Annotated in this window: 59 protein-coding genes (1 of these 59 cut by a window edge); 26 read left to right on the top strand and 33 right to left on the bottom strand. The window is 69.2% G+C overall.

Annotated features, from left to right (window positions below; genetic code table 11):
- The 14 genes from FV242_RS13190 to FV242_RS13125 form a co-directional block, all read right to left on the bottom strand.
- On the bottom strand, positions 1–18 hold the 5' portion of the coding sequence (locus FV242_RS13190; RefSeq protein WP_147908239.1) for a divergent polysaccharide deacetylase family protein. It extends 1,218 nt beyond the left edge of the window; only the first 18 of its 1,236 coding nucleotides appear in the window; the start codon lies at positions 16–18; its stop codon lies off the left edge, out of view.
- A gap of 171 nt (positions 19–189) precedes the next feature.
- On the bottom strand, positions 190–1,530 hold the full coding sequence (locus FV242_RS13185) for a S41 family peptidase (RefSeq protein WP_147908238.1): 1,341 nt from the start codon (positions 1,528–1,530) through the stop codon (positions 190–192).
- A complete protein-coding gene (locus tag FV242_RS13180) occupies positions 1,530–2,834 on the bottom strand; it encodes a murein hydrolase activator EnvC (protein WP_147908251.1) in 1,305 nt (434 codons plus the stop codon). The genes FV242_RS13185 and FV242_RS13180 overlap by 1 nt, the downstream gene beginning before the upstream one ends.
- Positions 2,835–2,903: 69 nt before the next feature.
- A complete protein-coding gene (rlmH, locus tag FV242_RS13175; protein WP_147939239.1) occupies positions 2,904–3,398 on the bottom strand; it encodes a 23S rRNA (pseudouridine(1915)-N(3))-methyltransferase RlmH in 495 nt (164 codons plus the stop codon).
- Between the two features lie 222 nt (positions 3,399–3,620).
- On the bottom strand, positions 3,621–3,971 hold the full coding sequence (rsfS, locus tag FV242_RS13170; protein ID WP_147908236.1) for a ribosome silencing factor: 351 nt from the start codon (positions 3,969–3,971) through the stop codon (positions 3,621–3,623).
- Between the two features lie 96 nt (positions 3,972–4,067).
- The gene (locus tag FV242_RS13165; RefSeq protein WP_281407065.1) at positions 4,068–4,742 is read right to left on the bottom strand and encodes a nicotinate-nucleotide adenylyltransferase; all 675 of its coding nucleotides are present in this window, start codon (positions 4,740–4,742) and stop codon (positions 4,068–4,070) included.
- A 34-nt stretch (positions 4,743–4,776) separates the two neighbouring features.
- Complete coding sequence (locus FV242_RS13160; protein WP_147939238.1) at positions 4,777–6,075, bottom strand: glutamate-5-semialdehyde dehydrogenase; 1,299 nt, start codon at positions 6,073–6,075, stop codon at positions 4,777–4,779.
- 162 nt (positions 6,076–6,237) lie between these two features.
- The gene (gene proB / locus FV242_RS13155; protein WP_147908234.1) at positions 6,238–7,353 is read right to left on the bottom strand and encodes a glutamate 5-kinase; all 1,116 of its coding nucleotides are present in this window, start codon (positions 7,351–7,353) and stop codon (positions 6,238–6,240) included.
- Between the two features lie 367 nt (positions 7,354–7,720).
- Positions 7,721–8,755 (bottom strand): GTPase ObgE, encoded by a 1,035-nt coding sequence (obgE, locus tag FV242_RS13150; protein WP_147854180.1) that lies wholly within the window; start codon positions 8,753–8,755, stop codon positions 7,721–7,723.
- A 121-nt stretch (positions 8,756–8,876) separates the two neighbouring features.
- The gene (locus FV242_RS13145) at positions 8,877–9,482 is read right to left on the bottom strand and encodes a GNAT family N-acetyltransferase (RefSeq protein WP_147939237.1); all 606 of its coding nucleotides are present in this window, start codon (positions 9,480–9,482) and stop codon (positions 8,877–8,879) included.
- Between the two features lie 185 nt (positions 9,483–9,667).
- Positions 9,668–9,934, bottom strand: coding sequence for a 50S ribosomal protein L27 (gene rpmA, locus FV242_RS13140; RefSeq protein WP_147908232.1), 267 nt, complete (start codon positions 9,932–9,934; stop codon positions 9,668–9,670).
- A 64-nt stretch (positions 9,935–9,998) separates the two neighbouring features.
- Positions 9,999–10,313 (bottom strand): 50S ribosomal protein L21, encoded by a 315-nt coding sequence (gene rplU / locus FV242_RS13135; protein ID WP_147854182.1) that lies wholly within the window; start codon positions 10,311–10,313, stop codon positions 9,999–10,001.
- 177 nt (positions 10,314–10,490) lie between these two features.
- Positions 10,491–10,862 carry a hypothetical protein gene (locus FV242_RS13130; RefSeq protein ID WP_147939236.1) on the bottom strand — a complete coding sequence of 124 codons (372 nt, stop codon included), beginning with the start codon at positions 10,860–10,862 and terminating at the stop codon, positions 10,491–10,493.
- Positions 10,863–11,075: 213 nt separating this feature from the next.
- Entirely contained in the window at positions 11,076–11,696 is a 621-nt protein-coding gene (locus FV242_RS13125; protein WP_147939235.1) for a YceI family protein, read from the bottom strand.
- 154 nt (positions 11,697–11,850) lie between these two features.
- On the opposite strand from FV242_RS13125, the gene ruvA reads away from it, so the two are divergent.
- The 7 genes from ruvA (at position 11,851) to FV242_RS13090 (ending at position 16,845) form a co-directional block, all read left to right on the top strand.
- The gene (gene ruvA, locus FV242_RS13120; protein ID WP_147908229.1) at positions 11,851–12,468 is read left to right on the top strand and encodes a Holliday junction branch migration protein RuvA; all 618 of its coding nucleotides are present in this window, start codon (positions 11,851–11,853) and stop codon (positions 12,466–12,468) included.
- 226 nt (positions 12,469–12,694) lie between these two features.
- Complete coding sequence (locus FV242_RS35470; protein WP_147939234.1) at positions 12,695–12,967, top strand: bacterioferritin-associated ferredoxin; 273 nt, start codon at positions 12,695–12,697, stop codon at positions 12,965–12,967.
- A 43-nt stretch (positions 12,968–13,010) separates the two neighbouring features.
- A complete protein-coding gene (gene bfr, locus FV242_RS13110; RefSeq protein ID WP_147908227.1) occupies positions 13,011–13,508 on the top strand; it encodes a bacterioferritin in 498 nt (165 codons plus the stop codon).
- Between the two features lie 139 nt (positions 13,509–13,647).
- Positions 13,648–14,445, top strand: a complete 798-nt coding sequence (gene dapB / locus FV242_RS13105) for a 4-hydroxy-tetrahydrodipicolinate reductase (RefSeq protein WP_147939233.1) — start codon at positions 13,648–13,650, stop codon at positions 14,443–14,445.
- A 24-nt stretch (positions 14,446–14,469) separates the two neighbouring features.
- The gene (locus FV242_RS13100; protein WP_147939232.1) at positions 14,470–15,108 is read left to right on the top strand and encodes a 2,3-bisphosphoglycerate-dependent phosphoglycerate mutase; all 639 of its coding nucleotides are present in this window, start codon (positions 14,470–14,472) and stop codon (positions 15,106–15,108) included.
- Positions 15,109–15,753, top strand: coding sequence for an alpha-ketoglutarate-dependent dioxygenase AlkB (locus tag FV242_RS13095; protein WP_147939231.1), 645 nt, complete (start codon positions 15,109–15,111; stop codon positions 15,751–15,753).
- Between the two features lie 123 nt (positions 15,754–15,876).
- Positions 15,877–16,845 (top strand): hypothetical protein, encoded by a 969-nt coding sequence (locus FV242_RS13090; protein WP_147939230.1) that lies wholly within the window; start codon positions 15,877–15,879, stop codon positions 16,843–16,845.
- 265 nt (positions 16,846–17,110) lie between these two features.
- On the opposite strand, the gene FV242_RS13085 is transcribed toward FV242_RS13090, so the two are convergent.
- Both FV242_RS13085 and FV242_RS13080 read right to left on the bottom strand, forming a co-directional pair.
- A complete protein-coding gene (locus tag FV242_RS13085; protein WP_147939229.1) occupies positions 17,111–17,533 on the bottom strand; it encodes a hypothetical protein in 423 nt (140 codons plus the stop codon).
- A 136-nt stretch (positions 17,534–17,669) separates the two neighbouring features.
- Positions 17,670–18,500, bottom strand: coding sequence for a hypothetical protein (locus tag FV242_RS13080; RefSeq protein WP_246692693.1), 831 nt, complete (start codon positions 18,498–18,500; stop codon positions 17,670–17,672).
- 343 nt (positions 18,501–18,843) lie between these two features.
- Here FV242_RS13080 and FV242_RS13075 point away from each other — a divergent pair, with 343 nt between their 5' ends.
- Positions 18,844–19,884, top strand: a complete 1,041-nt coding sequence (locus tag FV242_RS13075; protein ID WP_147908221.1) for an aspartate-semialdehyde dehydrogenase — start codon at positions 18,844–18,846, stop codon at positions 19,882–19,884.
- 76 nt (positions 19,885–19,960) lie between these two features.
- Here FV242_RS13075 and FV242_RS13070 read toward each other — a convergent pair whose 3' ends face one another.
- From FV242_RS13070 to FV242_RS13055, 4 genes are all read right to left on the bottom strand, one after another.
- Complete coding sequence (locus tag FV242_RS13070; RefSeq protein WP_050732417.1) at positions 19,961–20,683, bottom strand: ABC transporter ATP-binding protein; 723 nt, start codon at positions 20,681–20,683, stop codon at positions 19,961–19,963.
- The gene (locus tag FV242_RS13065; RefSeq protein WP_147939228.1) at positions 20,676–22,730 is read right to left on the bottom strand and encodes an ATP-binding cassette domain-containing protein; all 2,055 of its coding nucleotides are present in this window, start codon (positions 22,728–22,730) and stop codon (positions 20,676–20,678) included. Before FV242_RS13065 ends, FV242_RS13070 begins: the two co-directional genes overlap by 8 nt.
- 5 nt (positions 22,731–22,735) lie before the next feature.
- Complete coding sequence (locus tag FV242_RS13060; protein ID WP_147854574.1) at positions 22,736–23,608, bottom strand: branched-chain amino acid ABC transporter permease; 873 nt, start codon at positions 23,606–23,608, stop codon at positions 22,736–22,738.
- 105 nt (positions 23,609–23,713) lie between these two features.
- Complete coding sequence (locus tag FV242_RS13055; RefSeq protein WP_187193695.1) at positions 23,714–24,871, bottom strand: ABC transporter substrate-binding protein; 1,158 nt, start codon at positions 24,869–24,871, stop codon at positions 23,714–23,716.
- A 561-nt stretch (positions 24,872–25,432) separates the two neighbouring features.
- Between FV242_RS13055 and FV242_RS13050 the strand changes: the two genes are divergently transcribed.
- Positions 25,433–27,259, top strand: coding sequence for an alkaline phosphatase family protein (locus FV242_RS13050; protein ID WP_147939227.1), 1,827 nt, complete (start codon positions 25,433–25,435; stop codon positions 27,257–27,259).
- Between the two features lie 111 nt (positions 27,260–27,370).
- On the opposite strand, the gene FV242_RS13045 is transcribed toward FV242_RS13050, so the two are convergent.
- The 3 genes from FV242_RS13045 to FV242_RS13035 form a co-directional block, all read right to left on the bottom strand.
- Positions 27,371–27,652 (bottom strand): DUF2312 domain-containing protein, encoded by a 282-nt coding sequence (locus tag FV242_RS13045; RefSeq protein ID WP_187193696.1) that lies wholly within the window; start codon positions 27,650–27,652, stop codon positions 27,371–27,373.
- A gap of 116 nt (positions 27,653–27,768) precedes the next feature.
- Positions 27,769–28,077, bottom strand: coding sequence for a DUF1244 domain-containing protein (locus FV242_RS13040; protein ID WP_147939246.1), 309 nt, complete (start codon positions 28,075–28,077; stop codon positions 27,769–27,771).
- Between the two features lie 61 nt (positions 28,078–28,138).
- Positions 28,139–28,903 carry an N-formylglutamate amidohydrolase gene (locus FV242_RS13035; RefSeq protein WP_147908217.1) on the bottom strand — a complete coding sequence of 255 codons (765 nt, stop codon included), beginning with the start codon at positions 28,901–28,903 and terminating at the stop codon, positions 28,139–28,141.
- A 194-nt stretch (positions 28,904–29,097) separates the two neighbouring features.
- Here FV242_RS13035 and FV242_RS13030 point away from each other — a divergent pair, with 194 nt between their 5' ends.
- The 3 genes from FV242_RS13030 (at position 29,098) to pyk (ending at position 32,424) form a co-directional block, all read left to right on the top strand.
- A complete protein-coding gene (locus tag FV242_RS13030) occupies positions 29,098–30,411 on the top strand; it encodes a glycerate kinase (RefSeq protein ID WP_147939226.1) in 1,314 nt (437 codons plus the stop codon).
- Positions 30,377–30,868, top strand: coding sequence for a DUF1036 domain-containing protein (locus FV242_RS13025; RefSeq protein ID WP_246692219.1), 492 nt, complete (start codon positions 30,377–30,379; stop codon positions 30,866–30,868). The genes FV242_RS13030 and FV242_RS13025 overlap by 35 nt, the downstream gene beginning before the upstream one ends.
- Before the next feature lie 119 nt (positions 30,869–30,987).
- On the top strand, positions 30,988–32,424 hold the full coding sequence (gene pyk / locus FV242_RS13020) for a pyruvate kinase (RefSeq protein WP_147854294.1): 1,437 nt from the start codon (positions 30,988–30,990) through the stop codon (positions 32,422–32,424).
- A 3-nt stretch (positions 32,425–32,427) separates the two neighbouring features.
- Here the strand turns inward: pyk and FV242_RS13015 are convergent, their stop codons facing one another.
- The 6 genes from FV242_RS13015 to ubiG all read right to left on the bottom strand — a co-directional run bounded on the left by FV242_RS13015 (position 32,428) and on the right by ubiG (position 36,736).
- On the bottom strand, positions 32,428–33,441 hold the full coding sequence (locus FV242_RS13015; RefSeq protein ID WP_147939225.1) for an alpha/beta fold hydrolase: 1,014 nt from the start codon (positions 33,439–33,441) through the stop codon (positions 32,428–32,430).
- Positions 33,438–34,061, bottom strand: a complete 624-nt coding sequence (locus FV242_RS13010; RefSeq protein ID WP_147908214.1) for a tetratricopeptide repeat protein — start codon at positions 34,059–34,061, stop codon at positions 33,438–33,440. Before FV242_RS13010 ends, FV242_RS13015 begins: the two co-directional genes overlap by 4 nt.
- Before the next feature lie 180 nt (positions 34,062–34,241).
- Positions 34,242–34,367 carry a type B 50S ribosomal protein L36 gene (gene ykgO / locus FV242_RS13005; protein WP_003601867.1) on the bottom strand — a complete coding sequence of 42 codons (126 nt, stop codon included), beginning with the start codon at positions 34,365–34,367 and terminating at the stop codon, positions 34,242–34,244.
- 207 nt (positions 34,368–34,574) lie between these two features.
- Entirely contained in the window at positions 34,575–35,192 is a 618-nt protein-coding gene (locus FV242_RS13000) for a PAS domain-containing protein (RefSeq protein WP_147908213.1), read from the bottom strand.
- Between the two features lie 163 nt (positions 35,193–35,355).
- Positions 35,356–35,928 (bottom strand): YbhB/YbcL family Raf kinase inhibitor-like protein, encoded by a 573-nt coding sequence (locus tag FV242_RS12995; protein ID WP_147939224.1) that lies wholly within the window; start codon positions 35,926–35,928, stop codon positions 35,356–35,358.
- A gap of 46 nt (positions 35,929–35,974) precedes the next feature.
- Positions 35,975–36,736 carry a bifunctional 2-polyprenyl-6-hydroxyphenol methylase/3-demethylubiquinol 3-O-methyltransferase UbiG gene (gene ubiG / locus FV242_RS12990; RefSeq protein ID WP_147908211.1) on the bottom strand — a complete coding sequence of 254 codons (762 nt, stop codon included), beginning with the start codon at positions 36,734–36,736 and terminating at the stop codon, positions 35,975–35,977.
- A 281-nt stretch (positions 36,737–37,017) separates the two neighbouring features.
- Here ubiG and FV242_RS12985 point away from each other — a divergent pair, with 281 nt between their 5' ends.
- The 5 genes from FV242_RS12985 to FV242_RS12965 all read left to right on the top strand — a co-directional run bounded on the left by FV242_RS12985 (position 37,018) and on the right by FV242_RS12965 (position 44,566).
- On the top strand, positions 37,018–38,253 hold the full coding sequence (locus FV242_RS12985; protein WP_147939223.1) for an aspartate kinase: 1,236 nt from the start codon (positions 37,018–37,020) through the stop codon (positions 38,251–38,253).
- Between the two features lie 306 nt (positions 38,254–38,559).
- A complete protein-coding gene (ptsP, locus tag FV242_RS12980) occupies positions 38,560–40,821 on the top strand; it encodes a phosphoenolpyruvate--protein phosphotransferase (RefSeq protein ID WP_147908209.1) in 2,262 nt (753 codons plus the stop codon).
- A gap of 221 nt (positions 40,822–41,042) precedes the next feature.
- Entirely contained in the window at positions 41,043–42,128 is a 1,086-nt protein-coding gene (prfA, locus tag FV242_RS12975; RefSeq protein WP_147939222.1) for a peptide chain release factor 1, read from the top strand.
- A gap of 8 nt (positions 42,129–42,136) precedes the next feature.
- Positions 42,137–43,030: a peptide chain release factor N(5)-glutamine methyltransferase gene (prmC, locus tag FV242_RS12970; RefSeq protein ID WP_147939221.1), complete on the top strand. Its 894-nt coding sequence runs from the start codon at positions 42,137–42,139 to the stop codon at positions 43,028–43,030.
- 420 nt (positions 43,031–43,450) lie between these two features.
- The gene (locus FV242_RS12965; RefSeq protein ID WP_147939220.1) at positions 43,451–44,566 is read left to right on the top strand and encodes a DUF4167 domain-containing protein; all 1,116 of its coding nucleotides are present in this window, start codon (positions 43,451–43,453) and stop codon (positions 44,564–44,566) included.
- 224 nt (positions 44,567–44,790) lie between these two features.
- Here FV242_RS12965 and FV242_RS12960 read toward each other — a convergent pair whose 3' ends face one another.
- The 4 genes from FV242_RS12960 to FV242_RS12945 all read right to left on the bottom strand — a co-directional run bounded on the left by FV242_RS12960 (position 44,791) and on the right by FV242_RS12945 (position 47,980).
- On the bottom strand, positions 44,791–45,546 hold the full coding sequence (locus FV242_RS12960; RefSeq protein ID WP_147939219.1) for a hypothetical protein: 756 nt from the start codon (positions 45,544–45,546) through the stop codon (positions 44,791–44,793).
- Between the two features lie 11 nt (positions 45,547–45,557).
- Positions 45,558–46,286 carry an RlmE family RNA methyltransferase gene (locus FV242_RS12955; protein WP_147908204.1) on the bottom strand — a complete coding sequence of 243 codons (729 nt, stop codon included), beginning with the start codon at positions 46,284–46,286 and terminating at the stop codon, positions 45,558–45,560.
- Positions 46,287–46,296: 10 nt separating this feature from the next.
- Positions 46,297–47,379 carry a Ppx/GppA phosphatase family protein gene (locus tag FV242_RS12950; RefSeq protein WP_147908203.1) on the bottom strand — a complete coding sequence of 361 codons (1,083 nt, stop codon included), beginning with the start codon at positions 47,377–47,379 and terminating at the stop codon, positions 46,297–46,299.
- A 127-nt stretch (positions 47,380–47,506) separates the two neighbouring features.
- On the bottom strand, positions 47,507–47,980 hold the full coding sequence (locus tag FV242_RS12945; RefSeq protein WP_147856525.1) for a response regulator: 474 nt from the start codon (positions 47,978–47,980) through the stop codon (positions 47,507–47,509).
- 313 nt (positions 47,981–48,293) lie between these two features.
- Here FV242_RS12945 and FV242_RS36080 point away from each other — a divergent pair, with 313 nt between their 5' ends.
- The 9 genes from FV242_RS36080 (at position 48,294) to FV242_RS12900 (ending at position 55,274) form a co-directional block, all read left to right on the top strand.
- The gene (locus FV242_RS36080; RefSeq protein ID WP_147939218.1) at positions 48,294–49,094 is read left to right on the top strand and encodes a cold-shock protein; all 801 of its coding nucleotides are present in this window, start codon (positions 48,294–48,296) and stop codon (positions 49,092–49,094) included.
- 94 nt (positions 49,095–49,188) lie between these two features.
- Positions 49,189–49,458 (top strand): hypothetical protein, encoded by a 270-nt coding sequence (locus FV242_RS12935; protein WP_147939217.1) that lies wholly within the window; start codon positions 49,189–49,191, stop codon positions 49,456–49,458.
- Between the two features lie 320 nt (positions 49,459–49,778).
- Positions 49,779–50,090, top strand: coding sequence for an iron transporter (locus tag FV242_RS12930; RefSeq protein WP_147939216.1), 312 nt, complete (start codon positions 49,779–49,781; stop codon positions 50,088–50,090).
- A gap of 29 nt (positions 50,091–50,119) precedes the next feature.
- Positions 50,120–51,610 (top strand): PepSY-associated TM helix domain-containing protein, encoded by a 1,491-nt coding sequence (locus FV242_RS12925; RefSeq protein ID WP_187278411.1) that lies wholly within the window; start codon positions 50,120–50,122, stop codon positions 51,608–51,610.
- Positions 51,607–51,954 carry a DUF3325 domain-containing protein gene (locus FV242_RS12920; RefSeq protein WP_147939214.1) on the top strand — a complete coding sequence of 116 codons (348 nt, stop codon included), beginning with the start codon at positions 51,607–51,609 and terminating at the stop codon, positions 51,952–51,954. Before FV242_RS12925 ends, FV242_RS12920 begins: the two co-directional genes overlap by 4 nt.
- A gap of 353 nt (positions 51,955–52,307) precedes the next feature.
- A complete protein-coding gene (gene adh / locus FV242_RS12915; RefSeq protein WP_147910113.1) occupies positions 52,308–53,831 on the top strand; it encodes an aldehyde dehydrogenase in 1,524 nt (507 codons plus the stop codon).
- Positions 53,832–53,981: 150 nt separating this feature from the next.
- A complete protein-coding gene (locus FV242_RS12910) occupies positions 53,982–54,407 on the top strand; it encodes a DUF779 domain-containing protein (protein ID WP_147939213.1) in 426 nt (141 codons plus the stop codon).
- A 10-nt stretch (positions 54,408–54,417) separates the two neighbouring features.
- Positions 54,418–54,828, top strand: a complete 411-nt coding sequence (locus FV242_RS12905; RefSeq protein ID WP_147910115.1) for a carboxymuconolactone decarboxylase family protein — start codon at positions 54,418–54,420, stop codon at positions 54,826–54,828.
- A complete protein-coding gene (locus FV242_RS12900) occupies positions 54,825–55,274 on the top strand; it encodes a cupin domain-containing protein (protein WP_147939212.1) in 450 nt (149 codons plus the stop codon). The genes FV242_RS12905 and FV242_RS12900 overlap by 4 nt, the downstream gene beginning before the upstream one ends.
- Positions 55,275–55,519 lie beyond the last annotated feature (245 nt).

Raw genomic sequence — 55,519 nt, 5'->3', positions numbered from 1 at the left:
GTCGGTGGACTCGGTCAAGCGGCACTCGATGCGGAATCGCGTCCCACGCCCGATAGCAGCGGCGCGTATCCCATCACGTATTGCCGGTCGGTATGGTTAATCTTTTGCTAACATCACTGTTTGGAACGAAAAACCCCGCCCGGCAGGCCTGCCGGACAGGGTGATTTATTTTCGGTGGGTGGAAAGAAATCAGTTCGGCAGGCTGGGCTTCTGCTGCTGGGCGGGGGTGCCGCTGTTGGCGGCGCCCTTCTGGATACCGTGCAGGAAGTCGATGGCCGACAGGAGCTGCTTGTCCTTGGCGGGATCCGGCGGGATGTAGGCGGAGGAGCCGCCGCGCTCGTCGGTATCCTTCTGCTTCAGGTGGCCCTTCAGACCGGCCTCACCCTTGGTCTCGTCCTTACCCTTCAGCTCGTCGGGCACGTCCTGCAGCACCTCGATGTCGGGCTCGATACCCTTTGCCTGGATCGAGCGGCCCGACGGCGTGTAATAACGCGCCGTGGTCAGCCGCAGCGCGCCGGAGCCGCCGAGCGGGATGATCGACTGCACCGAGCCCTTGCCGAAGGAGCGCGTGCCCATGATGGTCGCGCGCTTGTGATCCTGCAGGGCGCCGGCCACGATCTCGGATGCCGAGGCCGAGCCGCCGTTGACCAGAACGACCACGGGCTTGCCCTTGGTCAGGTCGCCGGCCTTGGCCGAGAACCGCTGGGTCTCGTCCGGGTTACGGCCGCGGGTGGAGACGATCTCACCACGATCGAGGAAGCCGTCCGAGACCATCACGGCCTGGTCGAGCAGGCCACCCGGGTTGTTGCGCAGGTCGACCACGTAGCCCTTGAGCTTGTCGGCCCCGATCTCGCCGGAGAGCTTCTCGATCGCCGCGCGCATACCGTCGAAGGTCTGCTCGTTGAACTGGGTCAGGCGGATGTAGGCGACGTCGCCGCCCTCCACCTTGGAGCGCACCGGCTTGATCTTGATCACGTCGCGCGTGAGCGTGACGTCGATCGGGTCCTTCGACTCCTTGCGGGAGATCTTGAGCTTCACGGCTGAGTTCACCGGGCCACGCATCTTGTCGACCGCCTGGTTCAGGGTCAGGCCCTGGACCTGGTCGTCGTCGATCTGGGTGATGATGTCGTTGGCCAGCAGGCCCGCCTTGGCGGCCGGGGTGTCGTCGATCGGCGTGACGACCTTGATCAGGCCGTCCTCCATGGTGACCTCGATGCCCAGCCCGCCGAACTCGCCGCGGGTGGTGGTCTGCATGTCACGGAACGCCTTGGCGTCCATGTAGCTCGAATGCGGATCGAGGGAGGTCAGCATGCCGTTGACGGCCGCCTCGATCATCTTCGACTCGTCGGGCTTCTCGACGTAGTCGGTGCGGACCTTCTCAAAGACGTCGCCGAACAGGCTCAGCTGGCGATAGGTCTCGGCGGAAGCGGCCACGGCCCGCGGTCCCGACAGGAAGTCGGTCTGGGTCGCCACCATGGAGGTGCCGGCACCCAGGAAGGCGCCGAGCATGATCAGGGACGTCTTGCGCATCAGCCGCGAACCTTCTCGCCAAGTATCTTGTCACTGGGGCTCTTCGCCCACCACGGCTCCGGATCGACGGAGCCGCCGTCCTTCTTGAACTCGACGTACAGCGATGGATCGCCTTCGGACCCCGACGGGCCCGCGCCGCCCTCGCCCATGCTGCCCACCGGTTCACCCGCGAGAACGAACTGGCCGACCTCTACGCTAATCTGATCCATCCCCGCCAGCAGAAGATAGTAGCCGTCGCCCGCATCGATGATCAAGAGACGCCCATAGGACCGGAACGGCCCCGCGAACTTGACCCATCCGTCGGCCGGGGAGGCGACCAGCGCCTTCGGCCGCGTCGTGAAGGAGACGCCCCGGGTGATCCCGCCGTTGCCATCGGGCTGGTTGAAGCCCCGCGCCAGCCGCCCGCTCACCGGCCGCGGCACTTCGCCCCGCGCCTCCGCGAAATGCACCTTCGGAGCCAGGCGCGCCGGATCCCGGACCCCGGCCGCGGCGAAACGTTCCTGCGTCACCCGGGCCTCGCGCTCGGCGGCCGCCTTGGCCTCGTCGGCAGAGCGCCGGGTCGCCGCGACCTCGGCCTCCGTGCGGTCGAGCAGGTCCTTGAGGGATTTCGCCTGGGCGCCGAGTTCGACCGCGCGCTTGCGCTCCGCGGTCAGGCCGCCCTCGACCTCCGCCTGCCGGGCGCGCCGGGCGGTGAGCAGAGCCTGCAGGCGCTGCTGTTCCCGGGCCCAGCCGGCGAGATCGTTGGCCAGCCCCTCCTTGTCCTGCGCGATCAAGCCGCGCAGGCGGATCATCTCGGCGAGGTCGGCGGCCAGGGTGTCGACCTCGCCGCGCAGCTCCGGCACCACGGCGCCGAGCAGCATCGACGTGCGGATGACCGCCAGCACGTCCTCCGGGCTCACCAGGACGGCCGGCGGCGGGCGGCGGCCCATCCGCTGGAGCGCTGCCAGGATCTCGGCGACGATGCCGCGGCGGGCGTGCAGGGACCGGCGGATCGCGGCCTCGCTCTCGGTCATCGCCTTCAGGCGGTCCTCAAGGCGGCTCAGCCGGTCCTCGGTCGCCTGCGCCTGGCGTCCGGCGTCCAAAAGGGCGCTGTCGAGCTTGGCACGGTCCGAGCCGATGGCGGCGATCTCGCCCTCGAACTGCGTGCGCTGGCCCGCGCTGGCGGCGAGCGCATCCTGAACGCGCTTGAGATTCTCGGCCCGCCGGTCGCGCTCCTCGTTGGTGCGCTGGATCTTTTCGGATTCCGCGGTCGTGGCTGGCTCCTGGGCCCGCGACGGGACCGCCACGCAGGCCAGGGCGAGCATCAGGGCGGCGCGCAGGGCCGACCGCTGGAGGACACCGCTCTTGGCACCATCATCGATCCGCACGGCGCCCTAGCCCGGCTCGCCGCGGTGATACGGGTGGCCCGCCAGAATGGTCAGGCTGCGATAGATCTGTTCCAGGGCGAGCACGCGCACGAGTCCGTGGGGCAGGGTGGCGGCCCCGAAGGACAGGATCAGCTCCGCCTTCGTCCGAATTGAGGCATCGAGGCCGTCCGGCCCGCCGATCGCCACCATCAGGGCCGGCCGGGCGGTGTCGCGCCATCCGGCGATCCGCTCGGCCAGGGCTTCGCTGGCGACGTCGGAGCGGCCGCGCTCGTCGTAGGCCACCAGCACTCCGCCGGGCGGCAGGTGGGCGAGCAGGGCGGACGCCTCCTCGGCGCAGCGGTCCGGAGCCCGGCGGGCCCGGGATTCCACGATCTCGACGCCGTCGCAGGCGGGGAAGCCGAGGCCGCGGCCGAGCTGGGCGGCACGGTCGCGATACCGGGACGCGAGCTCTCGCTCCGGTCCGGCCTTCAGACGGCCGATCGCTGCCAGGACGAGGCGCACGGGGCGGGATCTCTTGTTGTGTCGGCTGTCAAGGCGATGTTGGCCCGATGACACCTCGTTCCGGGGCTCGCCGCGGGCGAGAGCGCGGAATTGAGAATCACCAAACCAATGGGGCCATGCGGGACGATCGCGTCCGACTCCTCGGCGGCTCCGGCTTCCGCGCTTTGCTGCGCGGTCCCGGAATGACGGAGACGGTTTTGACGAGCGTCAGCCCCCCTGAAATTAATCCGCTGCCAGACCCAGCGGGCGGTCGGCGCCCCACATCTTCTCCAGATTGTAGAAGCCGCGCACCTCGGGACGGAAGATGTGCACGAGCACGTCTCCGGCGTCGATCAGCACCCAGTCGCAGGCCGGCATGCCCTCGACCCGGGCGTTGCCGTAGCCGCGATTCTTCATTTCCTGGATGAACTTGTCGGCAATCGAGCCGACATGGCGCTGCGACCGGCCGGACGCGATGATCATCGTGTCGGCGAGAGAGGTCTTTCCCGCCAGGTCGATCGCGATGGTCTCCTCGGCCTTCATCTCGTCGAGGCACGAGAGGGCGAGCGCCTTCAGGTCGTCCGAGCGCGCCATCCCGGGCTCTTCCGGAACGGGGGCATTGGTGCGGATGGTCTCCGTGCGAATAGTCTCGGGCAGCGTCCTGATTCCTCGTGTTGCCGCGCAGCCCTCTCAGGGCACGCGAACCGGTATGAAATTGGCGGTAACGTGCGGCGATTGCAACTGCGTCGCGTACGGAGGTCCCCGAGTCCCCCCGCGGCCATTGCGGATCTCGGTCGACGACAGGGGCGATCGGGGTCCGTGGAGGAACGTCCAGGCCGGCGGCGGGCGCACCGGCAGGGTGTGCGCCGCCGCCTCCGGCACCCGGGCCTGCGCCAGACGATGGGCCGCCCGGGCGCTCAGAGGCGTCATGGTGTAGCCCGGCCGGTCGATGATCGCGATGGGGACGAGCCGCGCGATCTCCGCAAAGCCCTTCCAGCGGTGGAAGGTGGCGAGCGAATCCGCGCCCATGATCCAGACGAAGTGCACACCGCGGCAGCGCCGGGTGAGGTGGCGCAGGGTCTGGACCGTGAATCGTACGCCGAGGGCCGCCTCGATCCCGGTCACCGCGATGCGCGGGTGCCGGGCGATATCGCGGGCCTGCGCGCAGCGTGCCTCCACGGATGGCAGGGCGATCCGGCTCTTGAGCGGGTTGCCCGGGCTGACCAACCACCAGACCCGGTCCAGCCCGAGGCGCCGCAACGCCGTCACGGTGACGTGGCGGTGGCCGTTATGGGCGGGATGGAAAGATCCGCCGTAGAGGCCGATCCGCATACCGGGCGCGCTCGGCGGCAGGGTCAGCCGCACGCCGGGTCTTCTGGGGCGAACGCCTCGAACGGGATCACGGGCGGATCTGGCCGCTGCCGTGGACCCGGTACTTGAACGTGGTCAGCTGCTCCACGCCCACCGGGCCGCGGGCATGCATCCGACCGGTGGCGATGCCGATCTCGGACCCGAAGCCGAATTCGCCGCCGTCGGCGAACTGGGTCGAAGCGTTGTGGGTGACGATCGCCGAATCGACCTCCGCCAAAAAGCGCGTGGCCTCGGCGCGGTCACCCGTGATGATCGCGTCGGTGTGATGCGAGCCGTAGGTCTCGATATGCTCGATCGCCGCGTCGATCCCATCGACCACGCGGGCCGCGATGATCGCGTCGAGATACTCGGTGTGCCAGTCATCCTCCGAGACCGCCGTCACCCGGGAATCCGCCGTTTGAACCTCGGCATCCCCGCGCACCGCGCAACCGACATCGAGCAGGGTGCGGATGAGGGGCGCGAGGTGGGTCGCCGCACAGGCCCGATCGACCAGCAGGGTTTCAGCCGCGCCGCAGACGCTGGTCCGGCGCATCTTGCTGTTGAGCACCACGGCCAGTGCCATGTCGAGATCCGCCCCGGCCGCGACGTAGACGTGGTTGACGCCGTCGAGATGCGCGAAGACCGGCACCCGCGCCTCGGCCTGGACGCGCTCCACGAGACCGCGCCCGCCCCGGGGCACGATCACGTCGATGCAGCCGTCTAGGCCGCCGAGCATCAGCCCGACTGCGGCGCGGTCCCGGGTCGGGACCAGCTGGATCGCGTCGGCCGGCAGGCCGGCCTCGGCCAAGCCTTCGCTCATCGCCTTGGCGATGGCCATGGCGCTGCGATGGCTGTCGGAGCCGGCGCGCAGGATCGCGGCGTTGCCGGCCTTGAGGCAGAGCGCGCCGGCATCCGCGGTGACGTTGGGGCGGCTCTCGAAGATCACGCCGATCACGCCGAGCGGCACCGCGATGCGCTCGATCAGCAGGCCGTTCGGCCGCTCGATCGCGGCGAGCTGGCGCCCGACCGGATCGGCCAGGGAGCCGACCTTGTCGACGGAATCCGCGATCGCCGCGACGCGGGCGGCATCGAGGGCGAGCCGGTCGATCAGGGCCGGGCTCTGGCCGGCCTGGCGGGCGGCGGCGACATCGCGGGCGTTCTCCCGCAGGATCTCCGCGGCGTTGGCCCGCAGGCGCTCGGCGATCAGCCGGAGAGCCCTGTCCTTGGTCTGGGCCGAGGCGAGCGCCATGCGCCGGCCGGCGACGCGCGCCCGCCGACCGATCGCCGCCATCTGCTCCGGCAGCGCCTCGGCCTCGGCGAAATCCGATCTCAAGTTCAGGACGGGCACGCTGGCGTCCTCAGTGTTCGAGGGCCGCGAAAACCGGCCCGACAGGGGGAGAGTGTCGTATTTGCACATCGGGCGATGGGCCTACAAGTGTGTCGGCACGGCAATCGTGACAGGGTTCACACCATCGACCGCACGCGAATAATTGATCTGAGTCAGTTCAATTCAAAACAGAGCCAGATCATCGCGGTGCACCATCCAGGCGCGGCCGGGATAGTTGAGCAAATCCGGTATGCGCGCACTCGGATGGCCGATGATCAGCGCCGCCTCGGCGCTGTCGTAGGCCACGAGGCCGCGGCCCAGAACGCGCCCGTCCGGATCCCGGATCAGCACCGCGTCGCCCCGGGAGAAACTGCCCTCGATCGCCCGGACGCCCACCGGCAGCAGGCTGGCCCCGCCGAGCAGCGCCTTGGCGGCCCCGGCATCGATGGTCAGCGTCCCGCGCGGCTCCAGGGAGCCGGCGATCCACGTCTTGCGTGCCGCGGTCGGGGTGGAGCCGGATAGGAACCACGTGCAGCGCGCGCCCTCCCGCACCGCCTTCAGGGGGTTCTTGCCCCGTCCGTCCGCGATGACCAGGTGGGTGCCCCCTGAGGCCGCGATCTTGGCCGCCTCGACCTTCGTGCGCATGCCGCCCCGGGACAGCTCCGAGGCCGGGCCGCCGGCCATCGCCTCGATCTCCGGGGTGATGCGCTCGACCACGGGCAGGTGCCGCGCATCGGGATCCGACAGGGGCGGCGCGGTGTAGAGGCCGTCGATGTCCGAGAACAGGACCAGCACGTCGGCGTCGATCATCGTGGCGACCCGGGCGGCCAGCCGGTCGTTGTCGCCGTAGCGGATCTCGGAGGTCGCCACCGTGTCGTTCTCGTTGACCACCGGGACGGCGCGCATCTCCAGGAGCTTCAGTACGGTGGCCCGGGCGTTGAGGTAGCGGCGTCGCTCCTCGGTGTCCTGCGGGGTCACCAGGATCTGGCCCGCCACGATGCCGTGATGCCCGAGCGCCTCGGCCCAGTGCCTGGCTAGGGTGATCTGCCCCACGGAGGCTGCGCCCTGGCTCTCCTCCAGCCGCAGGATCCCCGGCGGCAGGCCCAGCACCGTCCGACCGAGCGCAATGCTGCCCGAGGAGACGACCAGCACGTCGACGCCGCGCGCATGCAACTCCGCGATGTCCTCGGCCAGAGCCGCCAACCAGGCATGGCGCAGCCGGCCGGCATTGCGATCGACCAGCAGGGCCGACCCGACCTTGATGACGACGCGGCGGAATTCTTCGAGGGCCGGGATCATAATTCTTCGCAGAGACGAGGCACGGGATGCGGTTTGGACGATGTTTTTGCGAATGAACAGCGGCCGGGACGCGACCGCGAGTATGTCACGACCGCTGGCCGATCCGGCATGCCCAGCTTGCGCGCTACGCTGGCCTGCGCATCATCGAACGTTGAGACGGCGGCCCGGCAGCGCGTCGATCACGGGCCTATCGAACGGCGTTCCGTGCCGATCGGCAAGCGTAGGCGAAGATCAGGGCTTCGTCGTTGTCCAGGATCGGGGATTCGCGCATCCGCCCGGTTCGAGTCGGCCCTGGGAGGCTAACCGAGCCGCTCGCCGTCGTCGAAGGTGCCGGTACGCCACGAACGCGCGCGTGCCGCCCCGTCACTCACGGCTCCCAAGCGACGACGGGCCGGGCATTCGCCTCCTCAGCCATGCGCGCATCGATCTCGGTCTGGATCGCCCGCAGCGCCTCCGGGACGCCCTTGCGGCTGGCCGAAGACAGGACCAGCGGCGCCCGGCCGGCAGCACGCTTCAGCTTGGCGACCTGACTCTTGAGCGTCTCCGCATCGAGGGCGTCGGCCTTCGAGAGCGCCACGATCTCGGGCTTGTCGGCCAGGCCATTGCCATAGGCCTCGATCTCGCCGCGGACCAGCTTGTAGGTCTTGCCGGCATGCTCGGTGGTGCCGTCGACCAGGTGCAGGAGCACGCGACAGCGCTCGACATGGGCGAGGAACTTGTCGCCGAGCCCGACGCCTTCGTGGGCGCCCTCGATCAGGCCCGGAATGTCGGCGAGCACGAATTCGCGGTTGTCCGAGCGGACGACGCCCAGGCCCGGATGCAGCGTGGTGAACGGATAATCGGCGATCTTCGGCTTGGCCGCGGTGACGCTCGCCAGGAAGGTCGACTTGCCGGCGTTGGGCAGGCCGACGAGGCCGGCATCGGCGATCAGCTTGAGCCGCAGCCAGATCCACATCTCCTGGCCCTCGAGGCCTGGATTGGCGTGCTTGGGCGCGCGGTTCGTGGAGGTGGTGAAGTAGGCGTTGCCGAAGCCACCGTTCCCGCCCTTTGCGAGCCGGATCTTCTGGCCGACCTCGGTGAGGTCCGCGATCAGGATCTCGCCGTCCTCGGCGAAGATCTGCGTGCCGGCCGGGACCTTCAGAACCACATCGGAGCCATTGGCGCCGTGGCAGTTCGAGCCCATGCCGTGCTCGCCCTTCTTAGCCTTGAAGTGCTGCTGGTAGCGGTAGTCGATCAGGGTGTTGAGCCCCTCGACGCACTCGACCCAGACGTCGCCGCCCCGGCCGCCGTCGCCGCCGTTCGGGCCGCCGAACTCGATGAACTTCTCCCGCCGGAACGAGACGCAGCCGGGACCGCCGTCACCGGAGCGGACATAAACCTTGGCTTCGTCGAGGAATTTCACGGTGCATCTCGTCGCTGGCTAGCCTCGGCAACCCGGGAGTCGTCGCGGCATAGAGTGGGTGCGTCGGACTGTTCGACGCCGCGCCCGGCCCCTCCATTCGGGGAGGCCGGAACGCTGTGATTCAGGACGCCGCTGCGAGTTCCGCTGGGGAATCGGAAGCATCCACATGGGCCACCCAGTCGTTGCGGTCGAGGCCGAACAGGTCGACCTCCCGGTTGCCGCCACGGGCCGGGCAGGCGCGCGGGCCACGCCCGGTCACCCGGAAACCGACCTTCTCCAAGACACGCCGGGAGGCCGGGTTCGCCGGCAGCGCCGAAGCTTCGATCCGGCCCCCGCCCGCATAGGCGAAATAGGCATGGACCAGGGCCCGCGCGGCCTCGCCCATCAGGCCGTTGCCCCACCAGGGCCGGCCGAGCCAATAGCCCAGATGCGCCGGCGTACCACCACCCGAGATCCCGACCAGGCCGATCAGCTTGGCCGGGGCCGATCGCTCGGTCAGCGCCAGCGTCAGGCCGCGGCCGGCGGTGTTGGCGACCCGCGTCTCGAGCAGGAACGCATCGACCGCGTGCCGGTCGAGCGGATGCGGGATCCGGGCGGTCATCTCGGCCACGGAGCGGTCGCCCGCCAGCGTCAGGACCGCGTCCCTGTCCTTGGCGGTCGGCCAGCGCAGCCAGAGCCTGCGCGTCTCGATCCGGAAAACGTCGTCGCGGGTGAGATCGGGGAACATTGTGCCCTCGCAGGGCGGCGTTCCCGGTTCCGGGGCACCGCCTCAAGACGACGAAGGGGAGGATGGTGCCCCATCCTCCCCGGTGTTCCGTCCGATCCGTCCCGTCAGGGGCTCGGCATCGACGTCTCCGGTCCGGTGTGGGACACCGGGCGGGACGCCAGCTTCGCCGCTCGGGCGCCCGCCTGTTATTCCGCGGCCTGGGCCAGCGGGGTTACGGCTACGAACTCGCGCCCGCGGCGCGTCTCGAAGCGGACATGGCCCGGGACCAGCGCGAACAGCGTGTGGTCCTTGCCCATGCCGACGTTGCTGCCGGGATGCCATTTCGTGCCGCGCTGGCGCACGATGATGTTGCCCGGAATCACGGCTTCCGAGCCGAACTTCTTGACGCCGAGACGACGGCCGGCCGAGTCGCGGCCGTTGCGGGACGAGCCGCCTGCTTTCTTGTGTGCCATGGGATCTGCTCCGAATGCGTGTGGGTCGCGCGGATCGCGGGCCTCGCCGGAGGCCCGCGCTCGATCACGCGGAGATGGCGGTGATACGCACCACGGTGTGGTGCTGGCGGTGACCGCGCTTGCGGCGCGAGTTCTGGCGGCGGCGCTTCTTGAAGGCGATGACCTTCTTGTCGCGACCGTGGCTCACGATCTCGCCCGTGACGCTGATGCCCGACAGGGTCGGCGCACCGACTTGCGTCGCGCCCGCACCGTCAGCGAACAGGAGGACCTCACCGAAGGTCACGGTTTCACCGGCCTCGCCAGGCAGGGTGGCGATGGTGATGGTGTCGTTGGCGGCGACGCGGTACTGCTTGCCGCCCGTCTTGATGACTGCGAACATCGTTGCTCTCGTGTTCTCGAACGGCCTCCGGGGCGGCTGCCCCTGGACCGGCTTCTTGTTTGAAGTCATTGCACGGGCGGACCCGGACAACGCGAAACGCGCGGACCTCGTCGAGGAGGCCGCGCGCCATGCCGGGTCAGTAGGGGCGGGGTGGCTCCGTGTCAATCCTGGACGGGATCAGCGGATCAGCGCGCCGGTCGCGAGAATGCCCTTGGCGACGCTGCCCTGGGGGCCGAACGCGGCCAGCGCCTGCGTGCACCACGCCTCTCGCCCGTCTGCGGCGAGTTGCTGCCGGACCTGCGTGGCCCGGGTCCGCAGTTTCTCCTGCAGGATGGCTTCCTGCGCCGCGGCGACCTTGGTCGCGAGCCGCAGGGTCGTGAGCTGCCCGGCCTTCACCTGGATGCCCGGACAGGCCTGCTCGGCGATAATGGTCGTGGCCGCCGCCTCGGCATAATTGTCGAGGGGGGTGGACGCAGGAGGCACCGCCGGCGCTTGCGCCCGGGCCGGGCCCGCCAGCACCAGAACCGAAATCAGCCAAGCTCCGCGCAACGCTCAGATCTCCATGGCAGCGATCGGCGCGCCGTCCGCGACAGGCCCGGACGCATCCGGCGACCTGTCCGCGTCGAGGGCGCGACCTGGGCTGCCTTTAACCGGTGGGGCCGCCTACGCCAACGTCGAGCCGGTCCGATCGCGCCGACGCGCCGGGCCGACGTTGCTTTCCGTGTCTCCGATCCTTCCTGCGGCCACGATCCTTCCCGCAGGTCATTGAGCCGCCTTGAACTCACCCTCGATGCGCAGCGAAACCTCGTCGCCGAGGGCCGGCAGGTAGGCGTTCACGCCGAAATCCGAGCGCTTCACCATCGCGCGTCCGTCGAAGCCGACGGTGTAGCGCTTGTCCACCGGGTGGATGCCCGCCTGATTGAACGTGGCGTCGATCGCCAGCGGCCGGGTGACGCCGCGCAGGGTCAGGTCGCCGGTGATCCGCGCGGTGGTCGGGCTCGTCGGCTCCACGGTGGTGGCCGTGAAGGTGGCACTCGGGAACTTGGTCGTGTCGAAGAAATCGGCTGCCGCCAAATTCTCGTTCAGGCGAGTGCTGCCCGTGCTGACCCCGCTGAGCGGCACGCTGACCTCCAGGCGGCTCTTGTCGGGTGCCTTCGGGTCGAGCGTGAGTGTGCCGGTCAGGCCGGTGAACTGGCCGTAATAGGTCGAGTAGCCGAGATGGCTCACCGACCATGTGACCTTGCCGTGATCCGGATCCAGGACGTAGGCGCCCGGCCGGACCTGGGTCGGGTCCTTGCTCGGCACAGTGGCGGCCAGATCGTCCGCGGCCCGGGCGGGGCCAAGGCACAGAAGACCGATCAGGGCGAGAATGGGCGCGCGCATAGTCGTTTCCCCGCTCGTCCGGCCGGATCTCGGTCGTCCTCAAGCCTAGCCGTCACGGCGCCCCTGATTCCACGAAGTGCCCACGGGCTCAAGCGCGTCTGGCGGACGCGCCCCGGCTTCTATAGGCATCGCGACGGCAGCGGACGGGCGTAGAATGATCGGCAAGCTCAGGGGCGTGGTGGATTCGTTCGGCGAGGATTTCGTCATCCTCGACGTCTCCGGCGTCGGCTACATCGCGCATTGCTCGGCGCGGACGCTCCAGCGCATGCCGAAGGTCGGCGAGCCGGCGGACCTGTCGATCGAAACGTATGTCCGCGAGGACATGATCCGGCTCTACGGATTCCGCTCGGATGCCGAGCGGGAGTGGTTCCGGCTGCTTCAGACCGTCCAGGGCGTCGGCTCCCGGGTCGCCCTGGCGATCCTCTCTGTCCTGGAACCCGATGCCCTGGCGAACGCCATCGCCACAGGCGACAAGGGCACGATCAGCCGAGCGCCCGGAGTCGGGCCGCGGCTCGCCGCCCGTCTGACCGCCGAATTGAAGGATAAGGCGCCCACCTTCGCACCGATCGACCCCGCCCTGGTCGCCCTGACCGGCGCGGTCGAGGACGGCGCCGCGCCCAGACCGGTGGCCGACGCGATCTCGGCGCTGGTCAATCTCGGCTATCCACAGGTGCAGGCGGCCTCGGCCATCGCGTCGGTCCTGAAGGGGGCCGGGGAGGGCGCCGAGGCGAAGGTTTTGATTCGGCTCGGGCTGCGCGAACTCGCGCGCTGACGCCGGCCGGTTCGGGCCGCCGGCTGGTCGATCGGACGGGGACGATTCGCTCGAAGCGCTGAGAGTTACCCGTCTTGACCGAGGCCGCCTTGGGTGCCATCTCCCTCGGCGACCAGTAAACTATTGAAAAAGCTTCTACTTTTCAGTCGTTCTAATCTGGTAGGTCCGAAACGCCTTGTCCGACACGGTCGGGTCAGGCCCGAGGAAGACGGGTTCTGCAGCGCGCATGATCGTCTGTTCTTGCAACGTCCTGTCCGATGGCGCCGTTCGCAGCTGCCTGTCACCCGGCCCAGGTTGTCCCCGCACCCCGGCGCAGGTCTACGCCTGCCTCGGCTGCAGCCCGAAATGCGGGCGCTGCGCCCGGACCATTCGGGAGATCATGCGCAGCGCGCTGGGAGAAGCGGCAGCCGATCAGGGCAGCCATGAATGCTCGACGACTTGCGCTAACACTTGCAGTTTGGTCTTATTCCAAACTGCGGAGGACGGAATCACGGCGTAACGCCTAAGCCCCCCGCCAAAAGAGCTGTAAGGAGTACGGGGGCATGAAGGGCGACACCAAGGTCATCGAGTACCTGAATCGCGGCCTGAAGAGCGAGCTGACTGCGGTCAGCCAGTACTGGCTGCATTTCCGGATGCTCAATGACTGGGGCTATATCGATCTGGCCAAGTTCTGGCGCAAGGAATCGATCGAGGAGATGAACCACGCCGACCGGTTCGTAGACCGGATCCTGTTCCTCGACGGATTCCCGAACCTGCAGGAGCTGGAGCCGCTCCGCATCGGCCAGACCGTGCAGGAGATCATAGAGTGCGACCTGGCTGCCGAGAACGGCGCCCGCAGCCTCTATCTCGAGGCCGCGCAGTACTGCGAATCGATCAACGAGCGCGTCTCGAAGAACCTGTTCGAGGATCTGGCCACGGATGAGGAAGGCCATATCGACTTCCTCGAGACCCAACTCGAGCTGATCAAGCAGATCGGCCTGCCGCTCTACGCCCAGAAGCATATTGGCGGCCTCGAGGCGATCGCCCCCGAGAAGGCCTGAGCCGGCCCGGGTTCCCAGGTCGCGCTCCTCGAAGCGGCGACGCGGGAACCCGACGGCCCTTCGCCGAGGTCGGGCCCATTGATGGCGCGCCCGGCATCGGCCAGGGTCGTCCGAGACGGAACGACGATAGGAACGACAGATGCGGCTCGTGGTGGTCGGCGCAGACGGGCGCATGGGGCGGATGCTGATCCGCGCGGTGTCCGAGGCCGAGGGGTGTACCCTGGTGGCGGCGATCGAGCGCCCGGGTTCGTCGGTCCTCGGGCAGGATGCCGGGGTGCTCGCCGGCCTCCCGCCCCTCGACGTGCCGGTGACCGACGACTCATTGACCGCGTTCGCAACCGCCGACGGCGTGCTGGACTTCACGGCCCCGGCTGCCACCGTGCAGTTCGCCGAACTGGCCGCCCAGGCGCGCATCGTCCACGTGATCGGGACGACCGGCCTGTCCGACGACGACCTCGGGAAGCTGCAGGCTGCCGCCTACCATGCCCGCCTCGTGCGCTCCGGCAACATGTCGCTCGGCATCAACCTGATGGCCGAACTGGTCCGCAGGGTCGCCAAGACGCTGGGCGACGAGTTCGATATCGAGATCACCGAGATGCACCACCGGATGAAGGTGGATGCGCCCTCCGGCACGGCTTTGCTCCTGGGTGAGGCTGCCGCCGAGGGGCGGGGCGTCGAGCTCAAGGACGTGCGGGTCTCGACCCGGGACGGGCATACGGGCGCCCGCAGGCCGGGCGATATCGGCTTCGCCACGTTGCGGGGCGGATCCGTGGTCGGCGACCACAGCGTAATCTTCGCCGGGGCCGGCGAGAGCCTGACCATCAGCCACCACGCCGCCGACCGCGGGTTGTTCGCCGCCGGCGCCGTGAAGGCCGCCCTCTGGGCGCATCCGAAGCCGCCGGGGCTCTACTCGATGGCGGACGTGCTCGGGCTTTAGACCATCAGGGAATACGACCGTCCGATGGAGCGCCTGCTCGTCCTCGCTCGCCACGGCCAGAGCGAATGGAACCTCAAGAACCTGTTCACCGGTTGGCGCGATCCCGGGCTGACCGAGCGCGGCGTCGCCGAGGCGCAGGCCGCGGGAGGGGCGCTCCGGCGCGCAGGCTACGGATTCGATGTCGCCTTCACCTCCGGACTCGTCCGGGCGCAGCGCACCTGCGCACTGATGCTGGAGGCGATGGGTGTTTCGGACATCGAAATCGTACGCGCGCAAGCGCTGAACGAGCGTGATTACGGGGACCTAGCCGGCCTCAACAAGGACGATGCCATCGCCAAGTGGGGTGAGGCGCAGGTCCACCTCTGGCGGCGCTCCTACGATGTTCGGCCGCCCGGGGGCGAGAGTCTCAAGGATACCGCGGCCCGGGTGCTGCCCTACTACATCGAGACGATCCTGCCGCGGGTGATGGCCGGCCAGCGGGTCCTGATCGCAGCCCACGGCAATTCCCTGCGGTCTCTGGTGATGGTCCTCGACCATCTGGGGCCGGACACCATCGCCAGCCTGGAGATCAGGACCGGCGAGCCGCTGATCTACCAGCTCGGCGCCGACACCACGGTGGCCTCCAAGGAGATCTTGACCCGCGACGTCGCGGCGGGTGGCTGATTGGCGACCGAACTCGCGCCCGGGCTGATCCTTCACGCGGGCTTGCTGGACCCGGCGGCCCGCACGCGCCTCGCCGCCGAGGTCGATGCCGTCCTGTCAGCTGCGCCGCCCATCACCCCGTCCATGCCGCGGACCGGGAAACCGTTCTCCGTCCGGATGTCGAATGCCGGCCCTCTCGGCTGGGTGTCCGACCGGCAGGGCTACCGGTACCAGCCGACCCATCCCGGAACTTGCGCGCCGTGGCCGGCGATCCCGCCGACCGCCCTAGCCGCCTGGGAAGCGCTCTCCGGCTTCCCGGCGTTGCCGGAAGCCTGCCTGATCAATCTCTACGGACCGGGCGCTCGCATGGGCCTGCACCAGGACCGCGACGAGGCCGACTTCTCCGCCCCGGTTCTGTCCCTGTCCCTGGGGGCGGAGGCCCTGTTCCGCTACGGCGGTCTCCGGCGCTCGGACCCGACACGCTCGGTGCGCCTGCGTCCCGGCGACGCTCTGGTCATCGGCGGCGCCTCGCGCCTGATCCACCACGGAATCGACCGGCTCTACCCTCACGACGGCCTGCTCGCCGAGAACCCGCTGCCGCGCTTCCTGCCGGCCGGCGGCCGCTGCAACCTGACGCTGCGCCGGGTCAGCACGCCGACGGCGTGACGGCGCGGCAGCGGATCTCCCGATCTCCTGATCCCGCAGGCGCTTGACACTGGCTGCCCGCCGTCGGACCCATCGCACAAGGCGAGCCCATGTGGGCTTTGGCTTGAGGAGAACCGGTTTCCGATGCTGGTGGGTAACCTGACGCTGCGTCTCGGACGGGTTCTGTCCCTGGCCGTCCTGCTGGCCGGATACGGCTCCGTGACGCAGGCCGCCGAACCGGTCTTCCCGCCGGGCTCCCGTTTCGGCTTCGAGCCGCCGGCCGACATGTCGCTGTCGCGGCGCTTCTCGGGCTTCGAGCGCAAGGAGGGCGGCGCTACCGTGTCGGTGGTGGAACTGCCGCCGAACGCCTTCGCGGAACTCGTGAGCGGCTTCACCGACGCGAACCTGCTCAGCCAGGGTTTCGCGGTGGAGAAGCGCGAAGAGGTCAAGATCGGCGACAACGAAGGCATGCTCTACACCGGCGAGCAGCCCGCCGATCCGAACGCCGCCGCGCCCGCGATCCGCAAGTGGATCCTCGTGGTCGGTACGCCCTCCGTGACCGGCCTGATCATCGCGCAGGCGCTTCCGGATGCGGAAACCGAAGAGACGATGCGCAAGCTGGTGACCGGCGTCACCCTGCGCCCGGCCCTGACCCTGACCCAGCAGGTCGACGCGCTGCCCTTCCGCATCGGTGACATGGCCGGGTTCCGACCGGTGCGCGTGATGGCGGGCAATTCGGTCCTGCTCACTGCGGGTCCGAAGGACCAGATGCAGAACCTCGAACAGCCGATCCTGGTCTTAGCCCAGGCAGTCCAGCAGCCGCCCACCGCCGAGCAGCGCGACGCCTTCGCCAGGGCGGCCCTGGCCTCGAACCAGACCATGAAGGACTTCGTGATCGAGCGCGCACAGAGCTACCGTTCGAATGGGGTCGACTGGCACGAGATCGTGGCCCGGGCCGTCGACATACCCACCAACGTGCCTGTGGTCGTTTCGCAGACGATCCGCTTCAATCCGGACGGCTATTTGCGTGCCTTGGGCGTGGTCCGGGAGGATCAGCGGACCGGCGTGCTCGCCAAGTTCCGCTCCGTCGTCGACAGCGTGCAGATGAAGTAATCCGCGCTGTCCCCTCGGCGTTTTGCGTTCGGGGTGGACAGTGTCGGGAATACGCCGCGCTCGCCCACCCTGGTGTTCGAACCCTGCGTACTACGGTCACCACGTCAGCGCGTCTCGACGGACGGCCTTTGAGGTCGTGCGGCTGCCCGGATGACTCCGTCGAAGCCGGCGTCGGGTCATGCCTGACCGCGGGGATAGGCGACCCGCAAAAGAAAACGCGGACCCGAAGGCCCGCGCTTCAAATATTCCGAAAATGACGCTTGGCTTAGTAGGGGCGGCCGTACAGCGGCGAAGTCGGGTCCAGACGGTCGACGAACGAAAGGTCGACGTTGCGGATGGCCGAGGAGCGCGCGCCGATGAACGGGCCGTTGGTGATCGGATCCGGCAGGATACCACGGCCGAAGCGGTCATTCGGGCCGAAGGCCGGGTTCAGCTGGTTCGAGGCGGCGATCAGGTAGGGGTTGAGGGCCGGGTTGCGCGAACCGCCGGCGCCCGGAACGTTCGAGGTCAGAGGCACGTTGCCGGCGTCGAGCCAGCTGCGCGGGCGAACGCGGATCGGAAGCGGACGGCTAACGCTGTAGACGCGACCCGGACCGAAACCCTCCTGGGCCTGGGCGGGCGCAGACGCCAGGGCGCCGAAGCCGGTGGCGGCGATGACGCCGAGAAGAGCGATCTTAAGCGAGCGCATGGCCAACCTTGTCTGTGAGTGCCACCAGTATGGCGACCGAAGCTTAACAGTTCGCCGCCTTTGATAGAACGACGCTTGAGTGGGGCTGTGGTTCCGCCAAAATGGCCGAGCTTCTTCGATTTGCCGTATTATGGCCTCATTTTTTCGTGTGCGACCGCCGATGGCCGAGCGAACCGGTCGGATCGGAGGCGTCGGCCATCGTCGCCACGCTGCAGCCGCGGTCGGGGCGCGGCGCCATGAAAGCCGCGGTCGCATCGGGATCCGCCGGATCGTCGAGGCTGAGCGCGTCGATCATGCAGCCCAGGGCGCGTGTTTCGGGGGGATGACCGAGCGGTGCACAGAGCCAGCCGTCGAGCCGGAACGCCCGGTCGCGCGTGACGAAGCCGGTGCAGGTCCGGCGTGTCGGCCCTCCGAGCGTCACCTCCAGCGTTTCCACCACACCGAACTTGGTGACGATCCGGCCGCCCGGGCCGGTCCGGACCACCGCCAGCGCCGGCCCGTCGGTGGCCGGGCCGCCCGCGGCACGCCGGGCCATCAGGATGAACAGACCCGTTGCCGCCCGGGCGGCGGCGCCGCGGATCAGCGTAACCCGGAGCGCCGGGGCTTCGAGGGCTTCGAACGCGCCGCGCGTCAGCGCATCCTCGCGAAGGCCGGTTGAGGGGTCGATCCGGCCGGGGGTGATCCGGACCGGATCGATCCCGGGTTCCGCAAGCCCGAAACGGACGGGCGCCGCCACGGTGGGAACCTTCGCGGCGGGGGTCGACGGCACGAAGGGTGCTTCGGGCCGGACCGCGACCACGGCGTCCGGAGACACGGGTGTTGCCGGCCGCGCATAGAGGTAGAGTGTAGCGATCATCGCCGAGGCCACGACAAGGCGCAGGCCCAAACCGGCCAGCGAGAGCTTGCGGCGGCCTTCGGGCGCTTCGGGCGAGCGCTCCCTATCTCGGCTCGGATCGTCGGCGTGCATGATGCCCCGTGCGGACGGCCGCAGGATCTTGGCCGGAAGTCTCGGCCGGAAGTCTCGGCCGCCCCCGATCATCGCTGCACGAGGTTGATCACCACCCTCCAAGCGGGTGTCATGCCCGGCATTCCCGCCACAGGGTGAATCGATCCTTGCACCGCGGTCGATAGTCTTGACAGCCCCGCGCCATCGGCGCCTTGCTCGACGCGGCTGCCACACCCACCTCGTGGGTGTTCGCGGCCGTGCCCGTTCGGCGGGTGCCCCTTCGGCGCGAACGATCCTTCGGCCGATTTTGCTGGCAGGAGCGCGGCACCCGGATCAGCCGGGGCTTTCCGCGCGGAGACGAGAGATGGGTTACAAGGTCGCCATCGTAGGCGCCACGGGCAACGTGGGCCGTGAGATGCTGGATATCCTGGCCGAGCGGGCCTTCCCCGCCGACGAGGTCGTGGCGCTGGCCTCGCGCCGCAGCCAGGGTCAGGAAGTCTCCTTCGGCGACAAAACGCTCAAGGTCAAAGCCCTCGACACCTACGATTTCTCCGACACGGACATCTGCCTGATGTCGGCGGGCGGCGAGACCTCCAAGGAGTGGTCGCCCCGCATCGGCCAGCAGGGCTGCGTGGTGATCGATAACTCGTCGGCGTTCCGCTACGACGCGGATGTGCCGCTGATCGTGCCGGAGGTGAATGCCGACGCGGTCGTGGGCTTCACCAAGCGCAACATCATCGCCAACCCGAACTGCTCGACCGCCCAGCTGGTCGTCGCCCTCAAGCCCCTACACGAGGCTGCCACGATCAAGCGGGTGGTGGTCTCGACCTATCAGTCGGTTTCGGGCGCCGGCAAGGAGGCGATGGACGAGCTGTTCAACCAGACCCGCGCCGTGTTCACCGCCGGCGACATCAAGGAAGGCGGCAAGTTCACCAAGCGGATCGCCTTCAACGTCATCCCCCACATCGACGTGTTCATGGAGGATGGCTACACGAAGGAAGAGTGGAAGATGGTCGCCGAGACCAAGAAGATGCTCGACCCGAAGATCAAGCTGACGGCGACCGCCGTGCGCGTGCCGGTGTTCATCGGCCATGCCGAGGCGGTGAACGTCGAGTTCGAGCGTCCGCTCTCGGCCGAGCGGGCCACCGAGATCCTGCGCTCCGCCCCCGGTGTGCTTGTGGTCGATAAGCGCGAGAACGGCGGCTACATGACCCCGCACGAGGCGGCCGGCGAGGATGCGACCTACATCTCGCGCATCCGCGAGGACGCGACCATCGAGAACGGCCTGAACTTCTGGTGCGTGTCCGACAATCTGCGCAAGGGTGCCGCCCTCAACACGGTGCAGATCGCCGAGGTTCTGGTGAACCGCAAGCTGCTCACCCGGGCCAAGCCCAAGTCGATGTAAGCCGGCCCGACAAGCCAGCCGGACGGCCGTGATCGGAAACGATCACGGCCGTCGTCGTTTCAGGTGGCTGTCTGGCTCAATGACCGCCGCCGAGATAGGCCGCGCGCACCGCCGGATCGCTCTTGAGCTGCGCGGCCGGCCCCTGGAACCGGATGCGTCCGTTCTCCAGCACGTAGGCGTGGTCGGCGACGCCGAGCGCCGCCATGGCGAACTGTTCGACCAGCAGCATCGTCACACGCTCCTCCTTGAGCTGGCGGATGATGCGGAACACCTCCTCCACCAGCTTGGGCGCCAGCCCCATGGACGGCTCGTCCAGCAGGAGGATCTCCGGGCGCAGCATCAATGCCCGGCCCATGGCCAGCATCTGCTGCTCGCCGCCCGACAGGGTGCCGGCGAGCTGGGTGCGCCGCTCCTTCAAGCGCGGGAACAGGCTGAACGCCCGCTCGCGGTCGGCCGCGACATCGCCCTTCGGACGGGATCCGGTCAGCCGCGGGAAGGCGCCGAGCGTCAGGTTGTCCTCGACCGACAGCGTCGGGAACACCCGGCGGCCCTCCGGCGAATGCGCGAGGCCTTCGCGGGCGACGTCGTGGCTGTCGAGGCCGCCGATCTCGCGACCGTTGAGCCGGATGGTGCCGGCACGCGGCCGTATCATGCCCGAGAGCGCCCGCATGGTGGTGGTCTTGCCGGCGCCGTTGGAGCCGATCAGCGTCACCACCTGGCCCTTCGGCACCTGGAAGGTGAGGCCGTGCAGGACCTCGATCTGGCCATAGCCGGCGTGAAGATCGGAGACCTCAAGCATGGGCGTGCTCCGGGCTGCTGCCGCCCATGTTGTCGGGGGCGCCGAGATAGGCCTCGATCACCTTGGGATCCTGCTGCACTTCGCGCGAACCGCCCTCGGCGATCTTGTGGCCGAAATCCAGGACGCTGACCCGGTCGCACAGGCCCATGACGACATCCATGTGGTGCTCGATCAGGATCACCGTGATGCCGGCGTCGCGGATCTTGCGAATGATCGCCACCAAGTCCGCGATGTCGGGCGCGGTGAGGCCGGCAGCCGGCTCGTCGAGCAGCAGGAGCACGGGGTCTAGGGCCAGCGCGCGGCCGATCTCAAGGAGGCGCTGCTTGCCGTAGGGCAAGTTGCGCGCCTCCTCCTGGGCGAGGGCGCTCAAGCCCATGAAGTCGAGGATCGACATGGCGCGGGCTCGGGCCTCGCGCTCCTCGCGCCGACGGCGGGGCGTGCCGAGGATCGCGTCGAAGATCGTGCCCCGGAAGGTGTGGTGCAGGCCGACCAGCACGTTCTCCAGCGCGGTCATCTCGTGGAAGAGTTGCACGTTCTGGAAGGTGCGGGCGACACCAGACAGGGCGATCTCGGAGGGCGTGCGCCCGTCGATGCGCCGGCCGCCCGCCACCGCCAGCGTCACCGAGCCGGCCGTGGGTTTGTAGATGCCGGTGAGCACGTTCATCATCGTGCTCTTGCCCGAACCGTTCGGCCCGATCAGGCCGTGGATCGTGCCGGGCTTCACGGTGAGGTCGATCCCGGCGAGCGCCTTCAGGCCGCCGAACTGCATCAGGACCTGCTCGACCTTGAGCAGCGCGTCCCCGCCCGCATCGCCGCGCTGGGCGATCAGCGCCGCACCGCTGGCCGCGAGGTCGCGCCCTTCGGCCGTGTGGGCCGGGCGCAGGGCCGGGATCGTCTGGCGCAGGAAGCCGACGATGCCGTCCGGCAGGTAGTAGACCACGAACAAGATCATCAGGCCGAAGACCGTCAGGCGGAAATCGGTCACCGATTGCAGCGCCAGGGTCGCCGGCAGGAACAGCACGCACAGCACCACCGGTACCAGGATGGCGTAGCGGTTCGGCTGCTTGCGGATGAAGGCAAGTGCGCCGACGATGATTGCGGCTGCCGCGATGATCCCGGCCATGATCCGGACCAGCTCGATATCGGCCAGGATGTTGGGCATCATCACGATGATCGCGGAGCCGATCAGCGGGCCCGAGCGTGACTTGCGGCCCCCCATGGTGACGGCCAGCAGGAACAGCACCGTCAGCTCGAACCCGTAGGAGTTCGGCGCGACGTAGCGCTCGGACCAGGCGAACAGCGCTCCGGCGAGGCCGGCCAGCGCTGCCGAGACCACGAAGGCGTAGACCTTGTAGCGGTAGACGCTGACGCCCATGCAGTCGCAGGCGATCGGCGAGTCGCGCAGCGCCTCGAAGGCCCGGCCGAAGGGCGAGCGCACCACCCGGTTCACCACCAGGATCGTGAGCAGCAGCGCGGCGCAGACGAGATAGTAGAATTCGAGCTTCCGGCCGGCCGCCCCCCAGGGGGCCTGCATGCCGAACAGCGAGAAATCGAGCACCCGGGCCGGCGGCAGGGTGATGCCGAGCGGGCCGTTGGTGATTGGCGTCAGCTCGTTGATGAAGATCTGGATGATCGTGCCGAAGGCCAGCGTGACCATCGCGAGATACGGCCCGGTCACCCGCAGCGCCGGAACCGCCAGCAGGACCCCGAAGGCCGCCGTCACGCCGACGCCCGCGACAAGCCCGAGCCAGATGCCGATCTTGAAGTGCAGGAACAGCGTCGCGGCCGCGTAGGCTCCGATACCGAACAGGCCGGCATGGCCGAGCGAGACCTGGCCGGTATAGCCGACCACGATATCGAGGCCGAGGATCAGGATCGCGTAGATCGCGATCACGGTCAGCAGGTGGATGTAATAGGTGCTCGTCACCACCAGCGGGAACGCCACGAGGGCGACGACCAGCAGCACGGCGCCGACGAGGCCGAGGCCGCGGGCGTTCGGGGCCGGCGCGTGACCGGCGGCGGCGGGCGCGAGGGCGGATTGCGCCATGGATGTCAGACCTTCTTGATCACGGCCTTGCCGAACAGGCCGACCGGGCGGATCGAGAGCACAACGAGGAGGAGGATCAGGCCCGGCACGTCCTTGTAGCCGGTCGAGATGTAGAAGCCGGTCAGCGTCTCCGCGACGCCGAGGATCAGGCCGCCGACGATCACGCCGAGGCCGGATTCCAGCCCGCCGATGATCGCCACCGCGAACGCCTTCAGGGCCAGCACCGCGCCCATGGTGGCGCCGGTGAGCGTCACCGGGGCCACGAGCACGCCCGCAAAGGCCGCCGTCATGGCGCTGATCGAGTAGGACAGGGTGATGATCCGCTTGGTGTTGATGCCCATCAGGCCGGCGGCGTCGATGTCGTTGGACGTGGCCACGACCGCCTTCCCCCAGATCGACTTGCGATTGAAGATCTCGACGCAGAGCATCATCAGCAGTGCGCCGGCCACGATCAGCATCTCCATCGGCAGGACGCGGACGCCACCGACCTCCACCGCCGCGTCGGGCAGCGGTGAGGGGAACTTCAGATCGTCCCGCCCCCAGATGTTCTCGGCGAGGTTCCGGAATATGATGCCGAGAGCGATGGTGGCCATGATCCACCCGTACTCGGACTTGATCTTGATCGCCGGACGCACGGCGAGCCGCTCGACCACGGCGCCGAGGGCGAAGCCGAAGACCAGCACCAGCGGGATCATCAGCCAGTAGCCGGTGAACGGCGCCAGCGTCAGGCCAAACAGCGCGCCCAACGCCAGAGCCTCGCCCTGGCCGAAATTCAGGGTCTTCGAGGTGGCGAAGGTGAGCTGGTAGCCGAACGCGATGGCGGCGTAGATCATGCCGACCGCGACGCCCGAGGCGACGAGCTGAAGGAAGATTGTCATGGTGTCGAAGCCGTCCCAGGCGTCACGGGGCAGGCGGGCAGCCGGCCGTGCAGGCTCAGCTGCCCGTCGTCTGGACCCATGCCGAAGGGCACGGGTCCGCGCGCGTCAGTTCGAGGACTTTTCCTTGACGCGGACGACGCCGGCGTTCTTGGCGTCGTCCGGCTTGGCGTAGACGATCTTGCCGTCCTGGACTTTGCCGAACACGACCATGTTGCGCGAGATCGCGTTGTGGTCCTTGGCGGTGAACGGGTGATCGTAGGTGGTCACCACCCCTTCGACCTTTGTGTTCAGGGCTTCCAGGGCTTCGCGGATCTTCGGACCGTTGGTCGAGCCGGCCTGCTTGATCGCCGCCGCGATCAGGTAGACCGAATCGTAGCCCTGGGCACCGGCCACCGGGGTCGGAATCTTCGTCACGCCGTAGGTCTTGTAGTAATCGTCGAGGAAGGACGCGCGCTTGGCCAGCGTCTTATCCTCGATGAAGGTCTGCGGCATGATCACGCCGTTGCCGTTGGTGCCGGCGATATCGATGAAGCTCTGCATCGAGGCCGGCCAGGACGCGATGATCGGCACCTTCCAGCCGAGCTTGGCCATGCCGTTGGCGACCTGAGCCAGCTCCGGGCCGATGCCATAGGCGAGGATCACGTCGGCGCCGGCCTGCTGCGACTTCAGCAGCTGGGCCGTCATGTCGACGTCCTTGATGTTGAACTTCTCGACCGCGACCGGCTTCACGCCCTTGGTCGCCAGGTACTTCTCGATGTCCTCGCGGCCAAGCTGACCGTAGTTGGTCGAGTCCGCCAGGATCGCGATCTTCTTGAAGTTCTGCGCCAGGGCCTCATCGACCATCATGCCGGCCTGCAGCACGTCGTAGGCCGAGTTCCGGAAGACGTAGTTCACGTCGTAATCCGGCTCCTTGAACTGGTTGGTGATGACCGTGCCGGTGGCGACGTTGTTGAACACCGGGATCTCGGCTTCCTGGTAGAAGCGCTGGGCCGCGAGCGCCACGCCGGTGTTGATGAAGCCCACCGTGGCGACGACCTTCTCCTTGTTGATCAGCTCCTGCGCGACCTGGGCGCCGACCTCGTTCTTGGCCTCGTCGTCGCGCTCGATCAGCTGGATCTGGCGGCCCAGGACGCCGCCGTTCTTGTTGATCTCGGCGGCGGCGAGCTTGGCGCCGTCGCGCATCGAGACGCCCATCGAGGAGGAGCCCCCCGTGTAGGGACCGGTGAGCCCGATCTTGATCGGGTCGGCGGCCTGGGCCGGCATCAGCCCGAGCGCGGTGGCACCGAGCAGGGCGGCCACAAGAGAGCGTTTCGTCAGGATCATCGTTTCCTCTCCCAAGCGCGTCGCGGGCCGCGTCCGCATCGGCGCATCCCGGTCTGGCATGTCGATCGTGTTGGATCCGCTGCGCGCCTGCAGTCGACAGGCCCGTGAAGGCCGCGTCTCAAGAGCGTTCAAGCGTCCGCGGGCTGCCCTTCAATGTGGCATACCGGATGCGGTTACTCACTCTTTCAGGAAAGAACTCGCTACCGTCAAGGTCTCGGCGACGGCGTTACGCGACGTCGGACGTTGTCTGTGGAAGAAACCCGGTCCTCAGCATTTATCCTGCGGTTCCTCCGCGTGGAAGGATCGGACCGGTTCGGATTAAGACCCCGCGCTCTACGTGTTTCCGGCGATCTTGGGCGCCGCGACTGCGCGATCCGAAAGTCTCCGTGCCCATATCGGGAGCAATGCCCCGGACCGGACCGGCGCCGCCAGGCCCGCGCCTGTCATGGCGCTGTGATGTTCCCCGGCCACGCCGCTGGCCGGTACGGTCGGAGATTCGTCATGCGTCGCGTCGTCATTGCAGGCCTCCTCGGGTTGTGCGCCTCGGGCGCCTCTCGCGCCGAGACGCGGCCCCACAACGTCGTCCTGTTCGTGGCCGACGGCCTGAGGGCGGGCATGGTGAATGCGCAGAACACCCCGACCATGGACCGGCTGATGAAGACCGGCGTGCGGTTCACCAACTCGCACTCGATGTTCCCGACGTTCACGATGCCGAACGCCACCGCGATGGCGACCGGCCACATGCTCGGTGATACCGGCCAGTTCGGGAACACGATCTACACCGCCTTCCCGGTGCCCGGCGCCGGCGACAGCCTGACCCCGTTCCTCGAGAGCGACCCCGTGCTCGGCGATGTCGACGAGCATTTCGCCGGCAATTACCTCAACGAGGAAACGATCCTGAAGGCCGCCCGCGCCAAGGGGTTCTCCACCGCCAGCATCGGCAAGCTCGGACCGTCCCTGGTCTTCGATCACACCGAGCGTTCCGGCCAGTCCAACATCCATATCGACGACAGCACCGGCCGGGCCGGCGGCATCCCGCTGGGAGACGCGATCCGCGCCCGCCTGACGGAGGTCGGCCTGCCGGCCCAGGCGCCCGCTCGGGGCGCGAACGGTCAGGCCGGCACCGCCGAGACGCCGGGTACCGCCGCGGCCAATGTCGAGCAGCAGGCCTATTTCACCGCGGTCGCCACCAAGGCGGTGCTGCCGCTGTTTAAGGCCCGGCAGCAGCCGTTCGTGCTGGTGTTCTGGTCGCGCGATCCGGACGGGACGCAGCACAACCAGGGCGACAGTCTCGGGCGGCTGGTGCCCGGCATCAACGGGCCGACGAGCCTGGCCGCCATCCACAACGCCGACGACAACCTCGCCGCCCTCCAGGCCGCCTTGCGGGAGCAAGGGCTGGCCGAGACCACTGACATCGTCCTGACTTCGGATCACGGCTTCTCGACCATCTCGAAGGAGAGCGCGTCGAGCTTCGCCGCTGGGCAAACCTACAAGGGCGTGCCGGCCCGGCAACTGCCCCCGGGGTTCCTCGCCATCGACCTGGCGCACGACCTCGGGCTGACGCTGTTCGACCCGGACGCCAAAGGCGCCAAGGTGGAGGCCGGGACGTTCCCGAGCCGCGCCAACGGCCTGATCGGCACCGATCCAGCCAAGCCCGACGTGGTGGTGGCGGCCAATGGCGGCTCGGACCTCGTCTACGTGCCGAACGGAGACACCGCGCTCGCCCGGAAGGTCGTCGCGGCGCTGTCCCGCCAGGATTACGTCAGCGGCCTGTTCGTCAGCGACGCGCTGGGCGCCATCCCCGGGACCCTGCCGCTCTCGGCCATCGCCCTCGACGGCTCGGCCCTGACGCCGATGCCCGCGATCGTGGTGAACTTCCGCAGCTTCACCACGGGCTGCGTCGATCCCACGACCTGCGGCGTCGAGGTATCGGACACCACGCTTCAGCAGGGGCAGGGCATGCACGGCAGCTTCGCGCGCTCTGACACCCGCAACGCCATGGGCGCTGTGGGGCCGAGCTTCCGGCGCGGCCTGGACAGCGACATCCCGGCGAGCAACGCCGACCTCGGCAAGACCATCGCGCAGATTCTGAACCTGGACATCTCCGACAAGGGCAAGCTGGTCGGCCGCGTCCTGACGGAAGCGATGGTCAACGGTGCCCGCCCAACAGCTCAGACGCATACCCGCCGCTCGGAGCCGGACGCCGCCGGCATCGTGACGGTGCTGAACTACCAGACGGTCGGCGAGACCCGGTATTTCGATGCCGCCGGCTATCCGGGCCGGACGCTCGGCTTGGTCGAAGAGACGCACGCTTCGGGCGGCCACTGACCTCCGACCGGCATATCATGGAGTAAACGAAGGGCCGTACCCGGCGGGGTACGGCCCTTCGCATTCCAATCTCATCCCTCGGCCGAACCGGTGTCCGGATCGGCGGCGAGACTACGCCATGCCCAGCGCCTGCATGTAGAGCTCGAGGATCGCCTCCTGCTCCTGGCGCTCGCTGTGATCCTGCTTGCGGATCCTGATGATCGTCCGCACCGCTTTCGCGTCGAAGCCCCGGCCCTTCAACTCGGCGAACACCTCCTTGATGTCGCCCATGATGCCGGCCTTCTCCTCTTCGAGCCGCTCCAGGCGCTCGATGAACTGCTTGAGCTCGTCGGCGGCCACGCCCTCGGAGGACGAGACGTCGCCACCGGGCCGCTGGGCTGCTGCGGTGGGCATCGAATGGGCGTTCATGGGGCTCTCCGGGATGCGCGGCGCAGGTGCGCCCTGGACCGGTGGTTAACGGTCCGAACTTACCGGAAGCTTAGCCGATTCTCGCCGTCCCTTTCGCCCGGTCAGTGATCCTTGGCCTGGGAAGCCGAAAATCCCGCTTGCTGCTGGGGGCTCGCCTCGGTCTGATGCTGTGCCTTCCATTCGCCGTAGGGCATCCCGTAGACGGCCTCGCGGCTCTCGTCCTTGGTGAGCGGCACGCCGGTCTCGTCGGCGGCATCCTTGAGCCAGTTCGACAGGCAGTTCCGGCAGAAGCCCGCCAGGTTCATCAGGTCGATGTTCTGCACGTCGGTGCGATTGCGCAGGTGCGACACGAGCCGTCGAAATACCGCGGCTTCGAGTTCGGTCTGGGTCTGCGGGTCGATCTCGGGCATGGTGTGGTACGCTTTCCGGTTGCGGACGGCCGCACGCATCTCGGGATCGCCGGCGTCGCGATCAAGCTCCGATCAGCGGACGCAGGATGCGGGCGAAGCGCTCGGCCCATTCCTCCTGCCCTTCCTGGCCGGCGATAAGGTCCTGGCGGATCTCCACGAGGGCGTTGGCCAAGCCGCGCGCGGTGGCGTGGCGGTCGATCGTATCGCCCGGCAAGCCGCCGCCATAAGGCTGGTTGTCGCCCACGGTGAGCCCGGCCGGATCGGCCGCGAGCGCCTCGATCAGCGGCCGGGCGAGGCGTTCGTCCCGGTCGTACAGGATGCCGACCTGCCAGGGCCGTGCCGTTCCGCGCCAGTAGGGCGTGAAACTGTGCATGGTCAGGATCGCCGGGGGACGCCCGGCCGCCTGGGCCGCCGCGATCGCCGCGTCGATGGCCGCATCGAACGGCGCGTAGAAGCGCGCGATCCGGGCCTGCTTGCCGGCCTCGTCGATGCGGGCATTGCCCGGCACCACGGCGCCGTCGGAGAGGCGCATCACAAGGGTCGGGTCGGCCCGGCCGCGGTTCGGGTCGATGATCAGACGCGAAAAGTTGGTCAGGATCGCCGGCACGTTCAGCCGGGCCGCGAGCCCGCGCGTCACCGCGGCGGCGCCGATATCGTACGCGATGTGCCGGGCGAACTCGGATTCCGGCACGCCGAGCTCGATGTCCGGGGGCACGAAGTTCGACGCATGATCGCACGCGATGATCAGCCCGCAGGCGGGATCTCCGGGTAGGATTTCGCACGGGTGCGGGGCGTCGGCGCGCGCTTCAGTCTCCGGACGGGTCACGGGGCTCCGAGGGTTGGATCTATGGGACGGCGCCGATCGCGCTTGCCGTGGGGCGGCGGCTCGGGCAGATCACCTGACGAGGCGAGATGCCTACCAAACAACGTGCGCTCACGGCAAGAAACGGGCCCGCCGTCCACCAATGCGTGGGCGGGGATCGCACGCAAGAACATCCTGTGAGGAGCCCGTCCGACGCCATGTCCGAATCCGTCCCGCCCATCGCCGCCCCCGCCGCGCAGCGCGCGCTCCTCGAAGCGCTCCTGACCGCCGGCATCCGGGCCGCCCATCCGGACCTGTGCCTGCCCGCGCACCTGCCGGAACCGAGCCCGGGACGCCTGATCATCCTGGCGGCCGGCAAGGCGGCCGGCAGCATGAGCGCGGTGGCCAGCCGGTTCTACCGGCAGAAGCACGGGCTCGGTGACGACCGCATCGTCGGCCTCGCGGTGGCGCGGCACGGCTACGGACAGGACGCTCCGGGCATCCACATGGTCGAGGCGGGACACCCGGTCCCCGACGAGGCCGGCATCGCCGCGACCCAGGAGGCCCTGCGGCTCGCCACCGAGGCCGGCCCGGACGACGAGGTTCTGGTGCTCCTGTCCGGCGGCGGCTCCGCCAACTGGATCGCGCCGGCCGGGGACCTGACGCTCGCCGAGAAGCAGGCGATCACCCGGGCGATGCTCCGCTCCGGCGCGCCGATCGGCGAGATCAACACCGTCCGCAAGCACATTTCGCGGATCAAGGGCGGTCGCCTCGCGCTCGCGGCCCGCAATGCCCGGCGGATCCTGACGCTCGCCATCTCGGACGTGCCCTTCGACGATCCGGCAGTGATCGCATCGGGCCCGACCGTGCCGGATCCCTCGACCCTGGCGGATGCCCGCGCCATCTGCGAGCGCCGGGGCATCCCGCTGCCGGGCTCGGCCGTCCGGCTCCTGAACGACCCGAACAACGAGACCCCCAAGGCCGGCGATCCCGCCTTCGCCCGGGCCGAGTACCGCATCATCGCCCGGCCGATCGACGCTTTGGAGGCGGCCGCCCAGGCGGCAAGGGACGCGGGCTACGAGCCGATCATGCTGGGCGCCGACCTCGAAGGCGAGGCCCGGGAGGTGGCGGCCGTGCACGCGAGCGAGGCCAAGCGCTACAAAGCGGCCGGGCAGCGCGTCGCGCTGATCTCGGGGGGGGAACTGACCGTCACCATCCGGGGCGAGGGCCATGGCGGCCCGAACCAGGAATATGCCCTGGCCCTCGCCGTGGCGCTGGACGGCGAGCCCGGCATCTCCGGGATCAGCGCCGATACCGACGGCACCGACGGCGGACGCGGCCTCGCCACCGATCCGGCCGGCGGCCTGGTCGACCCGACGACGCTTGATCGCGCCCGCGCCGCCGGCCTCGACCCGGCCGCGATGCTGGAGCAGAACGATTCGACCGCGTTCTTCGCGGCTCTTGGCGACCTCGTGAACCCCGGTCCGACCCGTACCAATGTCAACGATTGCCGCATCATCCTCGTCGGGTAGGTTCTTGAGGGGGGCGACCGGTTCGCCGGCCGCCGTGCCGGTGATCCTGGGGCTCGGCATCGCGCTCTTCGGCGCCGGCCCCGCGAAGGCCGACCTGCGCCTGTGCAACCAGACCGCCAGCAAGGTCGGCATCTCGCTCGGCTACCGTGATCCGCAGGGCTGGGTCACGGAGGGCTGGTGGGATCTGGCCCCGAAGGCCTGCGAGACGCTCCTGAAGGGGGCGCTGGCGGCGCGTTTCTATTACGTGTTCGCCGTCGACTACACGCGCGGCGGCGAGTGGAGCGGGCGCTCGCTGATGTGCACCCGCGACTCGGAATTCACGATCCGCGGGGTCGAGGATTGCCTTGCCCGCGGCTACGACCGGAACGGCTTCTTCGAAGTCGATACCGGCGAGCAGAAGAGCTGGACGATCCAGCTCACCGATCCCAACCGGGCGGACGCGCCGGCCAAGCCTTGAGGATGCCGTCGCGCCCTTGACGCTGCCCCGGGCGGGATGCCTACACCCGCACCCAACGAACCGACGCCGTCCGGGTCCAACCCCGAGACGAGCGCCGCGGAATACCCGGAGGATCCCGCTTGAAACGCTCGCGCCGTACAAAGATCGTCGCCACCCTTGGGCCGGCCTCGGACTCGCCGGAGATGATCGAACGCCTGTTCCGGGCGGGCGTGGACGTGTTCCGGCTCAATATGAGCCACCTGCCACGCGAGAAGCTGCCCGAGAAGGTCGAGGTGATCCGGGCGATCGAGCGCGAGGCCAAGCACCCGATCGGCATCCTGGTCGACCTGCAGGGCCCCAAGCTTCGGCTGGGCACCTTCGCGGAGGGCGCCGTGATGATCGAGACCGGCGCGACCTTCGTGCTCGACGGCGATCCCACGCCCGGCGATGCCAGCCGCTGCCACCTGCCGCACCCGGAGATCCTGGAGGCGCTCGAGGCCGGCCACGCCATCCTGCTGGACGACGGCAAGCTGCGTCTGACCGTGCTGGAGACCTCGGAGAACCGGGCCGTGACCCGGGTCGAGGTCGGCGGGAAGATCTCGAACCGCAAGGGCGTGTCGCTGCCCCACACGGTGATCCCGGTGCCGGCGATGACCGAGAAGGACCGGGCCGACCTCGATGCCGGCCTCAACGCCGGCGCCGACTGGATCGCCGTCTCCTTCGTCCAGCGTCCCGAAGACGTAGCCGAGGTCAAGAAGGTCTGCGCCGGGCGCGCCCTGGTGATGGCCAAGATCGAGAAGCCGCAGGCCCTGACCCGGCTCGACGAGATCATCGAGATCTCGGACGGCCTGATGGTCGCCCGCGGCGATCTGGGCGTGGAGATGCCGCTGGAGCAGGTCCCCGGCGTGCAGAAGCGGATCACCCGCAGCGCCCGCCGGTTCGGCAAGCCCGTGGTGGTGGCGACCCAGATGCTCGAATCGATGATCACGGCGCCGGTCCCGACCCGCGCCGAGGTCTCGGACGTGGCCACCGCGGTCTACGAGGGTGCGGACGCCGTGATGCTTTCCGCCGAGAGCGCCTCGGGCGCCTTCCCGGTCGGGGCCGTGGAGACCATGAACCGCATCGCCGAGCAGGTGGAGCGGGACTCGGTCTACTGGTCGATCATCCGGGCGCAGAGCGCGACGCCGGACGAGACCGCGGCTGACGCGATCGCGGCGGCCGCCCACCAGATGGTCGACGCGCTCAATCTCGACGCGATCATGGCCTGGACCAATTCGGGCTCGACGGCCCTGCGGCTGTCACGCGAGCGCCCGAACGCTACCGTGATCGCCCTCACGCCCCGGCGCGAGACCGCCCGGCGCCTGGCCCTAGCCTGGGGCACGCACCCGATCGTCACCAAGGATGCCAGCGACGTGGACGACATGTCGTTCCGCGCCGCCAAGTTCGCCGTGCGCGAGAAGTTCGCCGCGGTGGGCGACCGGGTCATCGTGGTGGCGGGCCTGCCGTTCGGCACCCCTGGGGCCACGAACCTCGTGCGGCTCACCTTCATCACCCGGGAGCACGCCGAGAAGGCGTGAGTCCTAATCCTTGAGCAGCGGCGCAGCCTCGCGCCTTTGCTCACCCGCGAACCGGACGATCTCGTCGGTCACGCGCTCCGCCGCCACGAAGTGGAGCATGTGACCGATCCCGGGCAGGAGCACGAGCCGAGCGCCTGGGATCGCCTTCGCCAGAGGCACCGCTTGGCTCTCACTGCGGACGATCGGGTCCGCATCGCCGGATATCACCAGGGTCGGAACGCGCAGGTCACCGTAGCGCGGGCTCTGAGCCGCCAGGGCGGCCGGCAGGCCGACGAGATCCTGAACGTTGGCGAGCAGCGTCCCGGGTCTCAGCACGAGGGAGGCCCGGACGAGCTCCGGGTATCCGGGTGTCTCCGACTGGGGCAGGAAGACCCGCTTGGCCGTCTCGGGAAGAAAATACTGGGCGACGGGCGCCCCGATCGTGCGGCTGAGAAGCCAGGCCACGGGCGGTTTGATGGCGAGACGCCAGTACCAAGGCAGGACCAGCATCCGCGACGGCATCGGCATCGCGACCGGAGCGGCCAAAACAAGGCCCGAGACCTGCGCCGGATGGTCGAGGGCGAGCGCCAGGGCCAGGGCTCCGGCCCAGGAATGCCCGAACACCAGCGCCGGGCCGACGCCCATTCGGTCGAGCGCCTCCGCGATGATCCGGGCCTGGATCGCGGGCGCCGCCGCCTCGCCGCCGTCGATCCGGTCGCTCCACCCGAAGCCCGGCCGATCGAAGGCGATCACCCGATAGCCCGCCGCTGCCAGTCGGCGGCCGATGCCCTCCATCGGATCGGAGGCGTTGGCCGAGGCACCGTGCAGCAGGACCACCGGCCGGCCGTTCGCCGGACCGGCCTGGATCGTCGCCAGACGCCCGCCGGCGACCTCGACGAAGGGTCCGGCGGGCGGGTTCGCGGCCCCGACCTTCAGGTCGATCACGAGGCTCGCGAGCGCGCTGAGGCCGAGAACCAGGCCCAGGATCGCGAAGGGGAGGGCGAGGAGCGTGAGGAGCAGTCCGGCCACGCGGCTCAAAGGTCGCGGCCGTCAACCTCCGGGGCCAGGCGGTCGACCGCCTCGCCGATCTTCTCCATCTTGGGATACAGCGCCCGCGCCCGGCGAAAGGCCGCGAGTGCCCGTGCCTTGTCATCGAGGGATTCGTAGATCCTGCCCATGGCGGCCCAGGCTTCGAAATGGCGCGGCTCCAGAACCAGTGCCCGGCGCAGGTCGGCGATGGCGTCGTCCTTATCGGTCAGAAGCCAGAACACCGTGGCGCGGCGGTTCCACCCCTCCGACCAGTTCGGCTCCAGGGCGGTGACCCGGTCCATCAGCTCGGCCGCCAGGGGGAAGTCGTGAGCCGAGATGGCCTGCCGGGCACGATCGGTGAGCAGGTCCGCGGTCGGGCTGCCGGACGCGTCGAGACGGCGCTCGATGAGCTTCGCTATGCCTTTCGCCTCGGCGGGATCCTCGCTGGCGCGCAGGCGGGTGAACAGGTCATCGAGGCTCACCGGCTTCGGCGCCGGCTTGGCCTCGGGCGCCGATTTGACCTCCGGCGCGGCGCGGCCGGGCCGGATGGCATCGGGTGCCGCGTCGGCGGGCGTCGCGGCCAGAACCGGCAGGCAGACCAGGGCGGCGATGAAGCGTGTCGGCATGATGCCGGTAGAGTGTGCGCGGGTGTCGCGCTCGTCAACGTGCCGCGGTGCCGCGCACGCGAAAGCAGCCGCGGCCCGGCCGGGCGCGGCTGCTTTCGCGTGACGATCTGCACACTCCCGAAAGACCGAGCACGGCCTGACGGGACGTCGCTCCGATACCCGGCCGGAGCCGGGCAGACGGCCTCAGCCCTGGCGAGCCTTGAAGCGCTTCTGGGTCTTGTTGATCACGTAGACCCGGCCCTTGCGGCGCACGAGCTGGTTGTCGCGGTGACGGCCGCGCAGGGACTTGAGGGAATTACGGATCTTCATCGGTTTCTCGAGCCCGGGCGGGGCCGTCCATTCACGGGGGATCGGGAACGTGTCAGCGAGGCGGGACGCGGGGTCGCGTCCAGCGATCACGAAACACGCATCGCGGGATGGCGCCGCCATATCAGGATTCGCCACCGCAAGGCAAGGCGTCGCAGGCAAAGGTGAGGCAGGTGAGGCAGGCAGGCGAGGCGTGGAAGCCGCGGTGCCTCAATGGACGCTGTCGGCAGCCGGGACCGCGGGGCTTTCGACCAGCTGCCGCCCGATCTCGTGCAGCAGCGCGTCCATCAGGGGCTTCAGCCGGACGAAATCCGACTCGCCCAGGCCCTCGGCGACGTTGAACAGCGCCAGCGCCAGCTCGGCCACCCGGTCGATCCCGCTGCCGGGCGCATCGATCGCGCAGAAGGCGGACTCGTCGAGGAAGCCGTCGCGGCTGCTCTCCGTCACGTCGATGACGATGCCGCGGGCCTCGCTCACGATCCCGTCCGCGCTCACCACGAAGCGGCCGCGCGCCAGGACCCAGCGGACGTCGTCCGGCGTCAGCACGGTGCGGTACTGGGCGACGTACAGCCCACCGTGACGCTGGAGGTTCTTGACGATCGCGCCGACCCGCTGCCGGTCCTGCGGATGGACGCGTTCGAAGAACAGCGCGTAGGTCGTGCCGTGGCCGGTGGCCGAGCGTGGGATGCCGAGCATCGTAGCGGCGACGGAATCGCAACGCACGACATCGTCGGCGATCCGCCATTCCCAGGTCCCGACATTCGACGCCGCGAGGGCGCGGGCGACGATGTCCGTGTCCTTCCGCCGCGCGCGCGCATCCAAGCCCACCGGTCACGCTCCGAAACTGAGGGGAAATCCAGGTCCACGCACGCGGCGGAAGTCCTTGTGCGCGCACGCGGTATCTGGTCGACTCACTAGCCCGGCGCCCCCTGCGGCACAACGCAAACGAAGCCGCGGGCCGGTCCAATCCCCGCCCATCGATCGGTCCGGTTCAGGGGCGGGCATAGCCACCCGCGAGCTGGCCCTTGCCGATCACCCGCCCGCGCATCGCGTCGAGGACGGCGCCCCGACCAGGGCTGTCGGGCAGGTCGAGCACGCTCCCAACCGCGTAGATCTGGAACAGGTAGGCGTGGCGTCCATGGCCGCTCGGCGGATCGGGCGGGAGCCATTCGGGCTGCAAGAAGCTGTTTTTTCCGAGGCTCATCGGGGTGCCAGCCCGGTCGGGGCTCGCCAGCGCCCCCTCGTCGAGGCTGTCGACCGAGGGCGGAACATTCCACACGATCAGGTGAACGAGGGGCTGCGGCGTGGGGCTGCCGGCATCCTCGACCAGCAGGACCAGCGTGCCGGTCCCCGCCGGCACGCCGCTCCAGGCCAGGGGCGGCGAGAGGCCCGGCCCGTCCGTGGTGTAGTGTGCGGGGATCTCGGCACCGTCCGCGAAGGCGGGGCTCGTCAGCGTCAGCGTCTCCGGGACGTCGGCGAAATCCGCGTGAAAGGCGGTCTTCTCCATCCCGGCCTTGAGGCCGGACAGGGCCGCGCCGAGCGCGTGGGGAATCTTTTCGAGCATGGTTCGGGCCTCCGCTGCGGTCTCAACCGCGCGCGGAGGCTCCGGTTCAGGCGCGGCGCTCGGCCGCGACCATGTAGTTCACCGCCTTGTCCCGGCTGGTGCGCCATCCGTCGGTCAGGGGATTGTAGGCGACGCCGATCGTGTCGGTGACGTCGAGGCCGCCCGCCTGGATGGCGCGGCGAAACTCGTCGGGCGTCACGAACTTCTCCCAATCGTGCGTGCCCCGCGGCAACCAGCCGAGCACGTACTCGGCGCCCACGATGGCGAGCCCGAACGAGCGCAGGGTCCGGTTGAGGGTCGCGCCGAACAGCATCCCGCCAGGCTTCACGGCGGCGCAGGCGGTCCGCACGAAGGCCGGCATATCGGAGACGTGCTCCACCACCTCCATGATCAGCACGGCGTCGAAGATCTGGCCGGACGCGACCACCGTCTCGATGGTCTCGCCGCGATAATCCACCGGCACGCCGCCGGCCGCGGCGTGGGCGCGGGCCACCGCGATGTTCTGTTCCGCGGGATCGAGGCCGGTCACGGTGGCGCCGAGCCGGGCCAGGGGTTCCGACAGCACGCCGCCGCCGCAGCCGACATCGCACAGCGTCAGGCCGTCCAGGGGGAACGGCGCCTGCGGATCCCGGTCGAACCGGCGGCAGAGCGCGTCGCGGATATAGGCCAGGCGCACCGGGTTGAACCGGTGCAGCACCCGCATCGGCCCGGCCTCGTCCCACCAGGTCGCGGCGAGCGCGTCGAAGCGCGCGACCTCGCCGCGATCGACGAAGCCGTCCGTCCCGGGGTTCGTGGCTGCCCTGTCCATGCGCGATCCGTTCCGTCGAGGCCGGCGGTCCGCCTGCGATGCCCGAACGCCAGGCCGTCGCCGGGCGGTCCGGATCGGGGCGGCCGACGCGGCATATCCGGGCCGCCATAGCACGGCTGCCCCGGGGCCGTCGCCGCGGCGCGCCGGCACCGTGCTTGGCGGGTTCCATGCTTGGCCGGTTGTTGACACCTCAACGAGCCGCTTGTACCCGCCGGGCACTGTCCGGGACCCGCCAGGGCGGTTCGTCCCCAGTCGCCGCCGGGAACCCGCGAAGAACCATCATGCCCCGTCTGGTGATGAAATTCGGCGGCACCTCCGTCGCCACGCTCGACCGCATCCGCAACGTGGCCCGCCACGTCGCCCGCGAGGTCGCGGCCGGCTACGAGGTCGCCGTGATCGTGTCGGCCATGTCCGGCAAGACCAACGAGCTGGTCGAGTGGGTGAAGGACGCCAACCCGCTCTACGACCCGCGCGAGTACGACGCCGTGGTGGCCTCGGGCGAGCTGGTGACCGCGGGCCTCCTGGCGGTCGCCCTGCAGAAGGACGGCCTCAAGGCCCGCTCCTGGCAGGGCTGGCAGATTCCCGTGCTGACCTCGGATGCGCACGGCTCGGCCCGCATCGCCGAGATCGACCCGAAGAACCTCGAGGCGGGCTTCGCGAAGGGCGAGGTGGCGGTTATCGCCGGCTTCCAGGGCATCCATGCCGAGACCGGCCGGGTGACGACCCTCGGGCGCGGCGGCTCGGACACCTCGGCGGTGGCCGTGGCAGCCGCGATCCAGGCCGAGCGCTGTGACATCTACACGGACGTGGACGGGGTCTACACCACCGATCCGCGCATCGTGCCGAAGGCCCGGCGCATGGAGCGCGTGACCTTCGAGGAAATGCTGGAGATGGCGTCGCTCGGCGCCAAGGTCCTGCAGGTCCGCTCCGTGGAACTCGCCATGGTCCACCGGGTGCCGACCACGGTCCGGTCCTCCTTCGATCCGCCGGACGCAGCGCGCCCGGGCACCCTCATCTGCGACGAGGACGACATCGTGGAACAGCAGATCATCACCGGGATCGCATTCTCCCGGGACGAGGCGCAGATCACCCTGCGCCGGGTCAAGGACAGCCCCGGCGTGGCCGCCGCCATCTTCGGGCCGCTGGCCGACGCGAACATCAACGTCGACATGATCATCCAGACCGTGTCGGGCGACCAGTCGACCACCGACATGACCTTCACGGTGCCGGCCGCCGAGTACGAGCGCACCCGCGCGATCCTCGACCAGGCGAGTCCGCAGATCGGCTACGCGCAGATCGAGGGGGCCACCGACGTGGTCAAGGTCTCGGCGATCGGAGTCGGGATGCGCAGCCACGCGGGCGTCGCAGCCAAGGCGTTCCGGGCTCTGGCCGAGAAGGGCATCAACATCCGCGCGATCACCACGTCGGAGATCAAGTTCTCCGTGCTGATCGATGCGGCCTATACGGAGCTTGCCGTGCGCACGCTCCACTCGCTATACGGCCTGGATCAGGCCTGAGCCTGGGGGGTCGCGACGAGAGCGCCCACGGCCTGACCGGAACGTCGGCTCGGTGGACGAGGGCGCGCTGAAACAAGAGATCAGGTAAGGGGTTGGAATCACGTCCACTCGCATGGCGAGCGGTCGGGGTCTCATCAGCGGATCGGGTGTCTTGAGCTAGAACAGTCACGGGCCTTTCCGCCGAACCCGGAGATCTTCCGGGGGCTCGCGGCGCGGTCCATCCGGCGCCGGACGTTTCCCAGTCGGCGCCAAGGTTGCAGGGTGGTCGACGCCAAGGCCGCTCGCCGACGTTGGAACGACGAATCGATGCCCGCTGCGCCCGGAGGCCCGCGCCTGCTGCTGCGCCGCCTCCGCGAAGCGATGGCGGAGCCGGTCAGTCCCCAGGCACGCCTCGACCGCATCGTCGTCCTGATCGCCGCCAACGTGGTGGCCGAGGTCTGCTCGGTCTACGTCCTGAGGGACGACAACACCCTCGAGTTGTTCGCCACCGAGGGCCTGAACCGCGAGGCGGTCCACCAGACGCGTATGAACGCCGACGAGGGCCTCGTCGGCCTGATCGCCCGGACCGCCGAACCGCTCTCCCTCTCGGACGCGCAGAACCACCCGGCCTTCTCCTATCGGCCGGAGACGGGCGAGGAGGCGTATCACGCGTTCCTGGGCGTGCCCCTGCTGCGGGCCGGCAACACGCTCGGCGTGCTTACCGTCCAGAACCAGACCTACCGGGTCTATTCCGAGGAGGAGATCGAGGCGCTCCAGACGACCGCGATGGTCCTCTCGGAGATGATCGCCTCGGGCGAGCTGGAGGGCCTGGCGCCGGATGCCGGCACCGCCGCTCGCCGCCCGGTCGTCGCCCGCGGCATCGCGCTGGCGGACGGCATCGGGCTCGGCCACGTCGTGCTTCACGAGCCGCGCGTGGTGGTGAAGACGCTGATCGCCGAGAACGTCGAGCGCGAGGTCACGCGGCTCGACGCGGCGATCGAGGAGGTCCGCTCCGCCATCGACGCGCTGGTCGAACGCGGCGACCGGATCGGCACCGCCGAATCGCGCGAGGTGCTGGAGACCGTCCGGATGTTCGCCCACGACAAGGGCTGGCTCCGGCGGATGCGTGAGGCCGTGGCCTCCGGCCTGACCGCCGAGGCCGCCGTCGAGCGGGTGCAGTCGGACAACCGCGCCCGGATGATGCGCCAGGCGGACCCGTACCTGCGCGAGCGCCTGCACGACCTCGACGACCTCGCCAACCGGCTGCTGCGCACCTTGATCGGTCCGGAGGCCGGTGGAGCCGTCATCCTGCCGGAGAACGCCATCTTGGTGGCGCGCACCATGGGGCCGGCCGCGCTGCTCGACTACGATTCCTCGACGCTGCGCGGCATCGTCCTGGAGGAGGGCGGTCCCACCAGCCACGTCGCCATCGTGGCCCGGGCGCTCGGCATCCCGGCGGTGGGCGAAGTCGAGAACGCCTCCGCCCTGTGCGATGCCGGCGATGCCATCATCGTCGACGGCGTGGCCGGCGAGATCCACGTCCGGCCCGGCCCCGAGGTCGAGGCGGCCTATGCCGAGATGGTGCGGCTGCGCGCCCGTCGGCAGGAGCAGTATCGGGCCCTTCGGGACGTCCCGGCCCAGACCCGGGACGGGGTTCGCGTCGGCCTGCAGCTGAATGCCGGCCTGCTGGTCGATTTCAGCCACCTGCACGAGACCGGCGCCGAGGGCGTCGGCCTATTCCGCACCGAATTGCAGTTCATGGTGGCCCAGCGCATGCCGTCGGCCGCGGAGCAGCAGGAGCTCTACCGCAAGGTGTTTGCGGCCTCCGCCGGCAAGCCCGTGACGGTCCGCACGCTCGATATCGGCGGCGACAAGATCCTGCCTTACATGGCCAAGCTCGAGGAGGAGAACCCGGCGCTCGGCTGGCGGGCGATCCGCATCGGCCTCGACCGGCCGGCCCTGCTGCGGATGCAGCTGCGCGCCCTCCTGAAGGCCGCTGACGGCGATCCGCTCAAGATCATGTTCCCAATGGTGGCCACCGTGGACGAGTTCGTCCGCGCCCGCGGCATCGTGGAACGCGAGAAGGCCTATCTGCGCCGCCACGGCTACCAGCTCCCCACCGAGTGCCGGCTGGGTGCGATGGTCGAGGTGCCCTCGCTGCTGTTCCAGATCGACGAGATCGCGAAGGAAGCCGACTTCCTCTCCGTCGGCTCGAACGATCTGATGCAGTTCCTGTTCGCGGTCGACCGCGAGAACCGCCGGGTCGCCGACCGGTTCGACCCGCTCTGCGTCGCGGCCCTGCGGGCGTTCCGGCTGATCGCCGAGCGGGCCAACGCGGCCGGTTGCCCGGTGACGGTCTGCGGCGAGATCGGCGGCCGGCCGCTCGACGCGATGGCGCTGATCGGCATCGGCTACCGCAGCCTGTCGATGTCGCCGGCCGCCATCGGCCCGGTCAAGGCGATGGTGCTCAGCCTCGATGCGGCCGCCGTGTCGGAGCTGATCGACGCCGAGATGGCCCGGATGCACGACGGCGATTCCCTGCGCCCGGCGCTCACTGCCTTCGCACACGCCCACGGCGTTCCTATCTAACCCGTGATGCCGCTCTTGCCGAAGGTTCGGCCGGGGTTGTACGGCACAGCCACGACGCTTTCCGTCGGTGCGCTGCGGTTTTCGCGCGCGAAGGGAGGCGGCGTGGGGTGGGCCTCTGTCCTGCCGCGTCGGTCAACTTTAAGATCCCGCGCTCCCACCCCTGAGACGAGACCACGCCCGGCCTGGAACGTCGTGCGCCAGAACCTGCAGAAACACGGGCGATGATCCCCTTTCCCACCGAGCGCCTCGACGCCATCCTGTCGCGGCACGAATTCGTCACCGCGCAGCTCGCCACCGGCGAAGGCGAATCCGAGACCGTGATCCAGCTCTCTCGTGAGCTGTCCGATCTCGATCCCGTGGTGGACGCGATCCACACCTACCGGTCGGCGCTTGCGAACCTGGCGGGCCTGGAGGCGATGATCGACGAGGCCGGCACCGATCCGGAGATGCGCGCCCTTGCGGCCGAGGAGAAACCGGAGGCCCAGGATCAGCTCGAAGGCGCCTACCGGGCATTGCAGCTCATACTGCTGCCCAAGGATGCCGCCGACGAGAAGAGCGCGATCCTGGAAGTCCGCGCCGGCACCGGCGGCGACGAGGCGGCACTGTTCGCCGGCGACCTATTCCGGATGTACGCGAAATACGCCGAGTCGAAGGGCTGGCGGGTCGAGGTGATTTCCGAGAGCGAGGGCACCGTCGGCGGGTTCCGCGAGGTCGTGGCGGAGGTGAAGGGCAAGGGCGTGTTCGCGCGCCTGAAGTTCGAAAGCGGCGCGCACCGCGTGCAGCGGGTGCCGAACACCGAGACGCAGGGCCGCATCCACACCTCGGCCGCCACCGTGGCGGTGCTGCCGGAGGCCGAGGAGGTCGACATCGTCGTCAACGACGCCGACCTGAAGATCGATACGATGCGGGCCCAGGGCGCCGGCGGCCAGCACGTCAACAAGACGGAATCGGCAATCCGCATCACCCACCTGCCCACCGGTATCGTGGTCTTCGTCCAGGAGGAACGGTCGCAGCACAAGAACCGCGCCCGGGCGATGTCGCTGCTGCGTGCCCGGCTCTACGACGCCGAGCGGACCGCAAAGGATTCCGCCCGTGCCGCCGACCGGCGGGCGCAGGTCGGGTCCGGCGACCGCAGCGAGCGCATCCGGACCTATAATTTCCCCCAAGGGCGGGTGACCGACCACCGCATCAACCTGACCCTCTACAAGCTGGAGGAGGTCATGGCCGGCACCGCGCTGGACGAGGTGGTGGACGCGCTCATCACCGAGCATCAGGCCGAGTTGCTGGCCGCCGAAGGCATGGCCTGAGCGGCGGCGTGATCGCGGGAACGAGCCGGGGCCTATCGCGGCGGGAGGCGCTGCGTCGGGGAACCACCCTGCTCAGCTCCGGCGGCAACGCGGAAGCCGCGGGGGACGCGCGCTTCCTCCTGCTGGGCCTGCTCGGCCTCGATGCGCGCGACCTCCTCCTCGACGGGGACCGGATTCTCGACGCGCAGGCTGGCGACACCCTCGACGCGGCTTTCGCGCGGCGGCTCGCCGGCGAGCCTGTGGCCCGCATCCTGGGCGCCTGGGAGTTCTGGGGCCTGCCATTCCGGCTGGCGCCCGAAACCCTGGTCCCGCGTCCCGATACCGAGACTCTGGTGGCGACGGCGCTCGCCTGCGCTCCGGACCGGGCGGCATCACTCCGGTGCCTCGACCTCGGCACCGGCTCAGGCTGTATCCTGGTGGCGCTCCTGAGCGAGCTGCCGCAGGCCAGCGGGCTCGGCCTCGACCGGTCGCAGGCAGCCCTGCGCATCGCCCGGCACAACGCGGTCGCCAACGGGGTCGGCGGCCGGGCGGCCTTCGCGGCGGGGGATTGGTGCGACGCCCTCCGGGGCAGCTTCGACCTTGTGGTTTCGAACCCGCCCTACATCGTCCGCCACGTCATCCAGCACCTCGACCGGGACGTGCGGCTGCACGATCCCCACGCCGCTCTCGATGGTGGGCCGGATGGGCTCGACGCCTACAGACGGATCCTCGATGGGGTCCGGGACGCCGCGCTGCTGGCGCCGGGCGGACGGCTGCTGCTCGAGATCGGGTACGATCAGGCCGAGGCGGTGCAGACGCTTGGACGCGGCGCCGGCTACGCCGACCTGGGGCTCAGGCGCGATCTGGCGGGCCACGATCGCGTCCTGACATTCGGCCTTCCATTCGGCCATACGGATGCCTAGATCCGCGACGACGATCGGTGGGCTGAGAAAATGCTTGTTGCATCTCCCGGGGAACGCTAGAGTCCGCTTGAAGGTCGCGAACGGTTCGTTAAGACGGACGATTATACGGTCGGCAACGATCGCAGGTCCCCGCCCGGTTCGCTGATCCCCCGTATTGTTGGACTTGAGCGCGCGTGCGACTGCGCGTCAGTTCGACAACACTCGAACCTGACAATCGACTGGTTTCTGGCGTCTGTGCCCGGACGCGCGGTGCGAGGGATGGTCAGGCGAACGCGCGGACCGTGAGGCGGTCGACCGTGCGGCTTCACCGGGTGCATTTGGCCGGAGCGCGTCTGAAGATCGACGCCGGACGCCCCGAAGAACGTCGTTTGCGTGAACGAGGGTCACTGAAGACCGATGAGACCAAACCAGAATCGACGGATGCGCGGCCGTAACCGGCCGAAAGGTCCGAATCCGCTGACGCGCTCTTACGAATCCAACGGCCCCGACGTCAAAATCCGCGGCACGGCGCAACACATCGCCGACAAGTACGCGCAGCTTGCCCGCGACGCGCAGGCGGCCGGCGATCCCGTAGCGGCCGAAAACTATTTCCAGCACGGCGAACACTATTTCCGGATCGTATCCGGCGCCCAGGAGCAGACTCGGCCGACGAATACCGGTGGATATGCCAGCCGCGCCTACGACGACGAGATGGACGAGGGTGACGACGAGGGCCAGGGCAACGGCGCGTCGCAGAACGGCCAGCCCTACAATGGCTACGACGACGGCGACCCGGGTCAGCAGCCCCAGCCCTACGAGATGCGGCAGGACCTGAACCAGCAGCAGGACGGTCGTCAGCAGCAGGGCCGCGATCGCTTCCAGAACCGGGACCAGCGGCGCTTCGACAACAATGGTCGCCAGGATTACCGGCGCCAGGATCAGCCCCGGCAGGATTACCAGCGGCAGGATTCCCCGCGGCAGGACTATCAGCAGCGTCCCGACTACCGGCAGGATCGGCAGGACGGACGGCAGGATTACGGCCGCCAGGATTACCGGCAGGAGACGCGCCAGGAGACGCGCCAGGAGACGCGGCAGGACGCCCGCGGCGATCAGAACCGCTACGAGTCCGGCCGGTCCGAGACCGCGCGTGCGGAGCCCCGGCAGCAGGAGAGCCGCCAGGAAACTCGCCAGGACGCCCGCCAGGACGCCCGCTCCGACGAGCGTCAGCCGCGCCGGAGCGAACCTAGGGGCGAGGCGGTCGCTCGCAGCGAGACGCCCCGTCAGGCCGAGCCCGCGCCCCGTCGCGAGCGTCGCCGCGAGGCCGCTCCGGCTCCGGTCACGGCGGAGGATCCGGCGAGCCTGCCGGCGTTCCTGATGACGCCGCCCCGTCCGGTGGCGGCCACGACTCCCGTCGAGCAGCCGGCGGTCCCGGCCCCCGAGGCCGCAGCCGAGGAGGCGCCCGTGAAGCCGCGCCGCCGTCGCCGGCCGCGCTTCGAGGGAATCGCCCCGGAAGAGGGCGAGGCCCGCGCACCCGCCGAGGACGCCCCGACCGAGTGAGGCGGAACGCCGACGCCGCCTGAGAAAGCCGTCCCGGGACACCGGGGCGGCTTTTTGCATGGGTCATGCTGGTCGGTTGGCACCCTCAGTTGATGATCGCTCTCCATCGTCGCGCGCGCTGAAGCAGTCCAGTGAGGCGCCACTTTCGCGAATCATGTGATGCCCTGGCTTGCTTCGCTCCGCTCGCAACGACGGTGAGGGGGGACTGTCGGCTCGCAAACGGATCAGGCCCGGGCGGCCCGCCAGTCCGGGTAGGCATGGATCTGGTGGATCAGCCGGTGGCGTCGGCCGATTTCGCCGAACGGCGCGATCTCCCAGTCCCAGACCTGGACTGGCGGCGGCAGAGCCACCCCGAACATCAGGTCGAGGCTGTCGGTCACCCGCCCGGCCCGGTCCTCCACACGCTGCACGATGTCGGTGATCAGGCAGACCCGCGCGGTCCCGGATGCGAGCCGGTCCAGGGCCGCGAGATGAGTCTCGACGATCTGGGTGCCCAGTTGCGGCGGCGCCTCACGGCCCCGCGCTTCGTGAGCCTCGATCGGAACGATCGGGAGCTGCGACAGCAGGTTGGCCGACACGATCAGGTCGGCGGACGCACAGACCTCGGCGAGGCCTGGATCGCCCAAGCCCGCGCTGATCTCCGCGGTCACCAGGGCGACGTTGCGGTGTCGGCGGGCGGTGAGCCGTGCCGGCCAGGGATGGACGGCGTCCACCAGAGACACCCGGTCGAACAGGTCCGCGAGGGCTATGAGCGGGACGTCGTCGAGGAGCCCGGACCCGAGCACCACCACCGACCCGCGCCGGGCCGTCGCCTCGGCGGCGGCGATGATCACGCCGCGCGCCCGGGTCAGGTGCGGCGCCCAGGCCGCGCGGCACCGGCGGGACCGGGCGTGGAGACGGCCGCTCTGGCGGACATAGCCGAGGCGGCGCAGGCGCAACGGCGCGGGATTGACCAGCGACAGCGCCCACTCGAACAGCATCGGGGGGGGGGTCAGGCCTCGTCGGCCGCCGCGGCCGCCCGCGCCGCGACGCTGCGATAGCCAGTCGCGAGCACGTAGAGCTCGCTGGAATCGGACCGGCTTGCCGCCGGCTTCACGTGGCGCACCGCCGTGAAGTCTCGCTTCAGGTCGGCCAGCAGGGCGTTCTCTGTGCCGCCCTGCAGCACCTTGGCGAGGTAGGCGCCGCCCGGGGCCAGGATCTCGCGGGCGAACTCGGCCGCGGTCTCGGCCAGGCCGATGATCCGCAGGTGGTCGGTCTTCTTGTGACCGGTGGCGTTGGCGGCCATGTCGGACAGGACGAGGTCGGCCGGGCCGCCGAGCAGCGTGGTCAGCTTCACCGGTGCCTCGGGATCCAGGAAGTCGAGGGTGATGAACTCGACGTTCGGCATCGGCTCGATCTCAAGGAGGTCGATGCCGACGACGCGGCCCGTCGTCCCTACGATCCGGGCCGCCACCTGCGACCAGCCGCCCGGCGCTGCCCCGAGGTCGACCACCCGCTGGCCGGGCTTGAGCAGCTTGTAGCGCTCATCGATCTCGATGAGCTTGTAGGCCGCGCGGGAGCGATAGCCCTCGCGCTTGGCCCGGGCCACATAGGGATCGTTGAGCTGGCGCTCCAGCCACCGCTTCTGCGACAGCGTCCGGCCGCGGCCGGTCTTCACCCGCTGCTTCAGGTCGCCGCGCACGCCGCCCGTGGAGCCCGCGCCCCCGCGCCGGTCCGTCATCGTGGTGTCCTCATCGGACGGCCTTCCGGTTCCAGACGCCGTCCTCCCGCATCATGTTCATCAACAATCCTTCGCGCAGGCCCCTGTCGGCGATGCGCAGGCGCTCGGACGGGAAGGCCCGCCGGATCGCCTCCAGGATCGCGCAGCCCGCGAGTACCAGATCCGCGCGATCGCGTCCGATGCAGGGATTGTCGGCCCGCTGCTCCAGCCGCGTGTCGAGCAGATCGTCGATGGCCGCGGAGACCTCATGGTCGCTCATCCACAGGCCGTCCACCCGCCGCCGCTCGTAGCGGGCCAGCCGCAAATGCATGGCGGCGATCGTGGTCACCGTGCCGGACGTGCCGAGCAGGTGGAAATGCGGGGCCGTGGCCGCCGCCGCCGCCCGGATCGCGAAGGCGGACAGCTTTTCCGCCACCTCCTCGACCATGCCCTCGAACATCCGCCGGGTCACCTCGGCGCCGCCATGGCGTTCGGCCAGGGTGACGACGCCGACCGGCAGGGAATCCCAAGCGCGGATCCGCAGAGTCGGGTCGGTGGACGGGTTGGCCGCCTCGCCGTCGAGCCACGCGATCTCGGTGGAGCCGCCGCCGATGTCGAAGATCACCACGGATTCCGCGTCCGGGTCGGCGAGCGCCGCGCAGCCCGTCACCGCGAGATACGCCTCGGTCTGCCGGTCGACGATCTCGAGGTCGAGGCCGACGCCCCGGCGGACGCGCTCGACGAAGGCCGCGCCGTTCACCGCGAGGCGGCATGCTTCCGTGGCGATCACCTTGGCCCGGCGGACGCCCCGGGCCTGCATCTTGGTCCGGCAGATCCGCAGGGCCTCGACGGTGCGCTCGATCGCGGCGTCGTTGAGACGGTCCGAGGTGCCCAGTCCCTCGCCGAGGCGGACGATGCGCGAGAAGGCGTCGATCACCCGGAAACCGCTGAAGGTCGGCTCGGCGATGAGAAGGCGGCAATTGTTGGTGCCGAGATCCAGCGCCGCGTAGGCGACGCGTCGTCTGTCACGGCCCGGCGACGGGGCCGTCGGCTGGAGCGGCACTGCGCCGGCCGACGTGCGGGACGGCGCGGCCGCAGCGGTCTCGTCCCTCATCGGCGCGGCCGTCGGTCCTTCGGGTCAGCCAGGAGCGTCGCGCTCGGCCATTCTTGATGGAAGACCCTACAGGGTCGGTCGGGAACTGCAATGTCCGATCGTCGCGACCCACCTTAGGCCGCGGTCGTCATGCGACTGCCTTCATGGCGCCCGACCGGCGCGGGATCGGACGCAGCAGGCTCTTGACCTGGGAATAGGGGCGGGGCCGGTTGATCACCTCGTCGAGCCGCGACCACAGGGTCTTCGGCGAGAATGGCTTGGCGATGATCTCGTTGACCCCCAGCGCGACGGCGCGGTCGACCACGTTCCGGCGCGGCTGGGCCAGCATCAGGATGATCGGGATGGTCGGGCAGGGGGAGGTCGAGGGCGTGCGCGCGAGCCGGATGAACTCTTCCCCGGACAGGATCGACAGGTCCCAGTCGATGATGCTGATGTCGGGCTTGCTCTCGGCCAGCACGCCCAGCGCCTCGGCGCCGTCTGGCGCCTCCAGCACGCGCTTGATGCCGACGCGCATGAGCATGTCGCGCACGATTCGCCGGATGTAGAGACTCTCATCGACCACGAGGGCCGAAAGATCGGGGAAGGTCGGAGTCGCGATCATGGCCGGGTGCCGTTGCGGGGCGCGACGCGAGTCTAGCCGAACAGCCTTTGCGTTTCGCTAACGCCCTCTCGTCCAAGGCGAACGCCTGGATCCACAGGGTCCGCAACCTGCGTTGTTTATCGCAAGAAAGTAACGAAACGGGCGCGTCTTGGCGAAGAAGGTCCTTGCGGTCAAGGCCCGATTGCGTCAGGACTGGGGCGTTATTCTTGGTTACCGCGACCGGGGGTAATGATAGTGCGGGGCGTGGGCTGTCTGGGATGGCGCGCACGCGGTATTCAAGACCAGGGCGGCGGACGGTTTTTGCGAGCTTTCGATGGGACGTGGTCGTGATTTCAGGGGGCCGCAGAAGCGCGGCTTCGACGAGGCTGGCGAGCCGAGATGGCCTGATCAGGCTCCCCCCAGCGGCGGATACGGCGGTGGTGGATTCGGTGGTGGCGGCGGCGGTTTCGGCGGCGGTGGTTTCGACCGCGGCCCGCCCCGCGGCGGTCCCGGCGCTGCGCCGGTGGCAACCGGGCCGGAGCGTGATGCGACGGTCAAGTGGTTCAACAAGGAGAAGGGCTTCGGCTTCGTCGAACTCGGCGACGGCTCAGGCGATGCCTTCCTCCACATTCGCGCCGTCGAGGCTGCTGGCCACGCCGACCTGATGCCGGGCACCCGGCTGACGGTCACCACGGCGCAGGGCCAGAAGGGCCCGCAGGTCACGAGCGTCACCAGCGTCGATACCTCCACGGCCGAGGCGCCCGCGCCCCGGCGTGAGCTGCGCCCGCGCACTGGCGGATTCGGCGCCGACCGCTTCGCCGGCGGTGGCGGTGGCGGCTACGGTGGTGGCGGCGGCGGTGGTTACGGCGCCGGTGGCGGCGGTGGTGGCTTCGGCGGTGGTGGCCGGGCTGCGTCCGGTCCCTCGGTCGAGATGAGCGGCACCGTGAAGTGGTACGATCCCGCCAAGGGCTTCGGCTTCGTCTCGGTCAACGACGGCGGCAAGGACGTGTTCGTCCATCGCTCCGCCCTGTCCCGTGCCGGCCTGGAATCTCTGGCCGAAGGCCAGCAGGTCACCCTCGGCGTCGTCGATGGTCAGAAGGGCCGCGAGGCCTCCAGCATCAACGTCGAAGACTAGCGGTCTCGCGGCCGTTTTGCTGCCGCGATCCCTCGAAATTCTCCAAGGCGGTGGCCCTCAGCGGGGTCGCCGCCTTTCTTGTTTCGGAGCCGCCATGCGCCGCGTGCTGATGCCGACGATCCTGCTGATTCTCGCGGTGGCGCCGGCGCGGGCTGAAGATTTCACCGGCTTCTACGCGGGTCTCAATGCTGGCCTCGCCTCGGGCAAGAGCGGAGACCGTATCGGGACGATGCCGAATCCAAGGCCGCACACCGGATCCGGCCGATCCAGCGCTGGCCCGGATCTGCCGCCGAGCGCAAGCAGCGCCGCCGCCGCCCTGCAGAGAGCCGGCCGCAACAATGCGGGTACGACACTCGGACGCTGAGCAATGGGACGTCGCGGCTGATCAGCCGTGGGGATTCGCTCCCGGAGTTCCCGGAGGGGCATTGAGGGATTTGAGGGCTTGGGAGGCTTGGCGTCCCCGGCTCGTCCATGCGCATCGAAGCCGCACCGCCACCGCCGAACGAGCGGCCGGTTCGGTACGTGACGATCCGAGCTTTGAGCGACTCACGATTGCACAGCGGTCGGGAACATCTTCAAGCGGCCGGGGCAACACTGGAATCGTTCCGGAACATAGCCGTTGCGGGTCGCGGTACGCCGCTGCTAGGCCGCGGGAATGAGATCACGAAACCGGGAGGCCGCGCGATGAGCGCCCGCTCCATGCCAGGTTTGATCGACCGTCTGGCGGTAGCCGGACGCGTCGTGCTGGCGGCCTTCGGCGGCTACGGCGTCGCGGCCCTCTCGGCGGCGTTGCTGGCCCTGATCCTGCCGATGCCGCGCTCCGAGGCGGTCTCGACGGGGACGCTCGTAAGCTTCGCCGTCATGGCCGGCGCGGTGATCTGGGTGTTCGCGGCCCGGACCCTCGGCCGCGCAGCGCTGTTCCTCGGCCTGATCGCCGCATCCCTGGCCGGGGGGCTGTGGCTCGCCGGCGCATTCACCGGGGCCGTGGCGCCATGAGCGGGCCCGGAAGAAGCGTCCGGCAGTCGATGGCGTGGCTGCACACCTGGTCCGGACTGGTCATCGGATGGGTGCTGTTCGCGATCTTCGTGACCGGGACGGCGAGCTACTACCGCGCCGAGGTCTCGCACTGGATGCGGCCCGAATTGTCCGAGACGGCGGTCGACCCGTCCGAGGCCGCCACCCGCGCCGCGGCCTATCTCGGGCGCGTTATGCCGGATGCCATGGCCTGGTCGGTCCGGCTTCCGACCGTCGAGACGCCACAGGTCGAGGTCTATTGGTGGAAGAATCCCGGCGGGCCGTACCACCACGCGCTCCTCGATCCCACGACCGGCGAGCCTTCCCGGGCGCGCGACACGAAGGGCGGGGACTTCCTGTACCGCTTCCATTTCGAGCTGGCCCTGCCGTCGATGTGGGGCCGCTGGATCGTCGGCATCTGCGCGATGATCCTGCTGGTGTCGCTGATCACCGGCATCGTCACCCACCGGCGCATCTTCGCCGACTTCTTCACGTTCCGGCGGGACCGCTCGGCGCAGCGCGGCTGGCTCGACGCCCATAATGTCTTCGGCGTGCTGGCGCTGCCGTTCCACCTGATGATCGTCTACACCGGGTTGATCGAACTCGGCCCGATGCTGATGCCCTGGGGCGTGAAGGCGGCCTACCAGCACGATGTCCTGGCGTATTACGCCGAGTCCGGGATCATGGCGGCGGCACGCAAGCCTGCGGGCAGGCCGGGTGTCCAGTCGCCGCTCGGCGAGATCGTGGCCCGCGCCACCGCGGATGGCGGCGAGCCACCGGAGGTCGTCATGGTGACGATGCCGGGCGATGCAACCTCGAGCGTCACCGCCTTCTTCGAGGAGCCGCCCGGCCTCGCACACCTGCATCCGCAGATCGTCTACGCGGGCGATACCGGTACTGAGCTGTCCCGGACCGGCGAGGCCGGCGGCGCGACCCGCACCGGCGCCGTGATGATCGGCCTACACGAGGCGCATTTCGCCGCCGCGCCCCTGCGTATCCTCTTCTTCCTCTGCGGTGTGATGGGCGCCGCCACCATCGCGTCGGGCCTCGTTCTCTGGACAGTCGCCCGCGCGCCGAAGGGCGCGAACCCGGCGGGTTTCGGCCTGCGCCTCGTGCGGGTGCTCAACCTCGGCACGATCGCCGGGCTGCCGACCGGCCTGGCCGCCTACTTCCTGGCCAACCGGCTGCTGCCCCTCGACCTCGCCGCCCGGGCGGATTGGGAGGTGCGCGCCTTCTTCGGGGCCTGGATCCTCGCAGCCGTTGCCTCGACGCTGGTCCCCAGCGCGAAGGCTTGGCCAGCCGGGCTCTCGGCGGCGGCGCTCGCCTTCGTGGCGATCCCGGTCGTGGACGTGGTGACCGTTGGCCAGACCCGCTTCCTGGGCTTCGACGCGGCGATGCTCACGGTGGCGATCCTGCTCGCCATCGGTGCCCGTTTCGCGAACCGGCGACCGGGCCGGGTTTGGGCGGCCAAGCCGGCTTTGTCGCGGACGGTGGAAGCGTGACCGCCGCCGCCCTGGCGCTGAGCCTGTGCCTCAGCTTCTCGAGCTTCGCCGCCCTGGCGCTCAGCCTCGACCGGCATCACCGCGCCGTGTTCCGCGTGCCCGCGCCCCGGAGTCGGACCAAGAGCCTCCGCGCGGCCGGATGGTCCGGTCTTGCGGTGTCGTTCGCGGCCTCGGTGGCCTGTGCCGGCTGGAATTTCGGCCCGGTCCAGTGGATCGGCGCCCTGACCGGCGCGGCGCTACTGGTCGTTGCAGTGATGTCCTACCGCCCGGCCTGGCTGCGAGCGGCGGCCGTTGCCGCGCTGCCTCTGGCGATGCTGGCGCTGCCCTTCGCGCTCGGATCGTAAGGCCTCGACGCGCCTGCCAAGCTAACCCTCAAGGTCAGCGATCTGGCATGAGAATAATTCCGAAGTGTTGGTCGAGCCTGTCTTGGCGCGGCCGGACATCCGAGGGGTTTTCACGCTTGAACCACCGGGTCCTGGGTTGACGGACACTTGTCCTGTCGCGATCCTGACCGGGAGGGCGTAGGATCCGCTCGCTCGCGCACTGGCCAAAAGTCCACCTTGATTCGGCACGCCAAAAGCCATTGGCTGCCACCAGAGCCGAACCGGACGCCGCCGATCGAATCGGCCGTCCGCGTTCCAGCTTCAGCCCAAGAGCCGCGGTTCGCGAGGCCGGGGCCTACGGAGGGAACAGAGCCATGAACAAGCCGGAATTTCTCGGCGACGCCCGGACCAAGTCGCCCTTCTCGGCCCGCTACGACAACTTCATCGGCGGCCAGTGGGTCGCCCCGACCGCCGGCCGCTACTTCGAGAACACCTCGCCGATCACCGGCAAGGTGATCTGCGAGGTCGCCCGCTCCGACGCCTCCGACGTCGACAAGGCGCTCGACGCCGCCCACGCGGCCAAGGAATCCTGGGGCCGCACCGCCCCGGCCGAGCGCGCGCGCATCCTCAACAAGATGGCCGACCGGATGGAGGAGAACCTCGATCTGATCGCGCTGGCCGAGACGTGGGACAACGGCAAGCCGATCCGCGAGACGACCCACGCCGACATCCCCCTGGCGATCGACCATTTTCGCTACTTCGCCGGCTGCATCCGCGCGCAGGAAGGCTCGATCTCCGAGATCGACCACGACACGGTGGCCTACCACTTCCACGAGCCGCTCGGCGTCGTGGGCCAGATCATCCCGTGGAACTTCCCGATCCTGATGGCGGTCTGGAAGCTGGCCCCGGCGATCGCCGCCGGCAATTGCGTGGTGCTCAAGCCCGCCGAGCAGACCCCGGCCTCGATCCTGGTGGTGATGGAGCTGCTGGCCGACCTGCTGCCCCCGGGCGTCATCAACATCGTCAACGGCTTCGGCCTGGAGGCCGGCAAGCCGCTGGCGTCGTCGCCGCGCATCGCCAAGATCGCGTTCACCGGTGAGACGACCACCGGTCGCCTGATCATGCAATACGCCTCGCAGAACCTGATCCCGGTTACGCTGGAACTGGGCGGCAAGTCGCCGAACATCTTCTTCGCCGACGTGGCCAACGAGGACGACGACTTCTTCGACAAGGCCCTGGAAGGCTTGACGATGTTCGCCCTCAACCAGGGCGAGGTCTGCACCTGTCCGAGCCGGGCGCTGGTGCACGAGTCGATCTACGACCGCTTCATGGAGCGGGCGGTGAAGCGCGTCGAGGCGATCACCCAGGGCTCGCCGCTCGATCCCGCCACGATGATCGGCGCCCAGGCCTCGGGCGAGCAGATGGAGAAGATCCTCAGCTACATCGACATCGGCCGTCAGGAGGGCGCGGAGCTGCTCACCGGCGGCGCGCGCAACGTGAAGGATGGCGAGCTGGCCGAGGGCTTCTACGTGCAGCCGACGGTGTTCCGCGGCCACAACAAGATGCGGATCTTCCAGGAGGAGATCTTCGGCCCGGTCCTGTCGGTCACGACCTTCAAGGACGATGCCGACGCGCTGGCGATCGCCAACGACACGCTCTACGGCCTCGGCGCCGGAATCTGGACCCGCGACGGCACCCGCGCCTACCGCTTCGGCCGGGCGATCCAGGCCGGCCGCGTCTGGACGAACTGCTACCACGCCTACCCGGCCCACGCGGCCTTCGGCGGCTACAAGCAGTCCGGCATCGGCCGCGAGACCCACAAGATGATGCTCGATCACTACCAGCAGACCAAGAACATGCTGGTCAGCTACTCGGCCAAGAAGCTCGGATTCTTCTGAGTCCTGGTCCGGGTTACCCCCGAGCCGACTTCACCCCGGCCTCGCGGCCGGGGTTTTTCTTTTGGGTGCCGGGTTTGCTGCCGAACCGGGCCGCGCCGTAGAAATCCGAACCCCGGCAAGCATATCCGACAGCCGGCAGGGGAGTGAAGCATGACCGCCGTTTCCACGAACGACGCCACCACGGCCGAGCAGGCTGGCGCCGACGGTACGCCCCTGCGGGTCACCGCGACGCCAGCGGCGCTGGCACTGATCGACGAGCTCCGGTCCGAGTACGGGCCGGTGATGTTCCACCAGTCCGGCGGCTGCTGCGACGGGTCCTCGCCGATGTGCTACCCGGTCGGCGACTTCATCATCGGCGACGGCGACGTCCATCTTGGACAGGTCGGCGGCGCAGATTTCTTCATCTCGCGCTCGCAATTCACCGTCTGGAAGCACACCCACATCCTGCTCGACGTGGTGCCGGGGCGCGGCGGCATGTTCTCCCTGGAAAACGGCCGCGAAAAGCGCTTCCATATCCGCTCGCGCCTGTTCACCGAGGCCGAGAACCGGGCGCTCGACAGCGCCTGCAAGCTCTGAGCGAGGCAAGATGGCGACTGTGACGCTGTGGAGCGATGCCGAGGCGGAGGCCGACCCGCGGGTGCGGGCGGTGTTCGCCGACATCCGGGCGACCCGGGGCTCGGACTTCGTCAACAACTTCTGGCGCGGTCTCGCCAACGATGCGGGCCTGCTTGAGCGCACCTGGGCGAGCCTCAAGGTCGTGATGGGGCCGGGCAGCCTGGACCCGCTGACCAAGGAGCTGGTCTACATCGCGGTCTCGATCGCCAACGGCTGTCCCTATTGCATCCACTCGCACACCGCCGCGGCCGGCGCGAAAGGCCTGACCGCGGAGCAGCACGGCGAGTTCCTGGCGGTGGTCGGCATGGCGAACCAGACCAACGCCCTCGTCAACGGCATGCAGATCCCAGTCGATTCCGCGTTCAAGGTCGGCGAATCATGAGCGACGCATTCGAGACATCACGGCCCGGCCTGGTGGTCCTGCGCGAGAGTGCGCCGTTCCGCGGCAAGCAGGGGCATATCTACCGGCCCGCGATCTCGGCCGAGGCGGTGGGCGCCAAAGCGCTGCATCTTCAGCTTCTGGAAATTCCACCCAGCGAACGTGCCCATGCCCACAAGCACGAATCGCACGAGACCGCGATCCACGTCCTGTCCGGCATCTCGGGCTGCTTCTGGGGCGAGCGCCTGGAGCACCACGTGATCGCGGGAGCCGGTGAGTTCGTGTACATCGCCGCCGACGTGCCGCACCTGCCCTACAACCGCAGCCGGACCGAGCCGGTCACGGCGGTGATCGCCCGGACCGACCCGAACGAGCAGGAGAGCGTGGTCCTGCTGCCGGAACTGGAAGCCGGGGTGGATTGGTCGAAGGCCGAGGCGCCGGAGGTTTGAGCTCTCCGTCGATGACGCAGCGCGACAGGGCCCGGTCTCAGGCAGGCTTTTATATCCACGGATCGTGACCGGACGTGCGCAACGGCCGGTGCCAGATGCGCTCTCCTATCCGTGGGAGGTAATTACCCACGCCATTGATGGCTGGTTTCAGGCGCCGATGGTCTTGAGAATGGTGCCGAAGGGACTGCGGCCTGCGAGGCGCGCGGTATCGACGACGGTGCGGATGTCGGCCTCGCCCTCGGCGG

It is taken from the genome of Methylobacterium sp. WL64, from assembly GCF_008039945.1.
In the GTDB taxonomy this organism is placed as follows: Bacteria; Pseudomonadota; Alphaproteobacteria; order Rhizobiales; family Beijerinckiaceae; genus Methylobacterium.
Note: the sequence above shows the minus strand (reverse complement) of the source record. Positions and strands in the feature narration are given on the sequence as shown.

Coding starts and splice junctions, on each gene's coding strand:
- FV242_RS13185 (WP_147908238.1), bottom strand. CDS start 1,530: ATGCGCAAGACGTCCCTGATCATGCTCGGCGCCTTCCTGGGTGCCGGC.
- FV242_RS13180 (WP_147908251.1), bottom strand. CDS start 2,834: ATGCTCGCCCTGGCCTGCGTGGCGGTCCCGTCGCGGGCCCAGGAGCCA.
- rsfS (WP_147908236.1), bottom strand. CDS start 3,971: ATGGCGCGCTCGGACGACCTGAAGGCGCTCGCCCTCTCGTGCCTCGAC.
- proB (WP_147908234.1), bottom strand. CDS start 7,353: ATGATCCCGGCCCTCGAAGAATTCCGCCGCGTCGTCATCAAGGTCGGG.
- FV242_RS13145 (WP_147939237.1), bottom strand. CDS start 9,482: ATGTTCCCCGATCTCACCCGCGACGACGTTTTCCGGATCGAGACGCGC.
- rpmA (WP_147908232.1), bottom strand. CDS start 9,934: ATGGCACACAAGAAAGCAGGCGGCTCGTCCCGCAACGGCCGCGACTCG.
- rplU (WP_147854182.1), bottom strand. CDS start 10,313: ATGTTCGCAGTCATCAAGACGGGCGGCAAGCAGTACCGCGTCGCCGCC.
- FV242_RS13125 (WP_147939235.1), bottom strand. CDS start 11,696: ATGCGCGCGCCCATTCTCGCCCTGATCGGTCTTCTGTGCCTTGGCCCC.
- ruvA (WP_147908229.1), top strand. CDS start 11,851: ATGATCGGCAAGCTCAGGGGCGTGGTGGATTCGTTCGGCGAGGATTTC.
- FV242_RS35470 (WP_147939234.1), top strand. CDS start 12,695: ATGATCGTCTGTTCTTGCAACGTCCTGTCCGATGGCGCCGTTCGCAGC.
- bfr (WP_147908227.1), top strand. CDS start 13,011: ATGAAGGGCGACACCAAGGTCATCGAGTACCTGAATCGCGGCCTGAAG.
- dapB (WP_147939233.1), top strand. CDS start 13,648: ATGCGGCTCGTGGTGGTCGGCGCAGACGGGCGCATGGGGCGGATGCTG.
- FV242_RS13100 (WP_147939232.1), top strand. CDS start 14,470: ATGGAGCGCCTGCTCGTCCTCGCTCGCCACGGCCAGAGCGAATGGAAC.
- FV242_RS13090 (WP_147939230.1), top strand. CDS start 15,877: ATGCTGGTGGGTAACCTGACGCTGCGTCTCGGACGGGTTCTGTCCCTG.
- FV242_RS13085 (WP_147939229.1), bottom strand. CDS start 17,533: ATGCGCTCGCTTAAGATCGCTCTTCTCGGCGTCATCGCCGCCACCGGC.
- FV242_RS13080 (WP_246692693.1), bottom strand. CDS start 18,500: ATGCACGCCGACGATCCGAGCCGAGATAGGGAGCGCTCGCCCGAAGCG.
- FV242_RS13075 (WP_147908221.1), top strand. CDS start 18,844: ATGGGTTACAAGGTCGCCATCGTAGGCGCCACGGGCAACGTGGGCCGT.
- FV242_RS13070 (WP_050732417.1), bottom strand. CDS start 20,683: ATGCTTGAGGTCTCCGATCTTCACGCCGGCTATGGCCAGATCGAGGTC.
- FV242_RS13065 (WP_147939228.1), bottom strand. CDS start 22,730: ATGGCGCAATCCGCCCTCGCGCCCGCCGCCGCCGGTCACGCGCCGGCC.
- FV242_RS13060 (WP_147854574.1), bottom strand. CDS start 23,608: ATGACAATCTTCCTTCAGCTCGTCGCCTCGGGCGTCGCGGTCGGCATG.
- FV242_RS13055 (WP_187193695.1), bottom strand. CDS start 24,871: ATGCCGGCCCAGGCCGCCGACCCGATCAAGATCGGGCTCACCGGTCCC.
- FV242_RS13050 (WP_147939227.1), top strand. CDS start 25,433: ATGCGTCGCGTCGTCATTGCAGGCCTCCTCGGGTTGTGCGCCTCGGGC.
- FV242_RS13045 (WP_187193696.1), bottom strand. CDS start 27,652: ATGCCCACCGCAGCAGCCCAGCGGCCCGGTGGCGACGTCTCGTCCTCC.
- FV242_RS13040 (WP_147939246.1), bottom strand. CDS start 28,077: ATGCCCGAGATCGACCCGCAGACCCAGACCGAACTCGAAGCCGCGGTA.
- FV242_RS13030 (WP_147939226.1), top strand. CDS start 29,098: ATGTCCGAATCCGTCCCGCCCATCGCCGCCCCCGCCGCGCAGCGCGCG.
- FV242_RS13025 (WP_246692219.1), top strand. CDS start 30,377: ATGTCAACGATTGCCGCATCATCCTCGTCGGGTAGGTTCTTGAGGGGG.
- ykgO (WP_003601867.1), bottom strand. CDS start 34,367: ATGAAGATCCGTAATTCCCTCAAGTCCCTGCGCGGCCGTCACCGCGAC.
- FV242_RS12995 (WP_147939224.1), bottom strand. CDS start 35,928: ATGCTCGAAAAGATTCCCCACGCGCTCGGCGCGGCCCTGTCCGGCCTC.
- ubiG (WP_147908211.1), bottom strand. CDS start 36,736: ATGGACAGGGCAGCCACGAACCCCGGGACGGACGGCTTCGTCGATCGC.
- FV242_RS12985 (WP_147939223.1), top strand. CDS start 37,018: ATGCCCCGTCTGGTGATGAAATTCGGCGGCACCTCCGTCGCCACGCTC.
- ptsP (WP_147908209.1), top strand. CDS start 38,560: ATGCCCGCTGCGCCCGGAGGCCCGCGCCTGCTGCTGCGCCGCCTCCGC.
- prfA (WP_147939222.1), top strand. CDS start 41,043: ATGATCCCCTTTCCCACCGAGCGCCTCGACGCCATCCTGTCGCGGCAC.
- FV242_RS12965 (WP_147939220.1), top strand. CDS start 43,451: ATGCGCGGCCGTAACCGGCCGAAAGGTCCGAATCCGCTGACGCGCTCT.
- FV242_RS12960 (WP_147939219.1), bottom strand. CDS start 45,546: ATGCTGTTCGAGTGGGCGCTGTCGCTGGTCAATCCCGCGCCGTTGCGC.
- FV242_RS12955 (WP_147908204.1), bottom strand. CDS start 46,286: ATGACGGACCGGCGCGGGGGCGCGGGCTCCACGGGCGGCGTGCGCGGC.
- FV242_RS12950 (WP_147908203.1), bottom strand. CDS start 47,379: ATGAGGGACGAGACCGCTGCGGCCGCGCCGTCCCGCACGTCGGCCGGC.
- FV242_RS12945 (WP_147856525.1), bottom strand. CDS start 47,980: ATGATCGCGACTCCGACCTTCCCCGATCTTTCGGCCCTCGTGGTCGAT.
- FV242_RS36080 (WP_147939218.1), top strand. CDS start 48,294: ATGGGACGTGGTCGTGATTTCAGGGGGCCGCAGAAGCGCGGCTTCGAC.
- FV242_RS12935 (WP_147939217.1), top strand. CDS start 49,189: ATGCGCCGCGTGCTGATGCCGACGATCCTGCTGATTCTCGCGGTGGCG.
- FV242_RS12930 (WP_147939216.1), top strand. CDS start 49,779: ATGAGCGCCCGCTCCATGCCAGGTTTGATCGACCGTCTGGCGGTAGCC.
- FV242_RS12925 (WP_187278411.1), top strand. CDS start 50,120: ATGGCGTGGCTGCACACCTGGTCCGGACTGGTCATCGGATGGGTGCTG.
- adh (WP_147910113.1), top strand. CDS start 52,308: ATGAACAAGCCGGAATTTCTCGGCGACGCCCGGACCAAGTCGCCCTTC.
- FV242_RS12910 (WP_147939213.1), top strand. CDS start 53,982: ATGACCGCCGTTTCCACGAACGACGCCACCACGGCCGAGCAGGCTGGC.
- FV242_RS12905 (WP_147910115.1), top strand. CDS start 54,418: ATGGCGACTGTGACGCTGTGGAGCGATGCCGAGGCGGAGGCCGACCCG.
- FV242_RS12900 (WP_147939212.1), top strand. CDS start 54,825: ATGAGCGACGCATTCGAGACATCACGGCCCGGCCTGGTGGTCCTGCGC.